At 34.9% G+C, this 57671-nt stretch carries 55 protein-coding genes, 1 pseudogene and 1 riboswitch (2 of these 57 cut by a window edge); of the genes and pseudogenes, 25 read left to right on the top strand and 31 right to left on the bottom strand.

The features are described 5' to 3' along the window. On the bottom strand, positions 1–1317 hold the 5' portion of the coding sequence (gene dnaA / locus AB5359_RS08905) for a chromosomal replication initiator protein DnaA (protein ID WP_020807245.1). Its footprint begins 48 nt before the window's first position; the window shows 1317 of its 1365 coding nt (coding positions 1–1317); its start codon is at positions 1315–1317; the stop codon falls past the left edge of the window. Positions 1318–1800: 483 nt separating this feature from the next. Here dnaA and rpmH point away from each other — a divergent pair, with 483 nt between their 5' ends. The 8 genes from rpmH (at position 1801) to AB5359_RS08865 (ending at position 11871) form a co-directional block, all read left to right on the top strand. Continuing rightward, on the top strand, positions 1801–1941 hold the full coding sequence (rpmH, locus tag AB5359_RS08900) for a 50S ribosomal protein L34 (RefSeq protein WP_003648141.1): 141 nt from the start codon (positions 1801–1803) through the stop codon (positions 1939–1941). Positions 1942–1989: 48 nt separating this feature from the next. Then, on the top strand, positions 1990–2358 hold the full coding sequence (rnpA, locus tag AB5359_RS08895) for a ribonuclease P protein component (protein WP_003648142.1): 369 nt from the start codon (positions 1990–1992) through the stop codon (positions 2356–2358). Position 2359: 1 nt separating this feature from the next. Continuing rightward, positions 2360–3235 carry a membrane protein insertase YidC gene (locus tag AB5359_RS08890; RefSeq protein ID WP_003649735.1) on the top strand — a complete coding sequence of 292 codons (876 nt, stop codon included), beginning with the start codon at positions 2360–2362 and terminating at the stop codon, positions 3233–3235. A gap of 108 nt (positions 3236–3343) precedes the next feature. After that, on the top strand, positions 3344–4729 hold the full coding sequence (gene mnmE / locus AB5359_RS08885) for a tRNA uridine-5-carboxymethylaminomethyl(34) synthesis GTPase MnmE (RefSeq protein WP_048685854.1): 1386 nt from the start codon (positions 3344–3346) through the stop codon (positions 4727–4729). A gap of 7 nt (positions 4730–4736) precedes the next feature. Then, positions 4737–6632, top strand: coding sequence for a tRNA uridine-5-carboxymethylaminomethyl(34) synthesis enzyme MnmG (gene mnmG / locus AB5359_RS08880; RefSeq protein ID WP_048685922.1), 1896 nt, complete (start codon positions 4737–4739; stop codon positions 6630–6632). 252 nt (positions 6633–6884) lie between these two features. Then, positions 6885–8693 (top strand): pyruvate oxidase, encoded by a 1809-nt coding sequence (gene spxB / locus AB5359_RS08875; protein ID WP_368279799.1) that lies wholly within the window; start codon positions 6885–6887, stop codon positions 8691–8693. 144 nt (positions 8694–8837) lie between these two features. Next, a complete protein-coding gene (gene gndA, locus AB5359_RS08870; protein WP_048685859.1) occupies positions 8838–10226 on the top strand; it encodes an NADP-dependent phosphogluconate dehydrogenase in 1389 nt (462 codons plus the stop codon). A 91-nt stretch (positions 10227–10317) separates the two neighbouring features. Continuing rightward, the gene (locus AB5359_RS08865) at positions 10318–11871 is read left to right on the top strand and encodes a ClC family H(+)/Cl(-) exchange transporter (protein ID WP_003649741.1); all 1554 of its coding nucleotides are present in this window, start codon (positions 10318–10320) and stop codon (positions 11869–11871) included. Between the two features lie 60 nt (positions 11872–11931). Here the strand turns inward: AB5359_RS08865 and AB5359_RS08860 are convergent, their stop codons facing one another. After that, positions 11932–12483 (bottom strand): cysteine hydrolase family protein, encoded by a 552-nt coding sequence (locus AB5359_RS08860; protein WP_003649742.1) that lies wholly within the window; start codon positions 12481–12483, stop codon positions 11932–11934. 271 nt (positions 12484–12754) lie between these two features. After that, a complete protein-coding gene (locus AB5359_RS08855) occupies positions 12755–14014 on the bottom strand; it encodes an MFS transporter (protein ID WP_048685861.1) in 1260 nt (419 codons plus the stop codon). 95 nt (positions 14015–14109) lie between these two features. On the opposite strand from AB5359_RS08855, the gene AB5359_RS08850 reads away from it, so the two are divergent. Both AB5359_RS08850 and AB5359_RS08845 read left to right on the top strand, forming a co-directional pair. Beyond that, the gene (locus AB5359_RS08850) at positions 14110–14958 is read left to right on the top strand and encodes a helix-turn-helix domain-containing protein (protein WP_048685864.1); all 849 of its coding nucleotides are present in this window, start codon (positions 14110–14112) and stop codon (positions 14956–14958) included. 116 nt (positions 14959–15074) lie between these two features. After that, positions 15075–15485, top strand: a complete 411-nt coding sequence (locus tag AB5359_RS08845; protein ID WP_048685866.1) for a hypothetical protein — start codon at positions 15075–15077, stop codon at positions 15483–15485. Positions 15486–15730: 245 nt separating this feature from the next. On the opposite strand, the gene AB5359_RS08840 is transcribed toward AB5359_RS08845, so the two are convergent. Continuing rightward, the gene (locus AB5359_RS08840; protein ID WP_048685868.1) at positions 15731–16288 is read right to left on the bottom strand and encodes a hypothetical protein; all 558 of its coding nucleotides are present in this window, start codon (positions 16286–16288) and stop codon (positions 15731–15733) included. Between the two features lie 143 nt (positions 16289–16431). On the opposite strand from AB5359_RS08840, the gene AB5359_RS08835 reads away from it, so the two are divergent. Next, positions 16432–17082: a Crp/Fnr family transcriptional regulator gene (locus AB5359_RS08835; protein WP_048685869.1), complete on the top strand. Its 651-nt coding sequence runs from the start codon at positions 16432–16434 to the stop codon at positions 17080–17082. A gap of 56 nt (positions 17083–17138) precedes the next feature. On the opposite strand, the gene AB5359_RS08830 is transcribed toward AB5359_RS08835, so the two are convergent. The 3 genes from AB5359_RS08830 to AB5359_RS08820 form a co-directional block, all read right to left on the bottom strand. Further along, complete coding sequence (locus AB5359_RS08830; protein WP_048685871.1) at positions 17139–19016, bottom strand: DNA mismatch repair protein MutS; 1878 nt, start codon at positions 19014–19016, stop codon at positions 17139–17141. Positions 19017–19227: 211 nt separating this feature from the next. Then, the gene (locus AB5359_RS08825) at positions 19228–19626 is read right to left on the bottom strand and encodes an iron-sulfur cluster biosynthesis family protein (protein ID WP_020807450.1); all 399 of its coding nucleotides are present in this window, start codon (positions 19624–19626) and stop codon (positions 19228–19230) included. 53 nt (positions 19627–19679) lie between these two features. Further along, positions 19680–21023 (bottom strand): MFS transporter, encoded by a 1344-nt coding sequence (locus tag AB5359_RS08820; RefSeq protein ID WP_048685874.1) that lies wholly within the window; start codon positions 21021–21023, stop codon positions 19680–19682. Between the two features lie 237 nt (positions 21024–21260). Between AB5359_RS08820 and AB5359_RS08815 the strand changes: the two genes are divergently transcribed. Continuing rightward, positions 21261–21701, top strand: a complete 441-nt coding sequence (locus AB5359_RS08815; protein WP_003656911.1) for a GNAT family N-acetyltransferase — start codon at positions 21261–21263, stop codon at positions 21699–21701. A gap of 66 nt (positions 21702–21767) precedes the next feature. On the opposite strand, the gene AB5359_RS08810 is transcribed toward AB5359_RS08815, so the two are convergent. Both AB5359_RS08810 and AB5359_RS08805 read right to left on the bottom strand, forming a co-directional pair. Beyond that, positions 21768–23036 (bottom strand): methionine gamma-lyase family protein, encoded by a 1269-nt coding sequence (locus tag AB5359_RS08810; protein WP_048685876.1) that lies wholly within the window; start codon positions 23034–23036, stop codon positions 21768–21770. A 3-nt stretch (positions 23037–23039) separates the two neighbouring features. Further along, positions 23040–25139 carry a putative ornithine decarboxylase gene (locus AB5359_RS08805; RefSeq protein ID WP_048685878.1) on the bottom strand — a complete coding sequence of 700 codons (2100 nt, stop codon included), beginning with the start codon at positions 25137–25139 and terminating at the stop codon, positions 23040–23042. A 243-nt stretch (positions 25140–25382) separates the two neighbouring features. Between AB5359_RS08805 and AB5359_RS08800 the strand changes: the two genes are divergently transcribed. Next, a complete protein-coding gene (locus tag AB5359_RS08800) occupies positions 25383–26861 on the top strand; it encodes an APC family permease (protein ID WP_003648151.1) in 1479 nt (492 codons plus the stop codon). Positions 26862–27069: 208 nt separating this feature from the next. On the opposite strand, the gene AB5359_RS08795 is transcribed toward AB5359_RS08800, so the two are convergent. Next, positions 27070–29016 carry a M13 family metallopeptidase gene (locus tag AB5359_RS08795; protein ID WP_048685881.1) on the bottom strand — a complete coding sequence of 649 codons (1947 nt, stop codon included), beginning with the start codon at positions 29014–29016 and terminating at the stop codon, positions 27070–27072. A 98-nt stretch (positions 29017–29114) separates the two neighbouring features. On the opposite strand from AB5359_RS08795, the gene AB5359_RS08790 reads away from it, so the two are divergent. Next, the gene (locus AB5359_RS08790; RefSeq protein ID WP_048685884.1) at positions 29115–29981 is read left to right on the top strand and encodes a helix-turn-helix domain-containing protein; all 867 of its coding nucleotides are present in this window, start codon (positions 29115–29117) and stop codon (positions 29979–29981) included. A 54-nt stretch (positions 29982–30035) separates the two neighbouring features. Here AB5359_RS08790 and AB5359_RS08785 read toward each other — a convergent pair whose 3' ends face one another. The 4 genes from AB5359_RS08785 to AB5359_RS08770 are packed head-to-tail and all read right to left on the bottom strand — an operon-like array spanning position 30036 to position 33099. Then, entirely contained in the window at positions 30036–31970 is a 1935-nt protein-coding gene (locus tag AB5359_RS08785) for a copper-translocating P-type ATPase (RefSeq protein ID WP_048685886.1), read from the bottom strand. Next, positions 31970–32257, bottom strand: coding sequence for a cupredoxin domain-containing protein (locus AB5359_RS08780; protein WP_048685888.1), 288 nt, complete (start codon positions 32255–32257; stop codon positions 31970–31972). Before AB5359_RS08780 ends, AB5359_RS08785 begins: the two co-directional genes overlap by 1 nt. Before the next feature lie 17 nt (positions 32258–32274). Continuing rightward, positions 32275–32652 carry a cupredoxin domain-containing protein gene (locus tag AB5359_RS08775; RefSeq protein WP_003649758.1) on the bottom strand — a complete coding sequence of 126 codons (378 nt, stop codon included), beginning with the start codon at positions 32650–32652 and terminating at the stop codon, positions 32275–32277. A 12-nt stretch (positions 32653–32664) separates the two neighbouring features. Then, positions 32665–33099 carry a CopY/TcrY family copper transport repressor gene (locus AB5359_RS08770; protein WP_035422994.1) on the bottom strand — a complete coding sequence of 145 codons (435 nt, stop codon included), beginning with the start codon at positions 33097–33099 and terminating at the stop codon, positions 32665–32667. Positions 33100–33257: 158 nt separating this feature from the next. Here AB5359_RS08770 and AB5359_RS08765 point away from each other — a divergent pair, with 158 nt between their 5' ends. Then, positions 33258–33815 carry a hypothetical protein gene (locus AB5359_RS08765; protein ID WP_048685890.1) on the top strand — a complete coding sequence of 186 codons (558 nt, stop codon included), beginning with the start codon at positions 33258–33260 and terminating at the stop codon, positions 33813–33815. A 20-nt stretch (positions 33816–33835) separates the two neighbouring features. Beyond that, entirely contained in the window at positions 33836–34381 is a 546-nt protein-coding gene (locus AB5359_RS08760) for a hypothetical protein (protein WP_048685891.1), read from the top strand. A 61-nt stretch (positions 34382–34442) separates the two neighbouring features. Here AB5359_RS08760 and AB5359_RS08755 read toward each other — a convergent pair whose 3' ends face one another. The 4 genes from AB5359_RS08755 to AB5359_RS08740 all read right to left on the bottom strand — a co-directional run bounded on the left by AB5359_RS08755 (position 34443) and on the right by AB5359_RS08740 (position 38191). After that, positions 34443–34856, bottom strand: a complete 414-nt coding sequence (locus AB5359_RS08755; protein ID WP_048685893.1) for a peptide deformylase — start codon at positions 34854–34856, stop codon at positions 34443–34445. A 139-nt stretch (positions 34857–34995) separates the two neighbouring features. After that, positions 34996–36309, bottom strand: coding sequence for an NCS2 family permease (locus AB5359_RS08750; RefSeq protein ID WP_048685924.1), 1314 nt, complete (start codon positions 36307–36309; stop codon positions 34996–34998). An 83-nt stretch (positions 36310–36392) separates the two neighbouring features. Beyond that, a riboswitch (purine riboswitch) is annotated at positions 36393–36490 on the bottom strand. Positions 36491–36570: 80 nt separating this feature from the next. After that, positions 36571–36870: a nucleoside triphosphate pyrophosphohydrolase gene (locus AB5359_RS08745; RefSeq protein WP_048685896.1), complete on the bottom strand. Its 300-nt coding sequence runs from the start codon at positions 36868–36870 to the stop codon at positions 36571–36573. 10 nt (positions 36871–36880) lie between these two features. Next, positions 36881–38191: an NCS2 family permease gene (locus tag AB5359_RS08740; RefSeq protein ID WP_003650572.1), complete on the bottom strand. Its 1311-nt coding sequence runs from the start codon at positions 38189–38191 to the stop codon at positions 36881–36883. A 304-nt stretch (positions 38192–38495) separates the two neighbouring features. Between AB5359_RS08740 and AB5359_RS08735 the strand changes: the two genes are divergently transcribed. Next, on the top strand, positions 38496–39221 hold the full coding sequence (locus tag AB5359_RS08735) for a MerR family transcriptional regulator (protein WP_048685898.1): 726 nt from the start codon (positions 38496–38498) through the stop codon (positions 39219–39221). Between the two features lie 353 nt (positions 39222–39574). Here AB5359_RS08735 and AB5359_RS08730 read toward each other — a convergent pair whose 3' ends face one another. Both AB5359_RS08730 and AB5359_RS08725 read right to left on the bottom strand, forming a co-directional pair. Next, the gene (locus AB5359_RS08730; RefSeq protein ID WP_020807464.1) at positions 39575–39757 is read right to left on the bottom strand and encodes a hypothetical protein; all 183 of its coding nucleotides are present in this window, start codon (positions 39755–39757) and stop codon (positions 39575–39577) included. Between the two features lie 231 nt (positions 39758–39988). Then, the gene (locus AB5359_RS08725; protein ID WP_003650577.1) at positions 39989–41299 is read right to left on the bottom strand and encodes an NCS2 family permease; all 1311 of its coding nucleotides are present in this window, start codon (positions 41297–41299) and stop codon (positions 39989–39991) included. Between the two features lie 239 nt (positions 41300–41538). Here AB5359_RS08725 and AB5359_RS08720 point away from each other — a divergent pair, with 239 nt between their 5' ends. After that, complete coding sequence (locus AB5359_RS08720; RefSeq protein ID WP_048685901.1) at positions 41539–42777, top strand: alpha-hydroxy-acid oxidizing protein; 1239 nt, start codon at positions 41539–41541, stop codon at positions 42775–42777. 361 nt (positions 42778–43138) lie between these two features. On the opposite strand, the gene AB5359_RS08715 is transcribed toward AB5359_RS08720, so the two are convergent. Genes AB5359_RS08715 through AB5359_RS08705 form a run of 3 tightly spaced genes read right to left on the bottom strand, consistent with a single transcriptional unit; the run spans position 43139 to position 45664 of the window. Continuing rightward, complete coding sequence (locus AB5359_RS08715) at positions 43139–43939, bottom strand: PTS system mannose/fructose/sorbose family transporter subunit IID (protein ID WP_048685926.1); 801 nt, start codon at positions 43937–43939, stop codon at positions 43139–43141. Next, on the bottom strand, positions 43929–44744 hold the full coding sequence (locus AB5359_RS08710; protein ID WP_048685903.1) for a PTS sugar transporter subunit IIC: 816 nt from the start codon (positions 44742–44744) through the stop codon (positions 43929–43931). The genes AB5359_RS08715 and AB5359_RS08710 overlap by 11 nt, the downstream gene beginning before the upstream one ends. Continuing rightward, entirely contained in the window at positions 44741–45664 is a 924-nt protein-coding gene (locus AB5359_RS08705; protein WP_077410065.1) for a PTS mannose/fructose/sorbose transporter subunit IIAB, read from the bottom strand. Before AB5359_RS08705 ends, AB5359_RS08710 begins: the two co-directional genes overlap by 4 nt. 147 nt (positions 45665–45811) lie before the next feature. On the opposite strand from AB5359_RS08705, the gene AB5359_RS08700 reads away from it, so the two are divergent. Further along, positions 45812–47059, top strand: coding sequence for an alpha-L-fucosidase (locus tag AB5359_RS08700; RefSeq protein WP_048685905.1), 1248 nt, complete (start codon positions 45812–45814; stop codon positions 47057–47059). After that, positions 47049–47765, top strand: a complete 717-nt coding sequence (locus tag AB5359_RS08695) for a GntR family transcriptional regulator (protein WP_048685909.1) — start codon at positions 47049–47051, stop codon at positions 47763–47765. The genes AB5359_RS08700 and AB5359_RS08695 overlap by 11 nt, the downstream gene beginning before the upstream one ends. 60 nt (positions 47766–47825) lie before the next feature. On the opposite strand, the gene AB5359_RS08690 is transcribed toward AB5359_RS08695, so the two are convergent. The 3 genes from AB5359_RS08690 to nagB all read right to left on the bottom strand — a co-directional run bounded on the left by AB5359_RS08690 (position 47826) and on the right by nagB (position 50074). Continuing rightward, positions 47826–48500 (bottom strand): deoxynucleoside kinase, encoded by a 675-nt coding sequence (locus tag AB5359_RS08690; protein WP_048685910.1) that lies wholly within the window; start codon positions 48498–48500, stop codon positions 47826–47828. Between the two features lie 21 nt (positions 48501–48521). Further along, positions 48522–49172 carry a deoxynucleoside kinase gene (locus tag AB5359_RS08685; protein WP_020807477.1) on the bottom strand — a complete coding sequence of 217 codons (651 nt, stop codon included), beginning with the start codon at positions 49170–49172 and terminating at the stop codon, positions 48522–48524. Positions 49173–49354: 182 nt separating this feature from the next. Further along, entirely contained in the window at positions 49355–50074 is a 720-nt protein-coding gene (gene nagB / locus AB5359_RS08680; RefSeq protein WP_003648167.1) for a glucosamine-6-phosphate deaminase, read from the bottom strand. A gap of 129 nt (positions 50075–50203) precedes the next feature. On the opposite strand from nagB, the gene AB5359_RS08675 reads away from it, so the two are divergent. Then, a complete protein-coding gene (locus AB5359_RS08675) occupies positions 50204–51043 on the top strand; it encodes an aldo/keto reductase (RefSeq protein ID WP_048685912.1) in 840 nt (279 codons plus the stop codon). A gap of 109 nt (positions 51044–51152) precedes the next feature. On the opposite strand, the gene AB5359_RS08670 is transcribed toward AB5359_RS08675, so the two are convergent. From AB5359_RS08670 to AB5359_RS08660, 3 genes and pseudogenes are all read right to left on the bottom strand, one after another. Beyond that, a complete protein-coding gene (locus AB5359_RS08670) occupies positions 51153–51374 on the bottom strand; it encodes a hypothetical protein (RefSeq protein WP_232001019.1) in 222 nt (73 codons plus the stop codon). Positions 51375–51502: 128 nt separating this feature from the next. Next, the gene (locus AB5359_RS08665) at positions 51503–52387 is read right to left on the bottom strand and encodes an Rpn family recombination-promoting nuclease/putative transposase (RefSeq protein WP_368279797.1); all 885 of its coding nucleotides are present in this window, start codon (positions 52385–52387) and stop codon (positions 51503–51505) included. A gap of 91 nt (positions 52388–52478) precedes the next feature. Next, a pseudogene (locus AB5359_RS08660) lies at positions 52479–52616 on the bottom strand (sulfite exporter TauE/SafE family protein); the annotation flags it as partial. 347 nt (positions 52617–52963) lie between these two features. Between AB5359_RS08660 and agaB the strand changes: the two are divergent. From agaB to AB5359_RS08640, 4 genes are read left to right on the top strand one after another with little or no spacing between them, the layout of a single operon-like run. Next, positions 52964–54181 (top strand): PTS galactosamine transporter subunit IIB, encoded by a 1218-nt coding sequence (gene agaB / locus AB5359_RS08655; protein ID WP_003649777.1) that lies wholly within the window; start codon positions 52964–52966, stop codon positions 54179–54181. A gap of 42 nt (positions 54182–54223) precedes the next feature. Then, positions 54224–55030: a PTS galactosamine transporter subunit IIC gene (gene agaC / locus AB5359_RS08650; RefSeq protein WP_003649778.1), complete on the top strand. Its 807-nt coding sequence runs from the start codon at positions 54224–54226 to the stop codon at positions 55028–55030. Next, positions 55014–55820: a PTS galactosamine transporter subunit IID gene (gene agaD, locus AB5359_RS08645; protein ID WP_003649779.1), complete on the top strand. Its 807-nt coding sequence runs from the start codon at positions 55014–55016 to the stop codon at positions 55818–55820. The genes agaC and agaD overlap by 17 nt, the downstream gene beginning before the upstream one ends. 10 nt (positions 55821–55830) lie before the next feature. Beyond that, complete coding sequence (locus AB5359_RS08640; protein WP_048685359.1) at positions 55831–56253, top strand: PTS sugar transporter; 423 nt, start codon at positions 55831–55833, stop codon at positions 56251–56253. A gap of 98 nt (positions 56254–56351) precedes the next feature. Here the strand turns inward: AB5359_RS08640 and AB5359_RS08635 are convergent, their stop codons facing one another. Both AB5359_RS08635 and murQ read right to left on the bottom strand, forming a co-directional pair. Then, positions 56352–57113 (bottom strand): sulfite exporter TauE/SafE family protein, encoded by a 762-nt coding sequence (locus tag AB5359_RS08635; protein ID WP_003649781.1) that lies wholly within the window; start codon positions 57111–57113, stop codon positions 56352–56354. A gap of 73 nt (positions 57114–57186) precedes the next feature. Next, positions 57187–57671, bottom strand: partial view of an N-acetylmuramic acid 6-phosphate etherase gene (gene murQ, locus AB5359_RS08630; protein WP_048685361.1) — the 3' portion only. It continues 409 nt past the right edge of the window; 485 of the gene's 894 nt are visible here — the last part of the coding sequence; its start codon lies beyond the right edge, outside the window; its stop codon occupies positions 57187–57189.

The raw sequence follows: 57671 nt of genomic DNA, 5'->3' as shown, positions 1-57671 counted from the left end.
GGCATCGGTTTTTAAGGCACGAGAAATTTTATCGCAGGCATGCATAACTGTGGTATGGTCTTTACCACCAAATTCCTGTCCGATTTTAGGCAAGCTAGAATCGGTTAATTCACGCGATAGATACATTGCTATTTGACGTGGAACTACGATTTGTTTTACCCGTTTTTTTCCTTTTAGTTCTGTAGTTGAAGTTTGGAAGTAATTTGCGACGACTTCTTGGATTTTTGAAATTTGAAGTCCTCTATTCTTTTGGACAAGTTTTAGGTCTGCTAAAGCTTCTTTTGCTAAATCAACATTAATATCTTCCCGCTCAATTGTTGCATGTGCTTGAACTTTAACTAAAGCACCTTCGAGTTCTCGAATATTGGTATCAACTTGCGAAGCAATGTAGTCAAGAGTACTGTCATCGATCGCCAAGCCATCTGTTTCAGCTTTTTTACGTAGGATTGCAATTCTAGTTTCTAAATCAGGAGGCGTAATCTCAACTTGTAAGCCCCAGGCAAATCGAGAAACCAGTCGCTCTGATAATTCAGGAATTTCAGTTGGCAACCGATCACTAGTCATAACAATCTGTTTTTGATCATTATAAAGAGTTTCAAAAGTATGGAAAAATTCCTCTTGAATCCCCTCTTTTTTAGAGAAGAATTGAATATCATCTACTAATAGGAGATCACAATTTCGATATTTATTGCGAAATTCAGCTTGAGTTTTGTTTTTTATCGAATTAATAAAGTCATTTACAAAAGTTTCACTTTGAATGTAGACCACTTTTGCATGGGGCTTTTCAGCTAGCATCTGATGACCGATAGCTTGCATTAAGTGCGTCTTACCTAAACCGACACCACCAAAGATAAATAAAGGATTATAAAAACTTCCTGGATTATCGGCAACTGCTAAAGCAGCTCCAGCTGCCAGCTTATTTCCTTCACCTTGAACAAAGGTATCAAAAGTGTACTTACTATTTAATTGAAGATCTTGAGCAAATTCGTCACGGCGATCCTCTAATATTTCTTGATTAGTTTTAATTCTTGGCTTTGGCGTAACTAGACGTTCGGGTCCTTCTTTACCTGCTACTTCAAATTTTGGCTGAATTTCCATGTCTGCATAAGCATACGCCTCTTGAATTAGTTGAGAAGCCAAGTTCTTTTCCCAATACCCTTTTGCAACTGGAGATTCAACAGCAATTATCATTTCTTTTGTCTTTTTGTTAAAGGAAATAGGTTTAGTATTTTTAAACCAAGCGTTATAGGCAACAGTGCTGTAGCTTTTTTTCATCTCAGCATTGAAAAATTGCCAAAATTTATCTAAATCAAACAAAAAAATTCCTCCAAATACTGTATTATCCACAGATTAAGTCAAAATAAGTTTAGCATGAATTTTAAAAGTTTTCCACAAGGAACAAAAATAACTAACAAATTCACAAGTATGTGGAAAAGAGAGAATAAAAATCCACTGATCTTTGAAATAAAATTTCACTTTTGCATTATCCACAAATTCATGTGGGTTCAAACTTAGCGATACATCAGTATTTCTGCCAAGGAGTATTCACTTATGCACAGGGTGTTTATTATATTCTGAACAGGGTGTGAATTGTGCATAACTCTGAGAATTATCTTGTTGATAAAAAAACACGCAAAAATATATATCCAAGATATCCACAAAATATAATTTAAAAATAACTTTAAAAAAGCTTTTCTTTTTAGGAAAATTTTGATAAAGACTTGGTTTTTAGGCGTAAATATGCTATTCTATTTTAGAAATTGTGCTTATTAAGCATTGAAAAACGGAGGTGCAACATTAATGTCAACTAAGAGAACTTACCAACCTAAGAAGCGTCACCGTTCACGCGTTCATGGTTTTATGAAGCGTATGGCTACAGCAAACGGCCGTAAGGTTTTAGCAAGACGCCGTAAAAAGGGTAGAAAAGTCTTATCTGCTTAAGCCACTGAAGCTCAGTGGTTTTTTTAATTTAAGTAAGGATGAACTAGATTGAGAAAAAGCTACCGTGTAAAAACTGAGAGAGACTTTCAAAAAGTTTTTAAAGAAGGACAGTCAATGGCTAATAGAGGCTTTGTTGTCTATACTTTGCCCAAAGAAAAACAAAAGCATTTTCGCGTTGGAATTTCTGTTGGGAAAAAAGTGGGTCATACGGCGGTAGCACGTAATCGCCTCAAACGGTTCATTCGTGCTACACTGACAGAACTTAAGCCAGAGATAAGGTCTGATTTAGACTTTTTAGTAATCGCTAGGCCTTATGCAAGAGATTTTGACATGGAACGAACCAAAAAGAATCTTATTCATGTCTTAAGGCTAGCTAAAGTCTTATCAAACGAAGAGACGGAAACTGAGGAAAAGTAGAGTGAGAAATCATTTATCTAAGAAAAATTGGAAACTGATTCTATTAGGTCTAGGAATGCTAACCTTAGCTTTAGTAGTTACAGGTTGTGCATCTACTAATGGATCAAGTGTTGCTCCTATTTCTCATACTAGTGGCAATTGGTGGGATCGGTATATTGTTTACTATATTTCCCAATTTATTCTTTGGATTGCAAGTTTAGTTCGTGATTCCTATGGTTGGGCAATCATTATCTTTACTATTATAGTAAGAATAATCTTATTACCATTGAATGCCATTTCTATTAAGAGCATGGCTAAGCAACAAAAAGTGCAACCACAGATGGATGCATTGCGTAAAAAGTATCCTGGTAAGGATGTTGAGTCACGTCAAAAGCTGCAAGAAGAAACTAGTAAGTTGTATAAAGAAGCCGGTATTAATCCGTATACTGGATGTTTGCCGATGCTAATTCAGTTACCAGTTATGTATGCCTTGTATCAAGCAATTTGGCGGACTCCACAGTTGCAAAATGGTCGGTTTTTGTGGATGGATTTAGGGCGTCCCGATCCATATTACATCATGCCTGTTTTGGCAGCTGCATTTACTTTTATAAGTACGTATATTAGTCAAATGTCAACGCCTCAATCCTCACAAAATGGAATGACTAAGGGAATGACATACTTAATGCCTCTTATCATTGGGGTTTCAGCAATTGGTATCCAATCTGCGATCTCACTTTACTGGGTGATTTCAAACTTATTCCAAGTAGTTCAAACCTTCATTTTGCAAAATCCATTCAAGTATCAACGTGAATTGGAAGAGCAAAAGAAGGTAGAACGTGAACGTGAACGTAAAGTTCGTCGTGTATACAAACGTTTAGGACGTAAAAAACAAAAATAAATTATCTTTAAATTGTTAAGATAAAGTAGTCAAAGTGCTTTATCCATCATTATTTTTATAGTGGTGGAGTGGGCACTTTTTTTATTTAATTATTTATGTAGGTGAAAAATGGCACAAGTATTAACGCAATTTGATACAATCGCTGCAATTTCTACTCCTATTGGCGAAGGAGGAATTTCAATTGTTCGTCTATCTGGTGAAGATGCAGTAGCGATTGCGAATAAGCTTTTTAAGGGAGCAGATTTAACTAAAGTTCCTACGAATACAATTCACTATGGACATATTGTTGATCCAAAAACGCAGGAAGTTGTCGATGAGACGATGGTCAGTGTGTTGCGCGCGCCGAAAACTTTTACTAGAGAAGACATGGTAGAAATAAATTGTCATGGGGGAATGATTGTTACCAACGATATTTTGCAATTGCTTTTGGCCAATGGAGCCAGGATGGCAGACCCAGGTGAATTCACTAAACGTGCGTTTATGAATGGCCGAATTGATTTAACTCAAGCTGAATCAGTAATGGACATTGTTAGAGCTAAAACTGATAAATCTCGCCAAGTTGCGATGACTCAACTAGCTGGTGGCTTGCTAGAAAAAATCAAGACGATGCGCCAAGAGCTGCTCGATACAATGGCTCATGAAGAAGTTAATATTGATTACCCAGAATATGATATGGACGATTTAACTTCTCAGGAAATGAAAAAGAAAGCACAAGAAGTTTCAAAACAAATTGAGCAGTTACTTCAAACAGCTCAAGAAGGCAAAATTATCCGTAATGGCTTAGCAACTGCAATTGTCGGTAGACCAAACGTTGGAAAATCATCGCTCTTGAACTATTTAACTCAAGATGATAAAGCGATTGTAACCGATATTGCTGGAACTACTAGAGATACGCTTGAAGAGTATGTTTCTGTTAAGGGTGTTCCACTTAAGCTGATTGATACCGCTGGAATTCACCACACAGAAGATAAAGTTGAGAAAATTGGCGTTGAACGTTCTAAGAAGGCTATTAAGGAAGCTGACCTAGTTCTTTTGCTCCTTGACGCAAGTCAAGATTTAACAGCTGAAGATAAGAGATTATTAGATTTGACTGCAAATAAAAAGCGGATCATTATTTTGAATAAACAGGACTTAGGTACGAAAATTTCCCAGGAAATGATCAAAAACCTTACCGATAATCCTATTATTGTAACGTCGATCTTAAAACAAAAGAATATGGATGCACTTGAGAATGCTATTGAGAAATTATTCTTTAGCGGAATAGAAAATTCTCAAAATCAAATTTTGGTAACGAATCAACGACAAGCTGGATTATTAGCTAAGGCAAAACAGTCTTTAGAGGATGTAATTAGCGGAATTAATGATGCTATGCCTTTAGATTTGGTTCAAATTGATCTCAAAAATGCTTGGGATACTTTAGGTGAAATTACTGGTGAAAGTGCACCTGACGAATTAATTACACAGTTATTTAGTCAATTCTGTCTTGGAAAGTAGGATGAAAATGAAGACGTACGAATCAAACGAGTATGACGTTATTGTTGTGGGAGCTGGACATGCTGGAGTTGAAGCGGCTTTAGCGGCAGCTCGTATGGGAGAAAAAACCCTTCTTTTAACTATTAATTTAGATATGGTGGCATTTATGCCATGTAATCCATCAGTTGGTGGCCCAGCAAAGGGAACCGTTGTGCGTGAAATTGATGCACTTGGCGGAGAAATGGGTAAGAATATTGATGCGACTTACATTCAGATGAGAATGCTTAATACGGGAAAAGGGCCTGCAGTTAGAGCTTTGCGTGCACAGGCAGATAAGTGGCAATATCATGAACATATGAAAGATACCATTGAAAATGAACCTAATTTAACTTTGCGGCAAGCTGTTGCAGATGAATTAATCGTTGAGGACGGAGTATGCAAAGGGATAATAACTAATACTGGTGCAAAATATCATGCTAAAAGCGTAGTTTTAACCACTGGAACAGCTGCAAGAGGGAAAATTATTATTGGAGAATTAACTTATTCTTCAGGACCTAACAACTCTTTGCCATCAATTAAATTGCCTGAAAATCTTGAAAAATTAGGCTTTAAATTACGTCGTTTTAAGACTGGTACTCCTCCACGTGTTGATGGTAATACAGTTGATTATTCAAAGACTCAGGAAGAGCCTGGCGATAAGGAACCGAGACATTTTTCTTACACAAGTAAAGATAGTGACTACTTAAAAGATCAAATGTCTTGCTATATGACATATACCAATACTGTCACTCACGATATTATTAGAGCTAACCTTGACCGAGCACCAATGTTTTCTGGAGTTATTAAAGGCGTAGGCCCACGTTACTGTCCTTCAATTGAAGACAAAGTAGTCCGCTTTGCAGATAAAGATCGTCACCAAATTTTCTTAGAACCAGAGGGACGCAATACTAAAGAAATCTACGTAGGAGACTTTTCTACATCAATGCCTGAAGAAGTACAATTAAAGATGCTTCATAGTGTTGCTGGGTTAGAAAAAGCAGAATTAATGCGTCCAGGATATGCTATTGAATATGATGTCATTGAGCCTTGGCAATTAAAGCACACGTTAGAAACTAAGAATATTGAGCATCTCTTTACTGCTGGCCAAATGAATGGAACTTCAGGCTATGAAGAAGCTGCTGGACAAGGTTTAATTGCTGGAATCAATGCTGCTTTGAGTGCTCAAAATAAGCCTGGCTTTACTTTACAAAGAGACGAAGCTTATATTGGTGTCTTGATCGATGATTTAGTAACTAAGGGAACTAATGAGCCATATCGTCTACTTACAAGTAGGGCAGAGTATCGTCTTCTTCTTCGTCATGATAATGCCGACTTACGTTTGACTGAAAAGGGGCATAAGTTAGGCTTGATTTCAGAAGAGCGCTATGCAAAATTTGAAGCAAAAAAGCAGGCTATTTCCCGGGCAATGGCAGCTATTAAAAAAGTTACAATTCATCCAACTGATGAAGTACAAGAATATTTGGCTAGCGTCAAGCAGGACCGTTTGAATGCAGGAGTTAGCGGAGCAGACTTTTTGAAGCGTCCCCGCGTCACTTTTGATGCCGTTGAAAAATTAAGTGGTCAAACTTTAGCTACTGATCGTTATGTCAAAGAACAAGTGGAAATAGCATTGAAATATGAAGGCTATATTAAAAAAGAAAAGACTTTGGTTGATCGGTTACATCGATTAGAGTCAAAGAAAATACCAGTAGATATTGACTATAATGCAATTCCAAGCTTGGCTACTGAAGCACGTCAGAAATTCGAAAAAATTCGTCCTGAATCTATTGCTCAAGCTGAAAGAATTTCTGGGGTTAATCCAGCTGATTTAGCAATTTTAACTGCTTATATTCAACAAGGAAGAATTGCTAAAATAAAGAAATAAATAATAATTGAATCAAAGCAAAAAAATTTTTAAAAGTTTTTTTGCTTTTTTTGTTGAGTATGATCACTTAATCACACTTTAAAATTGTGTTTTACCGATAAGTTAAGCAAAAAGGTAAATAGTTTGTGAAATAATTATTTTTGAGTATGCTCTAAATATTGATATATCAGTTATGGCAAACGCTTTCAATTAGTTAATAAATGTGCTTTAATCAAGGTGTAAGAAAAATCATTAAGGAGATGCTTATAGACTATGACGAAAATTAGTGGTTCAGATGCAATGTTCCAAGTTTTGTATGACTGGGGAATTGACCATATATACGGTTTCCCAGGTGGTTCATTTGACTCAACAATGAACGCAATTCATAACTGGAGAGATAAGATAAAATTTATTGAAGTAAGACATGAAGAAGCTGGTGCTTTAGCAGCTTCTGCTGAATATAAGATTAGTGGCAAAGTTGGAGTTTGCTTTGGTTCTGCTGGTCCTGGTGCAGTTCACCTAATGAATGGACTTTATGATGCAAAATATGATAAGACTCCAATGGTTGCTATTGTTGCTAACGTTCCAACAAGCCGTCAAGATATTGACTTCTTCCAAGCTTTTGATGAAAAGCCATGGTTTGATCCTGTTGCTGTTTGGAATCACCAAGCAAAAACAGCTGAATCAATTCCAGTTTTGATGGATGAAGCAATTCGTCAAGCTTATCAAAGAAAAGGTCCAGCAGTTTTAATCTTACCTAAGGACTTTGGTTGGGACAAAATCGAGGATAATTTCCGCAACAATGCTGCAGCGCATAAAGTTGTACCTAACTTCCCAGCACCTCGTAAGGAACAGGTTGATAAGGCGCTTGAATTAATTAAAAATGCTGAAAATCCAATTGTTTACTTTGGTCATGGTGCTGAAGATGCTAGTGCGGAACTGAAAGAATTTTCTGATAAATTCAAGATGCCACTAGTTTCATCAGTTCTAGGAAAAGGAATTGTTGAAGATGAATTTCCAGCATATATGGGTTCAATTGGTCGTGTTGGTGCTAAGCCAAGTAACGATATTCAAACTCATGCTGATTTAGTTGTTTGGGTTTGTAATAATTCACCATTCTCAGTCTTCTTCTTTAACCCTAATGCAAAAGTAATTCAAATTGATATTAATTCTGAGAGATTAGGTAAACGCCATGCAGTAACTGTTCCAATGTTAGCTGATGCTAAGAAGACTTTACGTGCTTTAATTGAAGCAGGTGAAAGTCGTCCAGAATCTCCATTGTATAAGGCAGCTCTTGCTGACCGTGAAAACTGGGAAGCTTGGCTTGAAAGCTTTAATGATTCAGATGAAATTCCAATGCGAGTTGAACCAATTTTTGATGTCATCAACAAAAAAGCAGCTGACGATGCAGTATTTGCAGTAGATGTTGGTAACGTAAACATTAACTTTGATCGTCTAATGCACTTGCACGGTGATCAAAAATGGACTACTTCAGGACTCTATGCAACTATGGGTTATGGTGCTCCAGCTTCTCTTGCTGCAGCAACTATTTATCCAAACCGTGAAGTTTGGAACCTAGCTGGTGATGGTGGCTTTGCTATGATGAACCAAGAGCTTTTGACCCAAGCACGTTACAACATGCATGTAATTAACGTAGTCTTCACTAATGAAACTTTAGGCTACATTGAAGCTGAACAAGTTGATGAATCACATCAACCATTATCAGGTGTAAAGCTTCCTGATAACGATTGGGCAATGAGTGCTGAAGGTATGAATGTAAAGGGCTTTACTGTTCGCAATAAGAGAGAATTTGAAGATGCAGTAACAGCTGCTCAACAAATGGAAGGTCCAGTTCTAATTGACTGTAAGATTACTCATGATATGCCATATTCAACTGAGTTGAATACTTTGGATGATCCAGCATTCGTTGCTAAGTATGATGCCCAAGCTTTGAAACCATTTAGTTACTTTGCTGGCAAGTATGGTGTTGAAGCAGATGCCGCATCAGGTGCTTCTGAACACACTGATGCAGAACCAGTCGAAGCAGAGGAAGATGCTTCATCAGGCGCATCACGTCATTAATTTCCTAGGAAATAATTAAATAAAGAGTTCACATAGTTGAACTCTTTATTTTTTTGATAAAAAGTAAGCAAAATTGTGCGAAATTTGCAATAAAAAAGTATACTAGTAGATGAAGAATTTTATTAAATATGTGGAGGCAAAAATATGCAACAATTTGGGGTTATTGGCTTGTCCGTTATGGGTAAAAACCTTGCCTTAAACGTTAAGAATCATGGCTACTCTGTCTCTGGATTTTCAATTGATAAACCAGAGGTTGATGCTTTAGCAAAATATGAAGATAAAGATTTAAAGCCTACTTATACTTGGGAAGAGTTTGTAAATTCATTAGAAAAGCCACGTAAGATCTTAATTCAAATCATGGCTGGTAAACCAGTTGATGAGACTTTACAGAAATTATTGCCTCTTTTAGATAAGGGCGATATTTTAATTGATGGTGGTAACTCTAATTTCCATGATACTAATCGTCGTTATGAAGAAATGGAAAAACATGGCATTCACTTTATCGGAATGGGTGTATCTGGTGGTGAAGAAGGTGCCTTAAATGGCCCAGCTTTAATGCCAGGTGGCGATGAAAAGGCTTATGAAGAAGTATCACCAATTCTTGAAGCAATGGCTGCTAAGACTCCAACTGGTCAACCATGTGTTGGTTATATTGGGCCAGCTGGAAGTGGTCACTATGTGAAGATGGTTCACAACGGTATTGAATATGGTATTATGCAAATTATTTCTGAAGTATACGATGTTTTGCGTACTGTTGGTCACTATTCAAATGATGAAATGAGCGAAATCTTTAAGAATTGGGATAAAGGCGCACTTCAAGCTTACTTAATTGAAATTACTGCGAAAGTATTAAAGCAAAAAGATAATTTAACTGATGACCACATTATTGATCATATTTTAAATGAAGCCTCTTACAAGGGAACTGGTAACTGGATGCTTGAAGATGCAATTCGTCTTGGCGCTCCAATTACTGTAATTGCGGAAGCTGTTCTTGCACGCTTTATGTCGAAAGCAACTTTGAGAGATGATCCTGAACCAAAGATTGATCCAGAAAAGGCTCCAAAAGATTTAGTTGATCAACTTGCGAAAGCTTTATATTTAGCAATGGCTGTTTCATATGGACAAGGATTTGAGCAACTAACAATGGCTGCAAAGGCTTATAATTGGCGCTTGCACTACTCAACTATCGCTCAAAATTGGGAAGCTGGATGCATTATTCGTTCACAAATGCTTCATGATATTAAGTTTGCCTATAATGCTGATAAAGACTTACCAAACTTATTCAAGGCTCCATTTTTCGATAAGGTAAAGAAAGAAAATATTAGTGCTTTAAGAGAAGTTGTTAAAGTTGCTGCTGATGCAGGTGTACCAACTCCAACTCTTAGCGCAGCTTTGAACTACTTAGAATCTATCTTTAACCCACGTTTGCCTCAAAATATGATTCAAGGTCAACGTGATTACTTTGGTGCTCACACTTACCAAAGAAATGATCGTCCAGGTACTTTCCATACTGAATGGTACGAAGAAAAATAATAATGTTTCACATGAAACTATAAAAGTCACTGCAGTTGTAGTGACTTTTTGCGTTAAAATAATATTTATATCAATCAGAAAGCGGGAAAGTATGAGATACGGGGAAAAAAGCAATCTCAAATTAATGCTGCAAGCATTATGCGTGGGATTAATTGCTGGAGTTGTAGTGGGATTTTTTAGATATGGAATTGGTAAAACCGAAGCTTTTTGGCTCGATTTATTTAAAAAGTCGCACCAAAATCCATTATGGTTTATTGTAATCGTAGCAGGACTGGCATTAACTGGCATAATTGCAGGATATTTTGTTAAACAATATCCGCACGTTGGTGGGTCGGGTATTCCGGAAGTTAAATTACAAATGCAAGGAAAATTAACTTTGCAATGGTGGCCGATTTTGTGGCGAAAGTTAATCGGCGGCATTATGGTTATTGGAACAGGCTTGTTTTTAGGACCAGAAGGACCATCGCTTCAATTAGGTTCCACAATTGGTCAAGGAGTCGGCCAAGGCTTTAAGCAAACTAAAACAAATTCACGAGTTTTGCTAGCAACAGGTGCTGCCAGTGGTTTATCAGCTGCTTTTGGTGCCCCTTTAAGTGGTGCGTTGTTTGTTTTAGAGGAAATTTTTCACAATTTTTCGCCACGTGTGTGGATGAATGCCTTGGTGGGTGCGATTGCCTCGAACTTTGTCGTATCTAACTTATTTGGTCAAAAACCAGCTTTAGCTTTAGCTTACAATCATTCCTTCCCAATGCCACTTTATTGGCATTTAGTGTTATTAGGACTTATTTTAGGACTTTTAGGACACTTATATAAATTGGGCTTGTTTAATTTTAAAAAGCTTTATGCAAAAATCACTTTTATTCCGCGCTGGCTACACGGATTGATTCCACTAGTGATCTTAATGCCGATTATGTATTATTTGCCGCTAATTACTGGACCAGGTAATCATTTGATTTTGTCTTTGCCTAAGTCAATTGCTTATAGCAGTTGGAATTTAGTAGGGATGCTGGCGATTTTTTATGTAATTAGAATTGCATTTTCAATTGTTTCTTATGATTCGGGTCTGCCGAGCGGCATCTTTTTACCAATTTTAACAATGGGTGCTTTAATTGGCGCAACTTACGGTCTATTTATGGTGCAGCTGGGATTATTGCCACAAAAATTAGTTATTAATTTAATTATTTTTGCCATGGCTGGTTATTTTGCAGCAATTATTCGAGCACCATTTACAGCGATTATTTTAATTACTGAAATGGTCGGATCGCTGTTACATTTAATGCCGTTAGCTGTTGTAGCATTTATTGCTTTGTTAGTTGACCAATTACTTGGCGGCCGTCCAATTTATGATAGCTTAGCGGCTGCTATGGAGCCAAAATCTAGTGAAAAGGGATTGTGCGGCGAAGAAGATCAAATTTCAATCCCAGTCTATGAAAGCAGTAAATTAGTCGATGAAAAGATAGAAGATGTTAAATGGCCGGATGATACCTTAATTAAAGTTATTCATCGCGGCAGTCAAGATATTATTCCTCACGGAGACACTGTGATTGCAGCTGGCGATTTATTAGTGCTAGCTGTTGATCAAAATCGACGCGGACAAGTCTATGATGCAATTAAAAAATTGCAAGGTGTCGAATTAGATGGATAGCTTAAATATACAAAATAGCCCTCTAGCTCAAATTTAAGCTAGAGGGCTTATTTTTTGTAATTAAAGTATAGTCGCACCTAGGCAAGTTTTAAAATGATTTAAGGCCCATTTATGTCCATTTTCATCAAAACTTGCAACACCATCTTGGTGAATTACTAAATTATAGCAACGATTATATGCATCCATTGCCGTATGAAGGACGCAGATATCGGTGCAGACACCAGTCAGATGCAGAGTATCGATTTTTCTTTCTCTTAAAATAAGATCTAAGTTAGTGCCTGCAAAAGCAGAATAGCGCGTTTTATCCATGAAGATGACATGATCATTTGTTTTGTTGGCATCATACCAAGTTTGCAGCTTGCCATATAATTGCCGACCCCAAGTGTTGGGTAAATTATGCGGTGGAAACAACTTAGTTTCGGGATGATATTTATTTCCTGGGAAATGTAGGTCAGTGGGAATAATTACCCATTTATTTTGCTTTAAAAATGAATCTGCTAAATTGACAATTTCATTTTCAAGTTCTTGAGCAGGTTTGCCACAAGTTAAGCTGCCTTTGTCTGAAACAAAATCATTAGTGTAATCGATGATTAAGAGTGCTTCTTGAGTCATAGTATTCTCCTTTATAAATATAATTATGGCTATTATGAGCCACAAAAGAAAAAGCCTCAAGTGAGACTTTAAAATTAGCTATTCTTTTTTGAATTTGGGTGAAGTTTCTGGTGCCCAAATTAAGCAGATAATGAAACTTGCGAGTAATACAATGCTGCAGACCAGCATGGCTAAACTTGCACCACCGCAACAAATTATGAAAAATCATGCAAAGTGACTGTTCTAATCTCTTGAACTGTTGAGACATAAAAAAGTGGTATAAATAAATATTTCACTCCTTTATAGAAGATATGATTGAGGCTGCTTTTACCTTATGACTTACTTTAAGTTCTATCAAAAAAGTAATTACTTCTAAAACTACAAGCAAAATAAGGGCATATCTTATATTGGTTGCACCTGAAACAGTTGTTAAAATAGTAGTCATCAAAGGAGCAGACGCAATCAAAATAGTGTTTAATAGACCGACAGTAGAAGCTAAAATCTTATGCTCGACAGACGTTACTAGCCATTGTGTCAATTTGATTGAAGTTGCGCTGGCTGTTAATGCTAATAAAAAATACAATCCTAAAACAAGATAGATACTAGTTGCAAAAATCGCAAAAGTGGTCATTAAGGCGATTAAAGTGGCTAGAATTGTCATAGAAAAAATTGTGAATTTCTTAAACAACTGCGTACCAAACATACTTCCCAAAGCAGCTCCGCAAGCTACTACTACACCCATCAAAGCAATCGTAAAACTATATCTTGAAATTACCATTGCTGTTTTATGAGCTGCTATCATAATTGGAATTAATGATCCCATTGAACTTAGCGATCCATTCAAAACTGCAACAATCAAGACAACCCCTAAAAGACCAGCCTGCTTTTTAACTTGCTTGAAAGACGTCTTTATTGTTACCAAAAACGATTGAGTATTAATTTCATGGCTTTTAAGCGACGCAGTAGATTTTTGCCTCAGTCCCACACTCGCAAACAAAATTCCAGCAAGTAAAAATGAAACAGCATTTAAAAACGCAAGGGATGAGTATGACATAATTAGCAGCAATGCTGAGCCTACAAACTGTGCTGCTATATTAATAACTTCATTAACCCCATTAGTAAAACCCTCTGCTTCTCCGAAATGATCTTTTCCTACTAGATCAACGACTAATGGTGAAACTAATCCGCTGGAATAAGCTCCAAATGTATCTGAAATTAAATTAATTATTACAACAATAATTACTAAACTCCATTGATTGACATTACTGATAAATAGAAGTCCAACGATGCTATATAAAGCACAACGAATAATGGCGCTTAAAAATATATTTTTAAATTTATGTTGCGTTTTGTCTGCAAAGTAGCCACCAAAAATTGTAAATAATTTAGGTAAAGACTCTGAAATGGCAATTAATGAAAGTGCTAAAGAATAGTTTTTTAATTTACTTGCATAAGTCATAAATGCCAAGTAGAAAAGAATATCACCTGCACTAGAAAGAAAACTAGCAATTGAAAATCTACGATAATTTTTATTAGTTAAAAATATATTCATTCATATTCACCTCGTTTAATTAGGTTGAGCTTAGCAAATTAGCGATATATATAGTAAAATAAGTCATATATGACTCGTTGCGAAGAGGGATAAATATGATGATTGGCAGTCTTTTGAAAGAATATCGTTTAAAACAAAACAAGAGCCAAAGAAAATTTATTGGTTCAATTGTTACGCAGTCTTATTATTCAAAAGTAGAAAAGAATATAAGTCAAATTACAGCGGACAATTTAATAGGCTTGCTTCAATATAACAATATTTCTGTACAGGAATTTTTTAATAACTTTAGTCAAAAAAGCGATGATTCATACCGCCAAACAAAAGAATTGGAAAATATGATGATTGAAGCTTATTACACTAATAATATAGAGCAGATGCATAATATTAAGAAAATTATTCACGAAAGTACTTTAAGCGAATATGATAAAAACTATCAAACATTAATGACTAATGGATTTTTAGCATTAATGAATCCAAAACTAAATAGTGAAAAGCTCACATCGACTATTAAAAATAAAATTTTTGACATTCCATCTTATACTCAAGACAAGCTAATGCTTTACTGCGACTTTATGCGATTTTATAGCTTATCAGATAATGAAATAATTACGCGGAACATTTTAAAACAGTATCAATCCACCAATGACTCTAATATTCAGGAACTTATTTTAGCCATAGTATGCAATATTCTTATTTTTTCTATTGAAAATGATAAATTTGAAAACGTCTCTTACTTTCTTAATAAGATTCAAAATATAAAAACTACGCCACAATTGCTTTTTTATAAAATAGATATTGAGTTTTTCAAAAATATAATTGAAATTAAAAATAGTAATGATGCGGGAAAAATAAATAAGTGCAAGAATTTTATTAAAACTCTACAAGATGCAGGTATGAAAGAATACAGCAATGAACTCAGAAAATTCATTAAAGATAATTTTTGAGTCAAATATAGATAGAGCCATTGTCCTTGAAAAACGTATTGAAAAATAAAAGAATAATTAAAAAAAACAAAAATATAGTATAATTTATCTAAAATTAAAAAAGGATGGTGGAAAACATGGACGAAAACAGTAAAACTGTAACGAATAAAGTAAGAGAAAAAAGAAGAAGAAACAACAGTAATCTGTTTTATATTCAATCATTTTTAATACTTGTAGGTATTGTTATACAATCAATCTTACACGGATTTGAATCTGGATATACTTTACCGTTAGTGGCTATCTTTTTACTAACTATAGCTATATCTGCACTTCAAGAAATGGGCATAACAGTCGATGTTAAAGGCAATAAACATAAAAATTTAGTAGTTTTAAGTGTAACTTTTGCGATACTTGCTATCATCTTTTTAGTTTTATATTTAACAGCAATAAAAACTGATATGACACCGCTTGTATATTTTGGATCTGTGTATGGCAGTCTAATTGTTGTATTTGCGATAAGCGTAATGATAGTTTTAAAAAAATATTAAACGAATAAAAAAACGCAGTCAAAGCTGCGTTTTTTCGTGTATTCATTCATTTAAACAGATGGTGACGATACATTAGGATCGTGCAAACTTGCATCTGTTCGATAGTCTTATTAGTATCAGATCACAACTACGTACTTGAATGTATCGACAAAATTAATACTCTCTCAATGAAACACATAAAAATAAAAAGCTATTATTAGTAACAGCTTTTTAGAATAAATATTCAATTAATTTTAATTATCTAATTAATCTTCTTTTTCAATCTTTCCTGCGGCAATTGGCAAGGTAGTGTGAGTATCATAATCCATTACACAGCCCTTAACAGTGTCCGGCAATTTAATGCTCTCAGGAACTCCGTGGACATAAACTACGCGTTTATCTAATTGAAGATCGGTGCTGCCGAAAGCTTTTTTGAAGTTTTCTTGTAATTCGGTCAAAGGCACATCAATTTCATATTCGTAATAACCATTGCTGTCAGCGACAGGGTAAGTATTGTTAGGAATATTCATTTTGGCAGGATCCGCATCAAGTGGCACCATCGTAGTTCCTGATACTGGTTTAGTTTCAGGTAAATCGACAAAGCCGTCGTGGTTGACATCTTGAGCCATAGTTGCAGCCTGAGCGACTTTACCATCAGGAAAGCCATGGAAATGTTCCCAATGTTCGATATTCTTTGGTGTATCAAACATTTCTACTTTAATGTGAAGTTGATCGCCATTTTCGGTAAATTCGGCTGTCCCATGGGGCTGACAACCAATTTTTTCTGCATTTAATGGGTTAATGTGAGCAATATATTTTGTCATAATAACGATCCTTTCTTTTAAGTAACACTTCAGCTCTATCATAAATCGAAAAGCTTGAAAATTCATTTATCAGTGCTTACAAGTTAATTATAAAAAGATAGGATATAATAAAATTGATTTATATCAAGAAAGAAGTATGTAAAATGACAAAACATTCGCCACTTGCTTGTTTGAGTAATGCCACTTTATTTAAGGATTTTCCAGAATCACTTAGAAAAAAGCTAGTTACCATTTCGACGCATCAAGAATATTTTCCTAAAGGCAGTTTGATTCGCCAACCCTTTGATGGAAAAGACGGGCTGCTTGTCATGGATAAGGGAAAGGCTAAAGTTTATAGTCTTAATGAAAATGGTAAAGAGACGATTTTAGGCTTGCTGAATAAGGGTGATTCTGAAGGCCAAGAACATTTATTTTCGACTAGCGCTCGTGAGAATTTTATTCAGGCAACTACTGATGCTTGGGTGTGTTCGATGACACGGAATGATTTTCAAAAATTAGTTCGTCAAACGCCAGATCTAGCCTTAAGTCTACTCAATGATTTTGGTCAAAAATTAGTCACTGCGGAGAAAAATACAGTGCGTCGCAATTCAATGGATGCTAAGCAAAGAATTATGGCGTATTTGAATGATTTGTCAAAAAAACAAGGTACAAATAAAGTAAAGCTAGATCTTAAGAAAAAAGACCTAGCTGGTTATTTGGGCATTACGCCAGAAACTTTAAGTCGTAAGTTAAAAGAATTGGCTAAGGAAAATAAAATTCAAGTCGATAAAAAAATTATCACAATTGCAAAGTAAAAGGAGTCGGTAAATAAAACCCAGAAATTCTTGTCCGAATTTCTGGGTTCATATTATTATCTAAGTTTGTCTATTTTTTTCAATTTTTTCCAGGCTTTTTTAGAGCCACGATTTAAATCTCTGTTTAATTTATATTCTTTCCAATCTTGTATGAATAATAGGTCAAGATTGTAACCTTCTGGATAAAGATCTTTTGCCTTTCTAACTAGCTTAGCTCCCTTAATTGGTATTGTCTTAAAAGTTTTATTAACAAAGATAATGATTTGATTTGCAAGATCCGAGTTTTGATAGAATAAAACATCTTGTTCGTACTCCGGGACTTTAAGACGATCACCTTTTTTAAAAGAAATTGTAGATTTAATTTTTTTCGAATGATTTTTAAATTTAATTTGACTTTGATTTAAAGGAAACCTACCAGTATTTAAGAAATTATTGGCTTCCATTAAAACCTCTTGAGGCATCCCATTCTTTTCAGCTATCCATAGAGCACGGCTGGTTCCTATTTGATTTAACAGTAACTTATATGTTGGCTCAAGTGTCTTTAGATCAAAGTCCATAGCTGCAGTGATAAAAGCGGGATGCTTAGTAGAATAGTCTTTTATTGCACTATAGTGAGTGGTTGCTAAGATTAGACTGCCTTTTAGCTGTAATGCTTGCAGCAGAGCAATAGCAAGGGCAGCACCTTCGTTTGGATCTGTACCGCTGCCTAATTCATCTAATAAAATTAGACTGTATTTTGTTGCATGCTGGACAATATAAGACATTTGCTTCATTTCAGCAGAGAATGTAGACAGAGAGTTATCCAGGTCTTGATGATCGCCAATTGAAGTATATATAGCCGTCATTACTGGAATTGAGCATATTCCTGAACTTGGTAAGAATAGTCCAAATTCTGCCATTGCAATGGCCAAACCAACTGTTTTTAGAGTGACAGTCTTTCCGCCTGCATTAGGACCTGTGATTATTAAACCTCGCTTAGTAGAATTTAAATTAAGTGAAAGAGGAACCGGATTAGATAAAAGAGGGTGTCTCATTTCGTTTAATTGAAGTTGATTTTGTTCATTTAACAATGGTCGTCTGCCATTAATACTTTGAGAGTATTTTGCACGAGCTAGGATACAATCTAGGTCGATAATAATATTAAGATTTGCCTCTAGTTGAGATAATTCTTGATAAATTTTTGCTGATAAATCGCCTAAAATTTGAGATTCAATTAAATAAATCTGATTTTCAACAGTTGCTTTTTCTTGGGTAAGATGCACGATTTTAGTGGGTTCTATAAAAACTGTATTCCCATTATTAGAATGATCGATAATACTTCCACCAAAAGTATGTTTAAAACTTGCTTTAATCGGGAGGGTATAATGATTATCTTTTTGAATTATTTGATAATCTTGCATCATAGTTTGATATTTTTTACTTTGCAAATATTTTTGCAGCGTATCTTGAATATTCGTGCTTAATTTATTGCTTCTTTGTCTTAACTTAGCGAGATCTTTGTCTGCATTATCAGAAACTTGTCCGCGTTCGATAGCATTATAAATTTCGCTTTCTAGTGTGTCTAAAATAGTTAAAGTATCACAATAACTTGCAATAATTGGAGTATTATTTCTTTGCTTGTTAAAAAAGCGCACTAATAGACGCGTAACTCTAATGAAGTCTGCTACTTGTTCTAATTCTGCTGGATTTAAGATAAAACCTTTTTTTACCTTATTTAAAATAGGAGTCAAGGCATCTGAACTAATAAAGGGTATGTGTAATCCATGATTTAAAATCCAGACCATTTCTGCAGTCTCATCAAGTAAAGCAGTTGCTTTAACTAATTTAGTGGCAAGTGGCTGAACTAGAATTTTGTCTTTTGCTTCGGGTGAAACAGCATAGTGAGAGACAAGTTTACGTACACGTGAAAATTCGATTTCGTCAGTATTATTCAATTTTGTTTTTTCTCCTTAAGAAAATAGATTTTAATTTTTTCTCAAGGGAAAGTAAATTAGTCCCTTGAGACTAAAATACAATTAGCATCATATAGCAATATGTCCTTTTCTAAATTATTGATTTTAATGATATAACATTTTTACTAAAAAATCATTATAAATTAGGGTAAATAAAAACTCTCAAATTTATATTTGAGAGTAAAACTATTAATTAACAATTTTTTTGACTTATAATACCTTTTTTAGCTTGCTCGGCAAGAAAGCTTGCCTTAGCAATCTTAACAGCACCAGTTAAAATGCCAGAATCGTTACGAAGGCGTAAGGTAGTATCGTGGATATCTAGAACCAAGTTATCGCCTAAAAAAGCTAAATCATAATCGGAGGTATAAATTTCAAAGTCAGCATTATTTTCTATTTTTACTGAATAGCGTGAATCATGTTTCATTGTATCTAGTGAAATTAGAGAGTAATCCATGCCAATATTGCAAGATCCACCTTCAATTGAATAATCACCGCCACCACCATCAACAATCAAAATTATTTCATGTTTATCATAACCACGATTTTTAAGAAAGTTAATTGCGTCTTGGCTAATTGTCATTTTTACCATACTAATCCCTCCTGACTCTTTCTATTTTTATTTTAGAAAAAAGTAGAATAGAATCAATTATTTTGCTTAAACTTTGGTGAGGTTTCAGGTGCCCAAATTAGGCAGATGATAAAGGCGGCCAAAAGAACAATTGCGCAGATTAGCATTGATAAGGTTGCACCGCCTTGATTAGTCAAAATTGGCAGTAAAAAGGTACCTGCTGCGGCACCAAATCTGCTGATAGTAATACAAGTTCCAACGCCGGTTCCACGAACCTTAATATCGAATAGTTCAGTTGGATATGGGTAATCAAGTACTAAACCAGAAGATAAGATAATTGCAAAAATACAAAAGATAGTAAGTTGAATATTTAAATTAAGGTTTTTGTCAATAGCTAAAAAGCCAATTAGAATACCTGAGAGCAAAAAATTACTGATAAGAAATGCGCGGCGACTAATTTTATTGAAAAGTAAGATTCCGAGAATAACTCCAATGAACATGCCGCCATTATAGATAATACCGGAAATCTTTTGATCAGTAAGATGCATACTTTGTAAGAGAATTGGAAGGAAAATACTAATGCCAAAGAATGCAAAGGCTTGGCAAGCATAAAAGAGTCCACCAACTAGAGTACGACGTAAATATTTCCCGGAAAATAATATTGTCCAGGAAACTTCCTTGACTGGCTTAGACTTTTTGAGTTTCTTAGGGATGCCCCATTTACGTCCCATATGCTTTTTAATAACTTTATTAGCTGTTTTGACTTTACCACGGCTTGCAAGCCAGCTTGGGGAGGCAGGTAGAGGAAAAATAGATCTGAAAATAGCGGCAATAAAAGCTGGTATGGCCCCAGTTGCTAAGATTATTTGCCAAGTATGTGAGCCAAAGCCGCTAATAAAAGTACCTGTTATATATGAAGCAATAAATCCAATTGTCCAGTAGATAAGCAAGTGGCTTTGCTTTTTGCTGTCTTCTCCTTTAGGAAGCCACTCAGTTAAAAGAGCGTTCCCAACGGTATAATCAACGGCAATCATTAATCCAATTAAAATTCTAATGATAAAAAGAGTGGGAAGATTATTAGTTAGTAATTGCAGTAGAGATAAAGTACCCAAAATATACATATTGAGCATTAATAATTTCCGTCTACCAATCTTATCTGATAAACGCCCAATTAGAATACTGCCAGCTAGTCCAATTAAAGATCCAGCACCAATTAATCCAGTCCAAAGATCATTAATTTGGATATATTTACTAGCGTTAGAAAGAGCTGTACCAGAAATGCCTAAGGCAAAGCCACAGGCGATTTGACCTAATAAGACAGCCATAAATACTCGTAAATGAATAGGCATGAGAGGTGCTTTTTTATAATTCTTTTTTTCTTTAATATTATTTGTATTATTCTGATTTTCTTTTTTCATAACATGAGTTAAATCATTTAGATTAACTCGAAAAAATCCTCCTTAAAAATTTAAAGTATACATTCCACCCTAACAAAGATTTTTAATTGATGCAAAGATAGATTAATCTTTGCTTAAATATTGACACTAATTTAATTATCTGCTAATATTGCTAAAAATTCAGAAAGCGGGTAAAAAAATGAGATTACGTAGAAAAGCTAGCCAATTTAGTCGTTAATCAGGAGTTTATTTCTCCTGATGTTTCAAATAGAAATTAGGTTAGTTATGTCAGAAGAAGTAATTATCAGAAAATATAAAAATACAGACTATGTTCAATTATGTAAAGTACATGATGAAGCGAGAATGCAAGAATTAATTGTGGGTAATGCAGTTGATTTATATGCTCCACTTGAAAGGGCAGTATACAAAGAAGAACTATTTTCAGAAACAATTTATGTAGCGGAAGTCGACAGTCATGTAGTAGGATTTGTTGCTTTTAGGAAGAATGAACTAGGCTATATTTACGTGTTAAGGGAATATCAAGGAAAGGGTATAGGAGGTAAACTTTTAGATACTGCAATTCCTTACCTAAAACGTCCAGCATTTTTAGAAGTTTTTTCTACAAATATCAGAGCAAAAAGACTATACGGAAGTCGCGGATTTGTAGAAGAAACCAAAGAAAAAATGATTTTAAAATAATTTTGTCGGGAAAATAAAAAACGGTCAGTGATTTTTCACTGACCGTTTTAGATATGTTGATTAAGATTAATTATTTTTGTAGAAAGTTTCTTCTACTGCATGAGTGATCGCAATCTTATCATGAGCATAGGATAAACCACCTTGAATGTAAAGGCGATAAGGGGCACGAAGAGGACCGTCTGAAGATAATTCGATTGTAGAACCTTCAGTAAAGCTACCAGAAGCCATAACAACATCATCTTCATAACCATCTTGGTGGTATGGAATAGGATCAACAAATGAGTTCATTGGTGAATAATGTTGAATTGCGGCACAGAATTTAACCATTGAATCTGGTTCACCAAAAGTTACGGTTTGGACAATATCAGTTCTTGGATCATTCCACTTAGGAGCAACTTTCATCCCCATTTCTTCGCAAAGTGCAGCGGTATAAATCATACCTTTTAAGGCTTCACCAGTAGTGTGGGGTGCCATAAAGAAGCCTTGATACATATCTCTTAAATAACCCCAAGTAGCGCCTTCACCTTTACCAGCACCTGGAACATTAAGGCGAGATCCTGCTCCTTCAATTAGATCTTTTTTACCAACTAAGAAAGCACCTGCTTTAACAATACCAGCACCAGCATTTTTAAATAGAGATCCCGCCATCATATCGGCACCGTAGAAAGTTGGTTCTTCAGTTTCAGAAAATTCACCATAGCAATTATCAACGAAGATCTTTACGTCTGGACGAACTTCTTTGATAAACTTAAGCATTTTCTTGATTTTTTCCATGGTGAAACTTGCACGTACAGCGTAACCAAGAGAACGCTGGATAGTTACGACTTTAATCTTTGGATCTTGTAAATCTTTTCTGGCTTGTTCATAGTCTAATTCGCCATTATCAAGTAAGTCAGTATGCTTGAAGTCAATGCCCCATTCTTTCATATTTCCTGGTTTGTTGCCTGCTAAGCCAATAACTTCTTGAATTGTGTCATATGGCATACCAGTTAAGTAGTAAAGAGTATCACCAGGGCGAAGCATACTGAAAAGACCAACGGCAATCGCATGTGTTGCTGAAGAAAATTGTGGGCGGACCAAAGCGTCGTCTGTTTTAAAGTAATCAGCATACATTGCTTCAAGTTTATCACGACCAACATCATCGTAACCATAGCCAGTTGAAGGAACTAGATCTTCTTCTCCTACGCGGTGTTTTCTAAATAGGTCTAAAACACGTTGTTGGTTGTAAAAGACTTGCTCGTCAATTTCTTCTAAACGAGGTTCAATCATTTTGTCGACTTTATCGACTTTTTCTTTTAATTCTGTTGGTAAGTTTTCTTTCCAAGATAAAACCATTAGTTAATTCTCCTTTAATACTTCTGCTTGTACTCTTATTTTACCATCTGCTTTTTGATCCCAGTAGACGCCCTGAATTTCAGGTACAAAGCCAGGGAAGCGCTCGATTGCTCCTACTAAAACTTCAAAGTATTTTTGATCAATATCGCTCCATTTTTCTCCTGGTGCAACAATAAAGACACCGGGTGGATAAGGAAGTGCACCTTCGGCCGCAATTCTGCCCTTAACATCATCTAGGTTAACTAGCTCACTTTCATTTTTCATAAAAAGATAGTCAGCATGTTCTGGCGTCATTGGGTAATTTTGCATATTTGGCTTAGCAAATAGTTCTTGTTGCAAAGTGAAAGTTTTATTTCCCCGGTAATAATTATGCATTTCTTGGCAAAGTTGCTTTAGAGTATAACCCTTGTAGCGGTCGCCGTATACTTTAGTCAATTTTGGTAATACTTTTTCTAATGGTGCATCTTCATTATAGTATTGTTCAAATTCTAAAAATGCATTCAGCAATGTATCTAATTCAGCTTTTGTATCACCTGGGGTAAGTAAGAAGAGAAGTGAATATAAATCATCTTTTGCGCGAATAATTCGCTTCTCCATCAAAAATTCTGCTACTACTGGGCCAGGAATTCCTACAGCTTCATATTTTGCGTTTTTAACATCAATGCCAGGAGTGACAACTGTGATCTTTAACGGATCAATCATTGCTTGACCGGTCGCAATTTTACTAAAGCCATGCCAAAGATTATTTGGTTCTAAGTTCCAGTATTTTTCATTTGTTGCTAAGTCATCAGTACTGATATTTTCAAAATTATCAATTACGAGTGGTCTAAATAATTTGGACTTTCTAATTAGTTCTTTACGCCATTCAATTCCTAGCCGCAATATTTTATCCCACCATTTTTTATTGCCTTCACCACTTGTTAAGTATGAGTTAACTGTTAAGGAAGCATAGAGGGGATATGAATAGCTGGAAGTGACGAATTTAAGATAAGCATGATTAAAGTGCTTATGATCAACATAGCGTTTTTGACCTTTTATGTGAGCATCTTTTTTCAAAATTTGGGAAGCTTGTCCCATTCCTGCTTGTTGCTTATGGAGTGATTGCGTTACTAAGATCCCTGGATCTTCTGGCCCAAAATCTAAATTGAGGGGAGATAAGTGATTCATAATTGGTATGAATTGTTCAAATCCGCCCCAAGCACAATCAAATAGAATATAGTCACAAAGTTTACCGATCTTATCAATCATCCATTTAGCATCATAGAAAAGCCCATCATAAGTTTCTGACTGAATAATAGCTAGTCTAAATGGACGCTTAGCTTTAGATTTTTCAGGATCAACTTTAGCAACCTCAGCTCTAATTTTTTCTTCACTTAAAAAACTAGGATCCATTTCTCCAATTAGACCAAGTGCATTTCGGTCAGTTGGAATGTATACTGGTTTAGCTCCACTCATAACAAGGGCACTGTTATAAAGTGATTTATGGTTGTTGCGGTCAAAAAGAACTAGGTCATCTTTTGTAAGAAGTGCGCTAGCACAGATTGAGTTAGCACTAGTTGTACCATTAGTACAAAAATAAACTTTATCAGCGTGATAAGTTTCAGCAGCCTTTTGTTCAGCAGTTAAGGGTGTTCCCTCGTGCGTCATAGTGTCGCCTAGTTCGGGCACAGTGTCACTAGTATCCGCAAACATCAGGTTCTTACCGAAGAAGCGGTTGAAGACAACACCAGCGGGATGCTTTTCATAATATAAACCGTTATGGTGGCCAGGCGTAGTGAAGCTTACTGGATGATCTTCGGCAAAATTAACTAGGTCAGTTAAAAAGCCTGGCACCATTTTTTTCGTATATTTATTTGCTGCATCAATTATTTTTTCTTTTTCATTATTAGAAATTGTTTCATGTGAAACTTTAATAATAGGAATTCCAAGGCCAGAAGTTTTTTGTAGATCTTGAGCAGCTTTAAGGCTATTTTGGTCGCCCTCTGCTAAAACAATAGCGGCAAGTTCACTAGCTTGAGGATTATTATTCAAATTAGTAGTTTGCCATGAATTAAAATCATTATTTTTAAGTTTATTGCTTAATGCAATTTTTAGAAAATTCATTTAATCACCTTGTTTTCCTACTATATTTTCTAAAATAGACTTGCAAAATTTTTATAAATCCTTATAATTTTGTGCGAACGTTTTTGTACGCAATTTTATTTGCAAGAAGACTACGGCATAAATTATAACGATTTATAGAGGATTTCTACAAGTGATTTTGAATACTTTAATGATAGTTTTGAAGCCTCCAAATTTAAGACCTTGGATTTAGATAAATATTTTAATTTTGGAGGAAATTGAAAATTGGATAAACCAGATGTCTTAAATGATTTAGAACCGAATAAAAAGCACTATATGAGTTGGCCTGTTATTGCACTGATTGACTTTGTAACGATTATTAGTTTTGAAAATATCTTCTATCCATTTCAAAACCAAGGCCTTTCAGTTGTAATTTCTTGGATCTTTCTTTTATTTACTTATGTTATTCCTTACGCATTGATTAGTAGTCAGATGAGTTTGACTTTTGATAATCAAGATGGTGGGCTTGCTTCTTGGGTCAGAAGAAGTACAAACGACACTTTAGGTTACTGGACCTCTTGGATGTACTGGGTTCAAAGTGTGCCTTATATCGTTGACGTCTCAAACTCAGTTATTGTTTCTTTTAGCTGGATGATCTTTGGTAACAATAGCTTGGACAAGAAGATGTCGACTTTCTGGTTCGGAATCTTAACTTTTGTGATCATTTTGATCTTTATTTTGCTAGAAAATAAGCTTCGCAATTCACTAGAAATTCTTTCTTTAATTGGTGGGGGAGCAATGTTTATTATGTCAATGCTCTTTGTATTGCTTGCTGCCTGGTCAGTAATGCATGGACACCATATTGCAACTCAACCATTTAACTGGGGTGCATTTAAGCCTTCATTTAGTTTGAATTACTTCTCAACTACTGGTCTTTTGATCTTTGCGATGTCGGGTGCTGAACTTGCTGCGCCTTATGTACAGCAAATGAAGAATCCGAAGAGAGACTTTCCTAAGGCAATGTGGATGCTTGCCATTATGACCGGATTCTTAACGATTTTTGGAACATTAGCTTTAGCAATGTTCTTTAATGCCCACCACATTCCACATGACTTCAAAATGAACGGTCCTTACTACGCTTTCCAATTGCTTGGTGAAAGTTTAGGTGTAGGTAAGGTGTTAATGTATATCTTTGCAGTTGTACAAGCAATCTTCATGATGGCTCAACTTGCTGTATTATTAGACGCTTCAAGTCGTGTCTTTGCTGGAGATGTTGGCTCCAAGTTCATGCCTAAGTGGCTTACTAAGAAAAATAAGAACGGCCGTCCAATTCACTCATACACATTTACCGTTGGACTTAGTTTATTCTTGCTATTATTAACTGGAACTTTACCTAACATTAATACCATTTATAACTGGCTTTTGAATGTTAACGGAATTATTTCACCATATAAGACTTGTTGGGTATTCTTTGCCTTTGTTGCAATGAGAATGCACCAAGATAAGTATCACTCAGACTATGTCTTTATTAAAAATAAGGCTGGTGCTTTAACTGTTGGTGGTTGGTGCTTACTCTTTACCTTTGTCTGTGCAACTTTAGGATTTATTCCTCAAAACGTTGCAGTAGGTACTAAGGCATTTACTCACCAATTATGGATGAACATTATTACGGTTGTAGTATTGTTTGGTTTAGGATTTGTTTTACCATGGCTTAGAAAACGTGAAGCTAAGCGTGAACAAGCAATGGGTGAAAAATTAGACTAACTAAAAAAGACTGGATCGAGATTTTGATATCTCTAGATTCAGTCTTTTTTTCGTTTTTAATTTAGTAACCAATCTTTTGTAGCAATAAAATCAATTAGGCTGTTTAAATATTGCGGTCTGTTAATTAACTCAGGTTTTATATCTTTACATCGTAAAGTAAATTTATCAGACTTCTTACAAAAACTTACTTTATGATGAAAACTTTAAATTACCAAATATGTACTCGTTTTTCAGGATCAAGCCACATGCCATCGCCAGGCTTAATATCAAAAGCTGTATAAAAGTCATCAATAGATTGAGCCGTAACATTTGTCCTAAGTTCTCGTGGTGCATGTGGGTCGTAGGCAATAAGCGTTTTTCTAACTTGAGGTGTCATTTTACCACGCCAAATTTTAGCCCAACTTTGAAAGACTTCTTGCAAATTACCATTTTCTTTTTTTGCAGTTTCTACTGCAGCTGTAAGGCCACCTAAATCAGCAACATTTTCACCGACAGTTAGATTACCATTTGTTTTAATTCCGCCACAGATAATACCATCAAATAAAGTGACTTCAGATTGAGACAATTCATTAAACTTAGCATAATCCTCGTCACTCCACCAATTACGAATATTACCGACTTCGTCAAATTTAGAGCCATTTGGATCGAAAGCATGAGTAATTTCATGACCAATAACAGCTCCAATGCCGCCAAGATTTTCGCTTAGTGTATTATCTAGACTGTAAAAAGGCTTTTGTAAGATTCCTGCAGGGAAAGTAATATCATTATTTGTTGGATTATAACCTGCATTGATCTCATTTGCTGGAAGATCAGCTCCCCAAAGAGTTCGATCAATGGGTTCATTTAATTGGTTAAAATTATGAATAATTTTGGTTTGATTAGCAGCAATAATATTTTCATATAATGATTTATCTGATGATACTTGAATTTGATCATATAGGTCGCTAAGTTTATCAGGATAACCAATTTTTAATGTAATTGCATTGAGTTTTTTTAGAGCTTGCTTTTGTGTAAATGGTGTAAGCCAGTCGTTAGTCTGAAGTCTTGCTTTGTAAGTTGCAAGAATTTTTCTAATCATTTGTTCCACGTCTGCTTTAGCTTTTGGTCCAAAGTAAGTTTGACCATAGTAGAGACCAATGACTTCGCCTAGGATATTATTAGCAATCCCATAAGCATGCTGGGCTTGGCTTTTTAATTCTTTTGCTCCGTATACTGCATGATCATAAGTAAAAGCTGCTTCACGAAATTCTTGAGAAAGGTATATAGCATATTGATTAATGAAGGTAACTACAAGCCAACTCTTCAGTTCCTCAAAGTTATCAGGATTGAGAAGTTTATTAATGTGCTGTAAAAATTTAGGTTCAATTACAATTACCTTTTCAGGTAAATTAGGAAGTAGGTCATTAAGTAATTGCTCAATATTCAAGTTAGAAAATGCTGCTTTAAAGTCAGAGAGTGAGTAGGGATTATAAATACCAGCAATATCGTTTAATTCTTCTTGTGATTTTTTATATTTGGCTAAGAGTTTATCGAATTTAATCGCATTAGCGGCATATTTTTTACTATCATTTTCATTAAAGCCAGCTAGTTTTAAAAGGTCTACTGATTGTTTTTCAAAAATAGCTAATAACTCATCAGCAGATGAGTCTTGATAGTTTCCAACATCAGGTAAGAATGTAGCTGGTGAGTCAAAATAGAGTGCATTCTTAGCTGTATTTTTCATATCAACATCAGTGTTAATTGTGAAAGGAAAAGCAAGTGCACCCTTAACTAAATTAACAGCATGTTTATCAAAATCTGAAAAATTCTTTAAAGAAGTGAGTTTTTGTAAGTCTGCTTGGATAGGTCTAGCTCCATCTGCGTCTCTTTGCTTAAAGTCCAGTGCAAGCTGATAAAGCCGAACAGCTTTATCTAGATTTGCAATCTTAGGAAGTGCTTTGTCGTTAGAAGCAAAGTTATCAAAATCTTGTAACAGTTGCTTTTTAATCTTGATGTCTAACTCTGTGAAGCCACCAATCATGGGACGATCAGCTGGAATTTCTGCATGTTGAAGCCATTTTGAATTAATAGCTAAGTATAAGTTGTCTTGTAATTTAACATCAGATTTTACTACGGCTGAGTCGCCAAGTCCGCCACGAATTTTAAAGCTTTTCATAACTGATTACTCCTTTAAATTTAATGTTGATTTAATAATATCAAGAAAGTAAAATCATTTCTAGAATAGTCGTATTCGAATTACTTTGAGGTGAAAAAATGACTGTTGGTGAATTACTTAAAGAATATCGCGTAAAACAAAATAAAAGTCAGAAAGAGTTTGCAGCTGAGATTGTTAGTCAGTCTTACTATTCTAAAGTTGAAAAGAATGTCCACCGAATTACTGCTGATGATTTATTGTTGCTCCTGACGCATAATGCAATCTCAATAAAAAATTTTTTTGAAAGGTTAGAAATTGATCCACATCAGCAACAATTAAATCAAGTGAATGCCATTTTTGAAGAAATAACCAAAGCAAATTATTCGGATAATTCGTTAGCACAAATTAAAAAAATTAAGGAAAAAGCTGCTAAATTAGATGTCGAAGCTGATATGAAGAAAAACATGCTGCTGATAATTGATGGTGTTTTAGAATCAGAAAAAGATGATCCTAATACTTTTGACTTTAATTTAAGAAATAAGCTAAAAGAAAAGATATTCCTGATGCCAGAATATGATACCTATAAATTATCAGTCTATGCGAATTTTGTGGATTTGTATGATTTTGACAGTAATCGGCAAATAATTAAACAGATTGTTAAAGCATTAAAAAAGAAGAAAGTCGAAAGACAAGACGAAATTTTATTTGCGATTATACTGAATGTATTAAAGCAGGGAATTGAAGAGCAGAAATATAATGAAACAAATGAACTTATCAGTCTAGGCCATCAAATAAAAGTTATTCCTGAATTTTTTCTTTATCGTGAAATGCTTACTTTTTATGAAGAATTGATTGCTTATCATACTGATAGAAAGGAAACGCATTTAGAACAGTGTAATTTGATTTTAGAAAGCTTTGAATGGGGTGGAATGTCAGCTTTTGGCAAAGAGATGATAAAATTTTTTGATAAATATAAAGAACAATAGACAAAAAAAGACCTAGTATTTATAAATTGATACTAGGTCTTTTTGATTATGTAATTATGCTTTAGCTGTTTCACCAGCAATTTTTGTTTTATTAAGCATTAATGAGCTACCAACTACAGAAACGGACGAAAATGCCATAGCTAAGCCGGCTAATTCAGGACTAAGAGTAAATCCTAAGCCAACAAATAATCCAGCTGCAATTGGAATACCAATTGTGTTGTAAATTAAAGCCCAGAAGAGGTTCAACTTAATTCTGTTAAATGTCTTCTTAGAAATATCAAGGGCGCGAACTACGCCACGCAAGTCGTTTTGAACTAAGACAATACCACCAGAATCAATGGCAATATCAGTTCCTGATCCCATAGCAATTCCAACATCAGCAGTCGAGAGTGCTGGAGCATCATTAATTCCGTCCCCTACAAAGGCAACTTTTTTACCTTGATCTTGTAATTTCTTAATGTGCATTGCTTTTTCATTAGGTAAAACTCCAGCAATCACTTGGTCAATACCTACTTGTTTAGCAATAGCTTCAGCTACATTTTTATTGTCTCCTGTAAGCATAATGGTCTTTAAGCCGCGTTCTCTTAGCTCTTTGATAGCTTCACGTGAACTTGGCTTTGGTACATCTTGAATGGCCACTAAGCCAATAATTTCTCCATCTAAACCAATATAGACAACCGTTTTAGCTTCATTTTGTAAATCTGTTGCTTTTTGTGTCATTTCCTGGGAAATATTAACGTCTGCTAGTAAGCGATCACTACCAACAAAAGCTGTTTTTCCTTTGTAGTTAGCCTTAACGCCTTTACCTTCAATTGCTTCGAAGTCATCAACTTTTTCAATTGTTAATTTTTCCGCTTTCGCTTTTTTGACAATTGCTGTAGCAAGAGGGTGTTCAGAAGATTCTTCAAGACTAGCAGCAATAGTTAAAACTTGTTTTTTATTACCTACAACGTCTGTAACTTCAGGTTTACCAACTGTAATAGTGCCAGTTTTATCAAAAACAACTGTATCTAAGTCGCTGACTTCTTGTAAAACTTCACCATTTTTAATTAAAACACCCATTTTAGCACTGCGAGCAGTTCCGACCATTAAGGCGGTTGGAGTAGCTAAACCTAAAGCACATGGACAGGCAATAACAATAACGCTAACGGCAAAGAGCATTGCTTCTACAGCAGTTGCACCCAAGAAAGAATACCAGATAATGAAAGTTAAAATAGCAATAATCATTACGGCTGGGACAAAGATATTGGATATCTTATCTGTTAGGTTTTGAATTGGAGCGTGACTAGTTTGAGCTTTTTTAACTAAGTCAACTATTTGAGCGAGCATTGTATCGGAGCCAACTTTAGTGGCTTTGAAAGTAATGGTACCGTTACTGTTAATAGTTGAACCTACAACGGTGTCACCAACTTTTTTGACAACTGGCATACTTTCACCAGTAACCATTGATTCGTCAAGCGTTGTAACACCTTCTAAGATTTCACCGTCAACTGGAATCTTTTCGCCCGGCTTAACGCGGATAATGTCGCCAACTTTAACTTGATCAAGTGGGATTTTAACGAACTTGCCATCTCTTTGAACTTCAGCATCTTTTGCCTGTAAGCCCATTAATTTTCCTAAGGCATTTGATGCGTTGTCGTGCATTTTTTCTTCCATAGCGTCTCCAAGAAGAACGAAGACAGTAACAAAGGCGGCACTTTCAAAGTAGACAGGACGGTTAGTAATCATTGCGAAGATACTGTAGAAGTAAGCAACTGCTGTACCTGTAGCAACTAAGGTATTCATATTAGCACTATGCTTTTTAAAAGCAGCAATGGCACTTTTCCAATAAGGGAGAGCAGAAATCGCCATAATGATTGTTGTTGTAATAAGCGCAATCCAGTTATATCCTGGCATCATCCAATGAAAAGGCATTGCAAACATCTGAATGAGCATTGGAATAGACAGGATGAATGAGATCCAAAAGCGTTTAATATTTGATAGTTTCATTATTTAACGACGACCTTTCCATGGAACATATCCATTCCGCAGGCAAAGTTATAAGTACCTGGCTTATCAGTTGGAATATCAACAGTTATTTCTTTTTTATCGTCAAGAGTCTTATCAACGCCAAGATCTTTGAAGACAATCTCGTTCATACAGCCCATGTTATCAGAAGGAATGAACTTAAGTTGTGCAGGCTTGCCTGCTTTAAAAGTAATTACATCTGGCTTGTAGCCATGATTTTCTGCATTAACAACAACTTTTTTAGTTTGATTTTTTGAAAAAATACTCATTTTAGTAGTTCCTCTCTTTATTTAACAATTACTTTTCCATGAAACATGTCCATTCCGCAGGCAAAGTTATAAGTACCAGCTTTGTCAGTTGGAATATCAATAGTAGTAATTTTTTGCTTAGTTAGATCTTTATTAACGCCTAATTGTTCAAAGACAACATGTGATAAGCAGGCAGTAGAATCACGCATGTCAAAGTTAACTTGTGCTGGAACGCCCTTTTTTAGCACTACTGTTGAAGGTGAATAGCCACCGTTCACAACAATTGTTGCAGTTTGTTCATCGTTAACAATAGTTCCAGTTCCTGTAGCTTCCTTGTGTTTCCCAAAGAACCACCAGATAATAAAGCCAATTAGAATAATGCCGATAATTAATGTGATAATTTGACTAATACTCATTTTTATACCTTCCTAGCAGATAGTAGATCCTGCTTTTAAGCAATTGCAGGGAACCTTGTCAGGTGCTGTTTTTTCTTTTTGACTAATTTCTTCTTGCATCTTCATTAAATCACCTTTAGAAACAGGCGAATCTTTGAGAAGCTTTAAGATTACTTCTCCCTTATGCATGTCGCACATTCTGTTTAACAAATTTTTTGTTTCGATATACATCATTTCTATCTGATTAACAGTAGCAGTATAGATGTAGCGCCGTCCTTCATGTTTGGCAGTTAACCAACCTTTTTGAACGAGTCTTCTAATTAATGTCTTGATGGTTGAATCAGACCAATCTTTTTTTGCTTGAAGCTCTTTTAAAATTTGATTTGTATGGGTTTCACCTAGTGTCCAGACAATACGCATTACTTCCCATTCACTGTCTGAGATAGGAGATAAATTTTTTTCGCTCATTTTTTTATATTCCCTTTCGTTTACATTTGTAATCATACATCTTTATGTTTACATTTGTCAACAAATGAATTTACACTTTTTGATAAAAATATAATTAAAATATTGTTAAAATAAATATTTCATAGTAAAATCTAAACAAATAATGAGAGGTGAGTAGGATGGATGATAAAAGATGGATTGAATTAGCAAAAAGAAAAAAGCAAGATAAGTATTTTGGATTTATCAGTTTGCTGATTGTAATTATGATGGTCTTTTTTACTGTAAAAAACATCGGCTGGCTACTCACTTTTATTGTGGTGGCGGTTATTCTTTATTTCTGGATTGATGTGGAACAAATGCTAGAAGATAGTAAGGTAATTAGTCGCACGCAAAAAATTATTTTTATTGTTCTTGGTACAATTTACGAGCTTATGAGTATTGTTTTTGCTTTTGTTAATTTAGATTATTTGCTTGTAGCATTTGGCATTATAAGTGCGGGATATTTAGGCTTTAAGACTAATGCAGTTTTGCGTAAAGACTTGAAGAATAAGAATCTGAAGTTTGCCGATAGCATGATAGCAACTTTTTTGGGAATAGTAGTGGCGTCATTAGTAGTTGCATTAGCTCCAAGAGATATTCTCTGGCTATTTCTTTTGATCTTTGCGTTGGCATATAACTTATTACACTTAATTGTCAGAATTAAGGTTGAACACGATGGGACAAATCGTGAGTTATAGGATCAGATGGGAATGATTGTATGCGGCCAGACTTAATTGTTAAGAACAGAAAACTAAACCGTCTTCTTGGTGTGGCCGGAGTTATTTTAAGTTGCGTTATGTTCTTTTTGGCATTTTGGAATATTGGCTGGTTGTATCGATTAGTCGGTTTATGCGCGATTATTTATTATCTTGTTGATATAGAGCAAGGATTAGAAGAAAGCCATGCTATTACTAGATCAGTACGAATTATATTGATTGTCATTGGCGTTTTGTATATGGGATTAAGCATGGTATGTGTCTTTGTGAATGTTGACGTGCTATTAAGAATATTTGGACTAACTGGTGCAGGATATTTAGGTTTTAAGTCATATCAATTAGTGAGAAGTGGAATTTTTAATAAAAAATTGAAACTAGCTGATAGTCTAATTGCAGTTTTTTTAAGTGTTTTTCCAGCTATTTTGTTAATTATTTATGCATTTAGGTATTTTTGGTTGATTTTACTAGCATTTACTCTGCTATATAACTTAGTTCATTTAATTGTTAGAATTAAGATTGAACGTGGACCAACAAATCGTGAATTATAGAAGAAAAAGGTAGCATCTTCGATTTTTAGTCGAGGTGCTACCTTTTTTGAAAATACATAGTTTAAATCAAAATTCCATTACAATGATCAACTTCATGTTGAATTACTTCAGCGACAAAATCAGAGAATTCTTGTTGTCTAGTTTCAAAGTTTTCATTTTGATATTTTACTGTAATTTTCTTATATCTTTCTGTCGGACGCTCTCCCTCTAAAGAAAGACATCCCTCATAAGCTAAATACTTATCAGCTTTTTTAACAATAATCGGATTAAGCATCACAATTGGAAGTGGACCAACAAATAAAGCAATAATTCGCTTTTGTACACCGATCATATTCGCTGCAAGTCCAGCAGCTTTGCCATTATTAGCAATTAAGGTGTCTTTCAAATCTTCAGCTGCTGCTAGATCCTGCTTGGTGGCTAGCGTAGATTTGAATTTTAAAGAAAGTTCATCATGAATGATAGGTTTAACTGACATTATTCCAAATACTCCTCGATTGACTAGCTTGTCGCACTAGTAAATATATCTAACATTATGGAATAAATAATGATCTAAAGCTAGTAAATTATTGCCGAGGTAATAAAAAATGAGATCGCGTACGATCTCATTTTTATTTTTATCCCATATTTGTAATAAGGAAGAAGATAACGAATATTACAAATAGAATGTACATCATTGGTGATACTTCTTTGTAGCGCTTAGAAGCAATCATCGTAATTGGGTAAGCAATCATCCCTAAGGCTAAACCATCAGAAATTGAGTAAGTTAATGGCATACCAACAACAACCAAGAATGATGGAAAGGCAATTTCGAAGTTATCCCAGTGAATATATTTAAGGTTTCCTGCCATTAGTACCCCAACGATAATTAAAGCTGGGGCAGTCACGGTAGTTGGAATTACTGCTAAAAGAGGACTGAAAATCATTGAAATTAAGAATAAAATACCAACAAAAATAGCAGTTAAGCCAGTTCTACCACCCATTGCGATACCTGCACTTGATTCAACAGAAGTACCAAGTGGAGCAGTACCAAGAATAGAACCTTCAACCATAGCAAGTGAATCTGACAAGAAGGCTTTACCAATACGTGGAATTTTACCGTTTTTGTCAACCATCCCGGCTTGTTGCGTCATCCCAATTAAAGTACCAGCAGTATCAAAGAAAGTAACTAATAAGAATGTCAAAACAACCATAAATAGTTGTGGCGTGTTAATGTCCTTTAAATGAAAGACTGCTTGACCAAAAGTAGGCGCAATACTTGGAGCACCTGAAACAATACCATGTGGCATTGAAATTTGACCAATTACCATTCCAAAGATAGCAGTCACGATCATTCCGATGAAGATTGAACCAGGAACTTTAGCAGCCATTAAAATGACAGTTAGAATTAAGCCAAATAAAGTAATCCAAACAGCGGGATTATTGAATGATCCTAAACCAACTAGAGAAGATTTATTATCAACGATTAATTTACCATTTTGTAAGCCGATAAAAGCAATGAATAGGCCAATACCAGCAGAGATTGCATATTTTAAGTCCTGAGGAATAGCATCAACAACTTTTTCACGTAATTTTAAAACGGTAATTAAAATAAACAAAATTGAAGCAACTAACACACTAGCTAAAGCGGTTTGCCAATTGATATGCATTCCAATAACTACGTTATATGAGAAAAAGGCTGCACTACCAAGAGTTGGTGCTAAGGCAATTGGGTAGTTAGCAATGAATCCCATTAAGAAACAACCAATTGCAGTTGCGATTGCAGTAACAGTGAAAGCAGCGCCTTTATTAATACCAGCTGCACTTAAAATATTAGGGTTAACAAAAAGGATGTATGACAATGAAACAAACGTGGTAAGAGCAGCGATTAATTCGCGTTTGACATTAGTATGTGCATCCTCCAAATGAAAGACTTTATCTAAAAATTGCATCATTTCTCCAACATAAAATAAAAATGAAAAAAGGACACAGTTTACCCAAAAAGCCATGGGTAAAAGATGTCCTTTAAAGCAAATTTATGACGTCTGATACCTATAGTCCTGAATTTATGGCTCAGGGTAGATACTGTCGACCTTATTTCGACGATATATAGATAACTTGATTGTTAAGTATTCTAGCAGAAATTTATCGTATACGCAAATGGAGATAAATAAAAAACAAGTAGTCATGTGAACTACTTGTTTAAGGAGATATTATTTATCAGTATTCATCAAAAGGAATTTGGTAAAGCCACCTTTTTCAGCTTTCTTTGCTTCTACTTGCTTTAGTAAGTCTTCTTTACTAATATTTTTAAAATCTAAAAATGCTTCTAATACTGTGTAAACATCAGCTAATTCTTCAAGGAGATTTTGATCGTCAGGTGCAGCTTTAACTTCATTAGCTTCTTCGACGATTTTATTTTTCAAGGCATCTTCTCTTTCATCAGGTTTTAGTTGACGATAAGATGCATAGGTAGCGAATTCAGGTATTTTGTCTCTAACTAGCTTTTTCATTATCCTAATCCTATTTCACATTTAGAACTACGAAGTAAATGACGAAGACAAAGAATAAAATCCACATCATTGGCGTGATTTCTTTGAATCTCTTAGCAGCAAGCATTGATACTGGGTAAATAATTAAGCCCCAGCCAAGACCATCTGAAATCGAGTAGGTAAGAGGCATGCCAAGTGCGATTAAGAAACATGGAATTGCAATTTCAAGATCAGTCCAGTGAACGTGTGCTAAGTTTTCAGCCATTAATACCCCAACAATAATTAAAGCAGGAGCAGTTACTTGAGTAGTAAAGACACTTAAGATTGGGCTGAAGATAGTTGAAATTAAGAAGAAAATACCAACCCAGACAGCAGTTAAACCAGTTCTACCACCAACTGCGATACCGGCACTTGATTCAACAAAGGCACCAACTGGTGAAGTACCAAGAACAGAACCAACTAACATACCAGATGAGTCAGCTGCTAGAGCTTCACCAGCGCGTGGCATTTTATTGTCTTTCATGAGGCCTGCTTGTTGAACAAGTCCGATTAAAGTACCAGTAGTATCAAAGAAAGTAACCAGTAAGAAAGTAAAGACAACGATCCACATTTGGACAGTATTAATATCACTAATATGGAAAACAGCTTGACCAAAAATTGGTGAAAGACTTGGAACTCCTGAAATAAAGGCCTTAGGCATTGGAATTTGACCGATGGCGATGCCAAAGACAGCAGCCACGATCATTCCGATAAAGATGGCACCAGGGACTCTGGCGATCATTAAGAAAATAGTTACAACTAAACCAAAAATTGTGATCCAAACAAGTGGATTGTTCAAAGCACCAACAGTAACTAAAGTGGAATCACTCTTGCTAATTAATTTACCACCTTGAAGACCAATAAAGGCAATAAACAAACCAATACCAGCTGAAATGGCATATTTAATATCACTAGGAATAGCATCGATAATCATCTCACGTACTTTAAATACAGTTAGTAAGATGAAAAGAATCGAAGCAACAAAAACAGCAGCTAAAGCAGTTTGCCATTTAACGTGCATTCCTAAGCAGACGGTGTAAGTAAAGAATGCGTTAAGTCCTAAGGTTGGTGCAGAAGCAATAGGGTAATTGGCAACTAGTCCCATTACAATACACGTGAAAGCAGCAGATAAGGCTGTTGCAGTAAACAACGCTCCCTTGTTCATGCCACTTGCTCCTAAAACAGCTGGGTTAACAAACAGAATGTAAGACATACTCACAAACGTAGTTAGTCCAGCTAAAAACTCTGTTTTAAATGAAGTGTGGTTTTCATTTAAATGGAAAAATTTACCAATTGAATTCATGTAATCCTCCAGATGTGGTAATGTTCGTATTTTAAAGAAAAAGAAGCTTTAAAATGATTTACTTGTGTTCTTAGTCATCTAAAAGCGAATCTTCAACTAAAATTATATCTAAAATATTAACTATTTCAAGAATAATAGTCAAAATTATTCGATTAAACTAATCTAGAGGCAGACAATAGTACCTAAAATAGCATATTTTTGGCAGAATCCGAACATTATGGCCCGGGAAATATAATATTTTATAATTTAAATATTGACTTTGACCTTGCGTTAATTGATATCTTGAAGCTAGGAGGTGAAAGTAATGCAAGAAAAATATTCAATTGGTGAAGTAGCTGCGATGCTGGAAGTAAGTACGCGTACTCTAAGATTCTATGATGAAAAAGGGCTTGTTAAGCCGGCTTATACGGAAGAGAATGGCTATCGTTTTTATGAAAAAGAACAGATAAGGCAGATAGAATTAATTTTGTTTCTAAAAGATCTTGGCTTTTCGTTGAAACAAATAAAAACGCTCATTCAAGATGAGCGCGGAAGTAAATCGCTTGAGTTGCTTTTAAAGCAGCAGTATCAAGAAAACAAACAAAAAATCAACGAATTGACTGCAAAGCAAAAACAGATAGAACATTTACAAAAAATAGGTGTTTTATCTGCCGCATTAACCAATTTTTCTGACATTACAAGTATTATGAGAAAAGAAAAGAATTTGACAGCTTTGAGAAGCAGACTCTTGGTATGGGGTGGACTCCTAACGCTATTTGAGATAGCAGGAATTGGAACTGCACTTTATTTATATCAGATGAAGATGACGACAATATTAGTAATTGAAGTCGTAGCTTTAATTGCAATAGTTTTTGCAACAGCTTGGGGATTATCAAGGTATTACTATGAACAAGTTGAATATGTTTGCCCAAATTGCGGAGATGTCTTTATTCCATCATTTTTAACTTTTAATTTATCTCCGCACACACCTAAGTTTAGAAAATTAACTTGTCCAAAATGTGGAAAGAAATCATATTGCTTAGAAATTTGAAGAGACTAGGGTAAAATGTACAAATCTAAAAATGATATTTATTAATAAATACTATGATATAATCAAGTATGAAAAAAGGAGATCCGCGGATCTCCTTATACAGCCCGCTTTAAGAGCGGTGGCTTTTAATGTTAAGATGACGAAAACGACGCTCTATAACTCGCCAAAGTTATAGGTAGAGCGGCGTTTTTATTTTTTGTGGTGGTCTATATAGGTTAGCAGAGCTAGCACAAACATACTAATTAAATTGGTAAAGTTTGTGTTTAAAGTATGAATATTAAGACTTTTGCTGGCAGATATAATTAGAAATTAAAAAGCTCGTGCGAATGCACGGGCTTTTTTGTGGGATGGAATTATTCCTCTTTGTTAATTTTAATAAAAACTAAAGTCATCGCTGCGATACTAATGATAGCAACTAAAAGGTAAGTTGGATCTAATGGATTATGCTGAAGAGCATTCCAAACGATGTAAGTAACACTAAAAATTATGCTAAGTATATAGACTAGCTTAAAAATAGTCTTACCAGTAATGATCATTTTTATTCCTCCTGTCGTTACTATAATAATTGTCAAACAGTTGAGTGGGGAAAATAAAGGTTACTTTTATACTTATATTATACTCTGAACGACTTAATTATAGATGCTGTAAAGTATACTTTATAAAAATCGCACTTTTTGTTAAGTATACTTTACAGATAATAAAAGCAATAAAAAAATACCGATTATCAAGATGGATGATAATCGGTATTTTTGTTAGTGAATTTTAGCTTACTTAAAATTCAAAACCCACAAGAAGATGATGAATACGACAAACAGTACCCACATCATTGGGCTGACTTCTTTACCACGCTTTGCAGAAACCATACAAATTGGGTAAGTAATCATCCCTAATGCTAAACCATCAGAAATTGAGTAGGTAAGTGGCATACCAAGTAAAATCAAAAATGCAGGAACGGCAATTTCTAACTTGTTCCAGTGAATGTGAGCAGTGTTTTGTGCCATTAAAACTCCAACAATAATTAGGGCTGGAGCAGTTACTTGAGTAGTGAACACCCCAAGTAATGGACTAAAGATCATTGAAATCAGGAAGAAGATGGCAACAAAGACTGCAGTTAAACCTGAACGTCCACCAACTGCAATACCAGCACTTGATTCAACAAAGGCTCCAACAGGTGAAGTACCAAAGATAGAACCAAACATCATAGCAGTTGAATCTGCGGCTAATGCTTTACCAACACGTGGCATTTTGTTGTTCTTCATAAAGCCAGCTTGTTGAGCAAGACCAATTAAAGTACCAGCAGTATCAAAGAATGTAACAAGTAAGAAAGTTAAAACAACAACCCACATTTGCAGAGAATTAATGTCTTTAACGTGGAAAACTGCTTGACCAAAAGTAGGTGCAAGACTTGGTGCTAAAGAAATAAACTTGTGTGGTACGGCAATTTGACCAGTACAAATGCCAAAGATTGAGGCAGCAATCATTCCGATGAAAATCGCACCTGGAACGCCTAAAATCATTAAGATTACAGTAACGATTAAGCCAAAAATTGTAATCCAAACAAGCGGATTATGAAGAGATCCTAAACCAACTAAAGTAGATTTGTTAGCAACAATTAAACCACCATTTTGTAAACCTAGGAAGGCAATAAAAAGACCAATACCTGATGAAATGGCAAATTTAAGGTCTGAAGGGATAGAGTCAATGATCTTTTCTCTTAATTTAAATAAAGTAATTAAAATAAAGATAATTGATGCAACAAAAACACTGGCTAAGGCAGTTTCCCAAGATACCTTCATGCCAATACATACGGTATAGGCAAAGAAGGCGTTAATACCTAAGGCAGGTGCTTCACCAATCGGATAGTTAGCTACAATACCCATGATTGCTGTACCAAGAGCCGCAGCTAAAGCAGTTGCAGTAAATACAGCGCCAGTATTCATGCCGCTAGCACCAAGAACACTTGGGTTAACGAAGAGAATATAAGACATACTAATAAAGGTTGTTAGACCTGCAATAAATTCAGTTCTAACATTAGTTCCCAACTTTTCTAAATGAAAGTAGTTTTTGATAAAATTCATTTTGTCCTCCAGACATAATGTTCGCTTTTTAGCTTTAAATAAGCAACTTTTACAGTGTAGCATTCTGATAAATAAATGTAAACACGAATTTTAACTAAAGAAAGCGCTACAAAGAACATGGATAGTGAGCATATCGGACTTAGTGAATTATTTCATAATAGCTTTTATTTAATAAATTAATGAAATCGTCCTAAAATTAAGGTGTATAGAAACCTACTTAATGATTGGAGGAAATATCGATGACAACTTACTATAAGGGGTTCCCACAAAGTACTAGAGAAGAAAAACTACACATGGTTAACTTGGATGAACTGGAAAACGAAGCAAAATATGTAATACCAGAAGCTGCTTATTACTACATTGCTAGTGGTGCAGAAAATGAATGGACTTGGCGGAATAATACACAAGCTTTTAACCATTTTCAAATCGTGCCTCGTGCTTTAACTGGGATGCAGGATCCAGAATTGAATACTGAATTTTTAGGGATGAAGTTAAAGACACCAGTTATGATCTGTCCAATTGCCTGCCATGGTATTGCAAATGCCGAAGCCGAAATTGATACTGCTAAGGGTGCAAAAGCTGCCGGTGCTTTGTTTGGAATGAGTACCTATGCAAATAAGAGTGTTCAAGATGTGCAAAGCGCAGTAGGCGACTCCCCACGGTTTATGCAATTATATCTAAGCAAGAACTGGGACTTTAATAAAATGGTAATTGAAGAATCAGTTAAAGCCGGCTTTACCGGTTTCTTCTTAACTGTAGATGCGCTAGTTAGTGGCTATCGTGAAGCAAATTTACGGACTAACTTTACATATCCTGTTCCACTTGCTTTCTTTAATGAATGGACTGGTGGAAAAGGAGAGGGACAAAGCGTTGCTGAAATGTACGCTTCATCTGCTCAAAATATTGGGCCAGATGATATTCGTAAGATTAAGGACATTGCTGATGTGCCTGTAATTGTTAAGGGCGTTGAATGTGCTGAAGATGCGATGCTTGCAATTGGTGCTGGTGCAGATGGAATTGTAGTTTCTAATCACGGAGGCCGTGAAGTTGATGGGGCTCCTGCTACAATTGATGTTTTGCCTGAAATCGCGAAGGCTGTGAAGAGTTGCGATCGCCCCGTTCCAATTATCCTTGATGGCGGCGTTCGTCGTGGTTCACACGTCTTTAAGGCATTGGCATTAGGTGCTGACTTAGTTGGTATTGGTCGTCCATTCTTATACGGCTTAGCACTTGGTGGTGCTCAAGGTGTTCAGTCAGTTATTGAGCAATTGAATAAGGAATTGTTGATTGACATGCAATTGACTGGTTGTAAGACGATTGGCGATATTAAACATGCTAAAATTGATCATCTTGACTACACTGCTGATTGGGGAATTTCTTCAACGAGTAAGAGTGTTATGAAGCCGTATCCTGTCACTAAGGAAAATCAATTAACTGGTGAAGCTGCAGATGCAGTAAGTGGTGCTTCAAGACATTAGTTTAATGATGTGAGTATATGAAAAACTGCGATCCAACACGGACCGCAGTTTTTTGGTATAAAAAAAACGGCCTAACGACCGCCTAAGCACTATTCTGCGCATTAAATTATAAAGCAGATAGTAACACTGTTCCTATAAAGTATTCTAACATGTTTTTAGATTTGATAAAATATTTTTGCGTGTTAAATTTACGCCCCACTTTCTAATAAGGAGGTGTATTGGTGTGAGCAATATAACACTGTTCCTATTATGTGTTGCTTTACATGAACTTAATGAATTACTTCATTAGTAACAAACATAATTATTGTAAGCTTACTGACTTTTGTAGTGTTGGTAAGTTTTTTTATATTAAAAATATAATCTAAGCACCTAAAATATGGAAATAACTTAAGACGATACCTAATATCAATACAAAAATAATCATTTTAGTTGAAGTAACATTCTTTTTACCTAGTAACCAATAAACTAGACCAACAAGTAGAGCTGGAACCAAAGCTGGCATAATTTGATCTAATACTGTTTGAGCTTTTAAAACTACTTTTCCTGACTTGAATACTAATGGAACTTTAGCGGTTACGACGGTAGGAATTAAGGCTCCTACGACAGTAACTCCCAATAATACTGCTGCATCAGTTATAGCATTAAGCTTATCCTTTGCTGAACTAAGCAATTTTTCGCCTTCAGTATAGCCTAATGGGAGAAAAGCGAATCTTAGGAATAAAACAATGAAGTTCACGATAAGCCATAAGATAGCACCAATAGGATTACCTTTGAGTCCCATATAGGCACCAATAGAACCGAAGATAGTTGGCAAGATAACTCCAAAAATAGTATCACCTACACCGGCTAATGGTCCCATTAAACCGGTTTTAATACCAGCAATAGTATCTTTAGCTTTATGTCCTTCTTTTTGTTCCAAAGCTAAATCCATACCTACAATGAATCCACCAACATAAGCATTTGTATTGAAGAATTGATTTTGCATCTCCATCATTTCTACACGTTCATCATCTTTTTTATAAAAACGCTTTAGAAATGGTAGTACGGTATAAAAGTAACCAGTAGACATCATTCTTTCATAATTCCAACAAATTTGACTACTCCATAGCCACCGCCAATTTGCACGAAATAGATCTTTTTTGCTTAAACTATTAGTTTTCATATTCTCCTTTATCATTTTCGTATTCCTTTCCATTAGCATTATTTACTGTAGAGTTTGATTCATGGTCTTCTGAACTTTTGATTGTTTTTTGATAGTAGAAAATAGCCATTGCAAAGCCGAGTAGAGCGACACCAAGCATTGGAATTTTTAGATATGCCGCAGCAATAAAACCGACGATTAAAAAAGTAATGAATCTTTTAGTGGGTAAATATCTAAGTAAAATTGCAATACCAACGATTGGTAAGATACCTCCAGATACTTTCAATCCAGTTGTTAGCCATTGTGGGGTAACTGCTAAAACTTGACGAATGAATTTTTCACCAACGATTAGCATGATAAATACTGGTATGGCTCTTGAAAGTCCCCATGGGAAGACACCGTAGACAACGTTTCTAGCTGCCTGCTTTGTATCATTTAATTTAATAAAATGATCAACTCTATGTAATAAGAAAACATTTAAAAATCTTGCTAAAACGTCGAGTTGAACCATCAGAAGGCCAACAGGAACAGCGAGTCCAATAGCAAAATCTACCCCTTTACCTGTCATTACAGCATAAGCAGTACCAACAATAGCTCCAGTCATAAAGTCTGGCATACTAGCTCCGCCATAAGTACCAACACCTAAAACCATTAATTGTAATGTAGCACCAACAACTAAACCGGTTTTAACATCATTCATAATGATTCCTGCTACGAATCCAATTAGCAACGGATAATTACATAAGATTCCGACTGTGATTTGATCAATAATCATCCAGAAAGCTAAACATGTTAATAAAAGTATTTGCCACCAAGCCATAATTATTCTCCTCTACTTACATTTGAAATTAATTTCATAAAATCTTCCGGATCGTCAGCTGGTACCATTTGATGATATAAATGAGAACCGTGCTGATCTAAATAATTAAATTCTTTTATGTCGTCATTAGTAACAGCTACACTTTTAGCAATTTGCTTTGAATTACTTTTACTGGACATATTACCTACATTGATTTCCGGTAGTTTAACATTTAATTTTGAAAGTTCTACAAGTATATGTGGATTACGTACAATCAGAAATACATTTTGACCATTATATTTACCGGAATTAATTCTTTTTGCTGCGCCATCTATGGTCAAAATACTCAAATGTACTCCACCTGGCACGGCGGTTTTTAAGGCGGTTTTTTGAATGGAACTTTTGACAATATCATCTCCTACAACCATGATTCGATCCGCACCAATTTTGTTGGTCCACATTGTTGCAACTTGACCATGAATTAAGCGCTCATCAATACGTACATTTTTAATAGTGTGCGGTGTTAATTTTTGGTGTATATCCCAATCAGGGTCATCGTTTACTTTTTTCTTAATAGACTTTGCTTCGGTAAAAAAAGATATGTTTTGAGCTACTTGCTTTATTGAGTCGTCTAGTGAAGTGCCAGTAGCAATTGGCAAGAGTAAGCCTAAAGAGAGACCACTAATAATTTTAATGTCGGGATGTTGTTTCTTAAAAAGAAGAGCGGTATTAAAAGGAGTACCACCTTTGATGTCGCAAATTAATACAAGTTTATCTAGATTGTTGAATTTGCTTACTGTATTTTCTATGCTATGAAGTAAATCTTGCTGGTTCATAGTTTGTTTGAATTCAACTGCTTTGACATTTCTTAAAGTTCCAGTGATCATTTCACAACTTGTCAAAGTGGCTTTTGCATATGAACCATGACTGATTAGTAAATAATTCATAATTTCCTCCTCTTAAACTTAATGTATTAACCTTTTTCATGGATGATTATATATCCAAAATAAAGCGTTTACAATACTTGAAAATAAAGTTTTTTGTATTTAAAATGAATTTTGAAAAAGTAAGGTTAAGTGTAGGAGGTCTATGATATGTATAAGGCCAAGAGAATTGAAAACTATGAAAATATGGGTTTGGGATTATTTATTCACTGGGGATTATATTCTCTCTTAAGTCAAGGTGAATGGACTGAGTTTATTCACAATATTCCCAAAGATAAGTATGAATTATTAACTAAAAAATTCGTTGCAGATAAGTTTAACCCTAAGAAAATTGTTAAAGCTGCAAAACAAATGGGCTGTAATTACATTATTCTTACTACTAAGCATCATGAAGGTTTCTTTTTATATGATACAAGGGGATTATCAAATTTTGATGCTCCTCATAGTGCGGCGAAAAGAGATCTAATCAAGGAATTTGTTGATGCTTGTCACGATGAAGATATTAAACCGTTCTTTTACATGGCAACGTATGATTGGCATAATCCTGATTATGTACAAGATTTTGATAAATATCTTGAATATTTAAGAAAGTCAGTAGAAATCTTAAGTAAAAATTATGGTGAGTTTGGTGGATTCTGGTTTGATGGAAATTGGAATAAAAAAGATGCAAATTGGAAGCTGGATGAGCTTTATGGCACAATTCGCAAGTATCAACCTAATGCTATGATTATCAATAATACTGGGCTAAAAAATAGGGGAAAAGTTTCTAATGCCGAAATAGATGCTGTTACTTATGAGAGAGGACTTCCAAATACAGTAAATCATGGAAATCATAATGAAAAATATGTAGCTGGAGAAATATCTGTAACCCTAAATCAACATTGGGGAAATGCAGGAATGGATTTAGACTATAAATCACCTAAAGAGATTATAGAAACGATCGTCCATGGCAAAAAGATTGGCGCTAATACGGTTGTAAATATAGGACTTAAAGCTGATGGATCTATTAAGCCAATTGATAAAGATTATATGAGTTTAATTGGTAAATGGACTAGTCTGTATCATAAAGCTTTTTATAATGGAGTACATAATGCTTTACCTTCAGCTTCTAATTCAAAAGATTTTGCAATTAGAGTGGGTAAATACTATTATTTCTTTGTTCATGATTTAAAAATAAAGGGTAATAGTAATGTGGTTCTTGGTGGAGAAGGTATAAATCCAAAAACTTTTACTTCTATCAACCATCAAATAAATAAACTTGTTTGGATGGATAACGATGAAGCATTAAAATATATTCAGGATAACAAGAGTGGTATTCTTACTTTTGATGCAACAGGATACCGCTATGGAAGTGATTATGTTGTAAGAGTGGCGAAAGGGATTAGTGATGACACCTAAATATAAGCAAATCATCTCCGAATTAAAGAAAGAGATTAAGAATAAGAAATATACAGTAGGTGAAAGATTTTATAGTGAATCTGATATACGTTCTATGTTTCAGGTTAGCTCTACTACGGCAGTAAAAGTACTAAATAGTTTAGCGGATGAAAATTTAATTACTAGAATTCAAGGTAAAGGTACATTTATTGCCGCTGAGAAGCATAATGCAGATATTAAATTTACTGATTTAAATATGTCTAAAGGTAGATTAGAGGCTACCAAAGTCTTATCTGTTAAAGAAATTACAGATACTAAATCGTTGGAAAAATTAGGTCTACTAACTAATAGAAAATATATTGAAATAGTAAGATTAAGATATATTGGTTCACAGTTAAGCGAATTAACAATTGCAATTGTTGATTCAGCTTATATAAAAAATGGAAAAAATAAGGATATTCAAATATTTGCTGATTTGTATCATAAAATAGAAAGTGATTCGGGAATTGACCCATTTAAATTGGCATATGATCAAAAAGCAACTGCTATAATTAGTTCAGATCCTGAAATTCTTAATATATTTAATACTAAAAAATCTCTACCACTTATTAAACAGACAAGAACAACATATATTGATAACGATAAAGAAAAAATTTTAGAAAAGGTAAGAAGCTATAAGCTGCTAAAATTCTGGGGGTTTAAAATAGAAGTTCCCGCTACCAATTAAGATTTAGAAGAAAATAGAATTCAAAAAAACTGCGATCCAATACGGATCGCAGTTTTTGCTTTATTTAACTAAATTTGGTTTCCAATCTTCGTCAAGTTTGCCCATTTCTTTGAGCTTAGCAACAATTTGATCTAAGACTTCTTGACGATCTTCTTCACTAGCCATGAAGTCTAATTTATCACCATCAATAGTCATCTTTGGTGAGTAATCATACTTCTCATACCAAGGCTTGTAGTAGCGAAGCAGGCGTTTATAGTAATCTTCTAAGGTAGGATCATAACTTAATTGTTCGTAGTTACGACCACGTTTTTGAATACGTTTAAGCATTGTGTCGTATGAAACATCGATATGAACAAGGAGATCAGGATTTTTTTTAGGCATCCGATCTAATTCGCTCATCATATTGTGTAAGAGTTCATAATAAGTATCTACTTCTTCTTTAGTAGCACGGCCAATATCGGCATTCATTTGAAAGAAAAGTGCATCTTCGTAGATAGAACGGTCGAGTACGTTATTATCGTCAGTTAATGCTGACTTGATACTTTGGAAGCGAGTATTCAAGAAATAAACTTGCAACAAAAATGCGTACTTCTTAGGGTTTTCATAGAATAATGGCAAAACAGGATTGTCATCTACGCTTTCATAAAAGGGATTAGTGCCCAAATACTTAGATAGAATACCTGTTAGACTGGATTTTCCGGCTCCAATGGGCCCACTTAATACAATAACTGTCATCACGTTCCTTCTATTCGTTAGCTAGTTTAGATTACCTAGATCAGTAAGCTTTTGATCAATTGTGTTGATAACTTCTTTTCGTGCATCTTCGTCTGCAACAAAGTCATATTTATCGCCATCAATCATCATCTTAGGGGATGCATTATATTTTTCATACCAAGGCTCGTAATAAGACAAAAGTCGAGCATAGTAGTCTTTTAAGCCTGGATCAGTTGATAATTGTTCAAATGTACGACCGCGCTTTTGAATGCGGTGAAGCATGGTATCAAGAGATACATGAATATAAATTAACAAATCAGGTTTCTTACTTGGGTTGCCTGGGGCTTGTTCCATCATATTCTCAAGTAAACTATCGTAGATCTTGAATTCAGTAGGGTCTGCGATTCCACTATCGACATTCATTTTGAAAAATAAGGCATCTTCATAAATTGAACGATCAGACACACTGTTATGATCGCGAATAGCTTGGTTAATTTGAGCCAAACGATGGTTTAGAAGATAGGTATTTAAGAGAAAGGTGTAATGTGCCATGTCTTTATAATAAAGTGGCAAAATTGGATTATTATCTACACCTTCATAAAATGCTTGGGTGCCTAAATGCTCTGCAAGAAGACTGGTTAAACTGGATTTTCCGGCTCCAATAGGCCCGCTCAATACAATAACTGTCATCACGTTCTTTCTACAAGATATAGTTTGCTTTAATAGTGTAATTCAATATCTGGTATGAAAACAAGTGGTTTTTTAATTTGCTATAAAAGAAAAAAGTCAAGAGAACACATCAAAAAAATACAAAAAGAAAAGACGAACTAATCTAAAAAGATTAATTCGCCAAAGTAAACAGTCTTAAATGAGGATTATTTTCTGTATTTTGGATCAAGCTTTGCTGCAGCTACTTCATCACAAATAACTGTTACATCTGGGTGATCTTGCAAAATGGATGCAGGAACTTCTTCAGTAACTGGACCTTCAACTAATGCTTTAACTGCATCTTGCTTTGATTCGCCAAAGGCTAGTAAAACAATCTTCTTACTTTGCATAATTGACTTAATTCCCATACAAATAGCTTGGCGAGGAACTTCGTCTTCATTGTCAAAGAAGCGTGAATTTGCCTTAATAGTACTTTCAGTTAATTGAACCTTGTGAGTTAAGCTGCCAAATGGAGTACCTGGTTCGTTAAAGGCAATGTGTCCGTTTCTACCAATACCTAAAATTTGGATGTCAATTGGGTTAGCAGCAATAATGTCGTTATAACGGTCAACCTCTTCGTCAATATCTTTTGCCATTCCATTTGGAATATATGAATGCTTGAAAGGCTTCTTATCGAATAAGTGTTTTTGCATGAAGTAGTGGTAGCTTTGATCATTATCTGGTTTTAAGCCGTAGTATTCATCTAAGTTAATACTTGTCATGTCAGAGAAGTCTAAGTCGCTGTCGCACATATCGTCATACATTGGAATTGGGGAAGAGCCAGTTGCAAGGCCTAAAACTTTGTCGCCGTTTTCCATTCCCTTTTTAATAATTTCAAATGCCTTAGTGCCGCCTTCAATATTATCTTTAGTTACGATGATTTTCATAATTATGTGTACCTCCTCATTCATTGGTCTAGTCCATTATAAAATATAAAATTGGTCTAGTCAACTTAAACCGCTAACATTTTTAAATTTGTTTTTTTCTGCGGTAAAATTTAGGTGAGGTGAGAAGAGATGGAGAAGAGTTTTCAAGAAAATAACTTGTCAGGCTTAGGCATGGGAACTTGGGGAATTGGCGAAGACGCTTCTAAGAAAAAAGACGAAATAGCTGCACTTCGCTATGGTTTAGATAATGGAATTAAAGTAATTGATACTGCAGAAATGTATGGTGAAGGAAAAAGTGAAAAATTAATTGGCGAAGCAATTCAAGGTTATGATCGCAGTCAAATCTTTTTGATCTCAAAATTTTATCCGTATCATGCTTCTCCAGAATTAGAACGTCAGAGCTTAGAAAATAGCTTAAAACGACTAAAAACTGATTATTTAGACTTGTATTTGCTTCATTGGCGTGGCGATAAGCGTTTATCTGAAACAGTACGCGGACTAAAAGAATTACAAAATGAAGGCTTAATTCGCCACTGGGGTGTATCTAACTTTGATGTTGCTGACCTAGAAGAATTGTTTAGTGTCCCAGGCGGCAAGGATTGTTTTGCCAATGAAGATTTGTATAACCTTTCTGAACGCGGGGTAGAATATGATGTTTTACCTTGGCAAAAAAAGCATGGCGTTGGTTTTATTGGGTATTCTCCATTTAACTCAGGTAAGGGCGATTCGATTAGGATTACTAATAATCTTAAAATAGTAGCTCGTGCGCACAATGTAACTCCGCACCAAATTATGTTAGCTTGGACTTTAAGACATGGTAATGTTTTATCGATTCCTAAAGCGGGAACGGTTAAGCATATGAAGGCGAATATTGCTGCTCAAGATATCAAATTAACATCAGACGAAATAAAATTAATAGATAATGACTTCCCGCAGCCGACTGAAAAGACGCCGCTTGCGATGATATAGATAATAGTTATTTGAAAAATTAATTTACTAAAAAAGATTGATTAATTAACGTTCTAGTAACGCAGATTAATCAATCTTTTGTTGTTTTAAGAATTATTTTTTGACAATTTTATTTATATATCTTGACTAATTTTTCGAGATCTTTATCAGAGATTATCTTTAAATCTTTGACAAATTTTGTGGCTTGTTCTAGCGTACTGCCATTGTCTATTTGGTTTTCAAGAATGACTTTAGCAACGTCAATTTTACCTTCTGCTCTACCTTGTTTTATACCGCGTTGCATTCCTTGCTCATATCCTGCTTTTCCAGCAGCTTGTTCACGTTCTAACATCCTTGTTTCGTATAGCATAATCTTCTCCCTCGTTTCCGGATCTTCGTTAATTTCTTTGATTCTTCTTTGCGCGTAATCAAAATAATTGTAAAAAATGCTCAGGATATAAATTTCCTAAGCATTTTTTATTATTTATAAAGATCGATTATTTTTTCTAACTTTTTATCAGAAATCAATTTCAAATTTCTAACAAATTCTGTGGCTTGCTCCAAAGTTTTACCATTATTCAGTTGATTTTCGAGAATAGCTTTAGCAGAATCTACTTTTCCTTGTTCTACACCTTGTTTAACGCCATCTTTTTTCCCTTCTGCATATGCTACTTTCCCTGCTATTTTAGCAGCAGCCTGTTCACGTTCTAACATTCTTGTCTCGTAAAGCATAATCTTCTCCCTCGTTTCCGGATCTTCGTTAATTTCTTTAATTCTTCTTTGCGCGTAATCGAAATGTTTATTTAATTTAACTGGCTCATTATTCATCAGTTTAGCTAGAGCCTTTAAGTCTTCACTTTGTCCCTCAGCTGAAACTTGTGAATTAATGATAATCTTTGTCACGCCATCCTGCAATTGTTTTGACCTATCTTGATCAGAGTAAGTATGGTACGACTCATAAAATTTATCATCTTTCTTTGGTTTAAAATTACAGAGAAAAATAATAAAGGCGTCTTTCAAATTTCGATAAGTCTTGCCCTTATTTAAAGTATAGCGTAAATCAAGTCTTGAAAGATAGTAACGCATTCGTCTACCGATATCATCTTGATCCGTTGTTTGCATTTCGATGTTAAACACGCGTCCCTCATGATCAGTGACTAATACATCAAGTCGAACTTCTTTAGCCTTATTCTTGCGCTCAGAATTATTAATCTCAACTTGCTTATCTAACCAATCAATCTTCTTGATCTTTAGATCTGGAATAATAATTTCAAGCAAATACTTGCAGAATTCCTTATTTTCCATCACCATCCCAAACACTTTATCTTCCGTGAACCCAAACCAGGGCTCAATCTTTTTTATCATATGAGTAAATCCTCTCTAAAAGATATTCGAGGGGTTATCCCATATGTTTATTACGCAAACTAAATTTATTTTTCCTAGATAAAATTTGTTTTTATTTATACGCAGTATAAGCGAAGTAAGCAGCTTGAATGAGGGCTAAAACAGCAATGCCCAAACGAATGATCTTAACTGGAATATGGCGCATGATACGTGGTCCAAAGTAACTGTCGATCAAAGCAACAAGTGCGATGATATAAATGAATATTTAAATTAGTTTGGGATAGCATTCTTATTTAAGTTAAGAGTGCTATCTTTTTTTGAATTTTTTGAAAAAAATATTTATTTAGTACTTGTTATATCGAAAACAGATAACAACTTCACTAATAATAAGGAAAATATACTACAGTTCATAAGTTTATAATGAAGTTGGAGGAACTTGTATTATGCGTTACAAAATTGACTAAAGCCTTAGAGCAATAAGGAATAGAACGATTTTTTTAGTAAAGAATACCAGCTTTTGTAAGCGTTGACATGACAACTGCAACTTGTTATATTCAGGCTGTGGTTGTCATATGACAAAGGAAACAGGTGGAAAAAATGAATAGACAACCATTATGGCAATACGAACAAATTTCTGCAGAAATGATGCGAGAGATAAATACCGGTAAACTGAAGATTGGTCAAAAACTTCCTTCGGAAAAAGAACTTTGTGATTTATTTGATGTAAGTCGAATTACAGTTCGAAAAGCTCTCGCAGATCTAGAAGAAAGAAATTATATTGAAAAACATCAAGGGCAGGGAAGTTTTGTTAAGGATAGATTTGATCCAAGACAAGATATAGCTATTATTGATACACCAGGATTGCATTTACAACAACAAGGCCATTACGTTTACATAGAACTTCATGAATTTTCAATCTTAGCAGATGGTGAAGAACCAGCTGTAAGAGAAATGATGAATTTAGATGTAAGTGATTATCTCTATAAAATAGTTCAGATATATATATGTGATCGTAAACCAGTTATAGAGCGCACAACATTTATATCATTTGAAGAATTCCCTCTAATAAAAGCGAAAGATATAGAAGGAAAAGAATTAATCCCGTTTTTGTTTAGAAGATATGGATTATCACCGGCACTATTACGGCATTCGTTGAAAAATCAAGTCGATGTTATACCAACGAGATTAAAAGCTTTTATTCCTGCTGTACCTAAAAGCTCGATTATTAAGGCAACTACAACATATATTAATCAAAATAATGTAGTTACTTATATGAGTACTGCTGTAACGCCTGCTAATTCAAAAGTGTTTTTTGTAAAAGATAAGGAAGAAAATAAAATGAGTAATCCCCATATTTTATTAACAAGAATTGATAACAGATTAGTTCACGGTCAAGTTGGAGTAACATGGACAAAAACCTTAGGAGCAAATTTGATTTTAGTTGCTAACGACAATACTGTAAATGATCCTTTGCAACAAAAACTAATGAAGAGTACTGCTGATTCATCTGGTGTGCAGATTCGCTTCTTTACTCTTCAAAAGACTATTGACATTATACATAAAGCCGCAGATCGTCAAAAAATATTTATTGTAGTAAAGACACCTGAAGATGCTTTGAAATTGGTTGAAGGTGGTGTTCCTATTAAAGAAGTAAATGTAGGAAATATGCACTTTGCTCCTGGTAAAGAAGAAGTTACAAAAAAAGTATATGTAGATGAAAAAGATAAAAAAGCGTTAATGAGTATGGTAAATAAAGGCGTTGACGTCTATATACAAGACGTTCCCGGTGATCATAAAACTCAAATTAATTTTTAAAGACTTTATAGATTTTTAAAGAGTTTATAGGAGGTAAATAAAATGCCTATAACTTTAGCACAAGGACTTCTTTTAGGGATCTTTGCAATTATAGCTGGATTGGATTCGTGGCTGGAAGTATTTTATATATTTAGACCTATAATTTCTTGTACCATTGCAGGGATAATTTTAGGCGATGTAAGAATGGGCATTATTGCTGGCGGTTTAACAGAATTGGCGTTTGCCGGATTAACCCCAGCTGGAGGAACTCAACCACCTAACCCAGCCGTTTGTGGAATTATGACGGTTGTAATTGCGCACACTACAAACGTAGCACCTACAACTGCTATGTCGTTATCATTGCCCTTCGCAATGTTAATGCAATATATTTTACTTATGTATTACTCCGCATTTTCATTTTTTATGCCTATGTTAGATAAGGCTGCTGCTGAAACAAATTTAAAAAAATATAGAAATTTAAACTTTTTAATGATGGCTATAGTATGTATTACATTCTTTGTCGTTATATTCTTATCAGCTTATGCAGCTCAAGCTCCGATGCGGACATTAGTTCAATCAATGCCTAAATGGTTAATTCATGGTTTTGAATTAGCTGGAGCAGCATTACCTGCTGTAGGATTTGCTATGTTGCTAAAGGTTTTATTGAGAATGGAATATGTACCATTTCTTTTATTAGGGTTTGTAGTCGCATCCTTTATTAATTACAGCAATGTTTTACCAGCAGCTGTAATTGGAGTTGTATTTGCTATGATAGAATTCTTCCGTGATAAGAAGAATAAGAAATTGCAAGAGCAGATTAATGAATTAAAGAATAGTGCAGGAGGTGGAGATGATGAAGATGGAATCTAAAGAAAATAAAAATAATGAGTCAAAGTTAACTAAACATGATATAACGATGCTCGGAATTAGATCATCTCTTTTACAGGCTTCATTCTCATATGAAAGAATGCAGGCTGGTGGATGGACTTGGGCACAAATTCCAGTTTGGAAAAAAATTTTTGGTAATGATAAAAAAGCCTTATCTCAAACTATGGCCGATAATCTGGAGTTTATTAATACCTCCCCGCCATTAGTTTCAATTTTAATGGGATTATTGACTAGTCTAGAGGAAAAACATGTAAATCGTGAAACGATAAGAGGATTAAAGAATGGACTTTTTGGTCCTATGGCCGGAATAGGAGATGCTATTTATTGGTTTACTTTAATGCCAATTGTTGGTGGGATAGCAGCTTCATTTGCAACAAAAGGAAATATTTTAGGACCAATAATTTTCTTCTTAGTTTATTTAGGTATATTTTTATGTAGAATACCGTTTGCTCATCTTGGCTATGGATTAGGTACAAAAGCAATTGACGTTATTCAAGATAATTCTGAAATTATAGCCCGTGTAGCGACAATAATGGGGCTTACAGTTATTGGCGCTTTGATTAGTTCATATGTATCCTTATCTTTGAAAGTAAAGATTGGTACTGTTTCATTACAAAAGGATTTTTTAGATAAAGTATTTCCAAATATTCTTCCTCTTGCATTTACTTTCTTTTTATATTGGTTACTTAAGAAGAAACAAGTTTCACCAATAGTTCTAATCGTAATTGTATTTGTATTATGTATTGTATGTTCATTCTTTGGCATTATGTAAGAGGCTTTTCATGAAAAATATTCAAACTATCATTACTGGGCATGGTAAATATGCTACTGGAATAAGAAGTGCAATTGAATTGTTAGCTGGACCGCAGGATTCTTTTAAGTATATAGATTTTTCTGAGGGTATGAGTGAAGAAGATTTAACTAAGGAGTTTAATAAGAATATTAATACTAAGTTGACATTAATTTTTTGTGATTTGGTTGGAGGGACTCCATACAAAGTAGCAGCAAAATTAGCATTTGAAAATAAAAATATAAAAGTAGTAGCAGGCTGTAATCTGGCTTCCCTTCTTGAAAATATATTTAATCAGTATAATTCTCTAGATAACTATGCTAATGAACTAGTAAAAATTTCTAAAATGGGAACACAAATTTTAGAACTAGATGATATTTCATCAGAGAATGAGATAAGTAAAGATGGAATATAAGCAGTTTATATTTACACTGATATGAAAATAAGGACATTACCGTTTGAAGGTAGTGCCCTTATTTTTTATATCAAGTAAGTACTTTAAACTATCATTTTTTATTTATACGCAGTATAAGCGAAGTAAGCAGCTTGAATGAGAGCTAAAACAGCAATGCCCAAACGGATGATCTTAACTGGAATATGGCGCATGATACGTGGTCCAAAGTAGCTACCGATCAACGCTCCGATTGCCAAAGGAATAGCAGCGCTCCAGTAAATTTTTTCGGTAAACATATAGATAATTAGCGCAACTAAATTGGAGAGTGCGCCAATAATATTTTTCATAGCATTAACAGTTAAAAAGGCATCATCACTAATTGCGTTCAAGATAACTAACATTAAAACGCCGCTCGCAGCGCCGAAGTACCCAGCATAAGCTCCAGCAATCAATAAGCATAAAAGTGATAGAGCTTGAACTAAGCGATTAGGATGATCACTTTCATTTCCAAGATGAATTTCTCCACTGAATAAAATCATTAAGCCGGAAAAAGCGATACAGAAGGGAACGATCTTCTCAAATATTTTCCCGGGAAATTGAATTAAAAGCATACAGCCTAAAGCTGATCCGATAATTGTAAAAATTGAATAGAAACTAACTTGTTTCCAGTGACCCTTTAGTTCTTTAAGCGAAGATGCAGTTGATCCAACGCCAGTCCAGATTAAGGCTGCATCATTAGTAGTATTTGCATAAACTGGGGGAATACCAACTGAAAGGAGGACTGGATAAGTGGCAAGGGATGCCATACTTGCAATTGTTGAGAGAAGGCCACCTAAAATCCCACCAAAAATCAGATAAATGAATAAGAAAAAAGGACTCATAATTTCACCTCACATTGTAAATTGATATATTGCAATGGTAGGTATTATAAGCCCCTTCTGTTTAGCTAGCAAGCTACTTATTTAAAACTTCTGCGACATTTCCATTTTTTGTCTCTAACAAACTTTTTGCTTGATTGAGACTGCAGTTAGTTTTAAGCATTACGATTGCTAAGCCAACATCATTATTAGCCTCTTTAAGAGTATCTTTAGCTTTCTGGGTAGATGCACCAGTAGTAGTGTGAATAATGCGACAGGCACGATCAATTAGCTTAGAATTAGTAGGTTTAACATCAATCATGACGTTTTCGTAGACTTTTCCTTGTTTTATCATGACACCAGTAGAAATCATGTTCAAAATCATCTTTTGAGCAGTTCCGGCTTTCATCCTAGTTGAACCGGTAATCGCTTCAGGTCCAACAACAGCTTCGATAGCTATATCGGCGTGATGGCCTATCTTAGAATCTTTAACACAGGCAATGGAAATAGTTAGAGCACCTGTCGCTTTAGCATAGTCAAGACCGCCAATTACATATGGAGTGCGGCCACTGGCGGCAAGCC

Origin of the sequence: Lactobacillus sp. RTP31084st1_F9_RTP31084_210423 (genome assembly GCF_040919545.1) — a bacterium.
In the GTDB taxonomy this organism is placed as follows: Bacteria; Bacillota; Bacilli; order Lactobacillales; family Lactobacillaceae; genus Lactobacillus; species Lactobacillus paragasseri.
This window is presented reverse-complemented; position numbering and strand designations above follow the sequence as displayed.

What these genes read in the sequence shown, in the direction of transcription:
- rpmH (WP_003648141.1), top strand. Translation starts at nt 1,801, where the DNA reads ATGTCAACTAAGAGAACTTACCAACCTAAGAAGCGTCACCGTTCACGC.
- mnmE (WP_048685854.1), top strand. Translation starts at nt 3,344, where the DNA reads ATGGCACAAGTATTAACGCAATTTGATACAATCGCTGCAATTTCTACT.
- mnmG (WP_048685922.1), top strand. Translation starts at nt 4,737, where the DNA reads ATGAAGACGTACGAATCAAACGAGTATGACGTTATTGTTGTGGGAGCT.
- spxB (WP_368279799.1), top strand. Translation starts at nt 6,885, where the DNA reads ATGACGAAAATTAGTGGTTCAGATGCAATGTTCCAAGTTTTGTATGAC.
- gndA (WP_048685859.1), top strand. Translation starts at nt 8,838, where the DNA reads ATGCAACAATTTGGGGTTATTGGCTTGTCCGTTATGGGTAAAAACCTT.
- AB5359_RS08865 (WP_003649741.1), top strand. Translation starts at nt 10,318, where the DNA reads ATGAGATACGGGGAAAAAAGCAATCTCAAATTAATGCTGCAAGCATTA.
- AB5359_RS08860 (WP_003649742.1), bottom strand. Translation starts at nt 12,483, where the DNA reads ATGACTCAAGAAGCACTCTTAATCATCGATTACACTAATGATTTTGTT.
- AB5359_RS08855 (WP_048685861.1), bottom strand. Translation starts at nt 14,014, where the DNA reads ATGAATATATTTTTAACTAATAAAAATTATCGTAGATTTTCAATTGCT.
- AB5359_RS08850 (WP_048685864.1), top strand. Translation starts at nt 14,110, where the DNA reads ATGATGATTGGCAGTCTTTTGAAAGAATATCGTTTAAAACAAAACAAG.
- AB5359_RS08845 (WP_048685866.1), top strand. Translation starts at nt 15,075, where the DNA reads ATGGACGAAAACAGTAAAACTGTAACGAATAAAGTAAGAGAAAAAAGA.
- AB5359_RS08840 (WP_048685868.1), bottom strand. Translation starts at nt 16,288, where the DNA reads ATGACAAAATATATTGCTCACATTAACCCATTAAATGCAGAAAAAATT.
- AB5359_RS08835 (WP_048685869.1), top strand. Translation starts at nt 16,432, where the DNA reads ATGACAAAACATTCGCCACTTGCTTGTTTGAGTAATGCCACTTTATTT.
- AB5359_RS08825 (WP_020807450.1), bottom strand. Translation starts at nt 19,626, where the DNA reads ATGGTAAAAATGACAATTAGCCAAGACGCAATTAACTTTCTTAAAAAT.
- AB5359_RS08820 (WP_048685874.1), bottom strand. Translation starts at nt 21,023, where the DNA reads ATGAAAAAAGAAAATCAGAATAATACAAATAATATTAAAGAAAAAAAG.
- AB5359_RS08815 (WP_003656911.1), top strand. Translation starts at nt 21,261, where the DNA reads ATGTTTCAAATAGAAATTAGGTTAGTTATGTCAGAAGAAGTAATTATC.
- AB5359_RS08810 (WP_048685876.1), bottom strand. Translation starts at nt 23,036, where the DNA reads ATGGTTTTATCTTGGAAAGAAAACTTACCAACAGAATTAAAAGAAAAA.
- AB5359_RS08805 (WP_048685878.1), bottom strand. Translation starts at nt 25,139, where the DNA reads ATGAATTTTCTAAAAATTGCATTAAGCAATAAACTTAAAAATAATGAT.
- AB5359_RS08795 (WP_048685881.1), bottom strand. Translation starts at nt 29,016, where the DNA reads ATGAAAAGCTTTAAAATTCGTGGCGGACTTGGCGACTCAGCCGTAGTA.
- AB5359_RS08790 (WP_048685884.1), top strand. Translation starts at nt 29,115, where the DNA reads ATGACTGTTGGTGAATTACTTAAAGAATATCGCGTAAAACAAAATAAA.
- AB5359_RS08785 (WP_048685886.1), bottom strand. Translation starts at nt 31,970, where the DNA reads ATGAAACTATCAAATATTAAACGCTTTTGGATCTCATTCATCCTGTCT.
- AB5359_RS08780 (WP_048685888.1), bottom strand. Translation starts at nt 32,257, where the DNA reads ATGAGTATTTTTTCAAAAAATCAAACTAAAAAAGTTGTTGTTAATGCA.
- AB5359_RS08775 (WP_003649758.1), bottom strand. Translation starts at nt 32,652, where the DNA reads ATGAGTATTAGTCAAATTATCACATTAATTATCGGCATTATTCTAATT.
- AB5359_RS08770 (WP_035422994.1), bottom strand. Translation starts at nt 33,099, where the DNA reads ATGAGCGAAAAAAATTTATCTCCTATCTCAGACAGTGAATGGGAAGTA.
- AB5359_RS08765 (WP_048685890.1), top strand. Translation starts at nt 33,258, where the DNA reads ATGGATGATAAAAGATGGATTGAATTAGCAAAAAGAAAAAAGCAAGAT.
- AB5359_RS08760 (WP_048685891.1), top strand. Translation starts at nt 33,836, where the DNA reads ATGCGGCCAGACTTAATTGTTAAGAACAGAAAACTAAACCGTCTTCTT.
- AB5359_RS08755 (WP_048685893.1), bottom strand. Translation starts at nt 34,856, where the DNA reads ATGTCAGTTAAACCTATCATTCATGATGAACTTTCTTTAAAATTCAAA.
- AB5359_RS08750 (WP_048685924.1), bottom strand. Translation starts at nt 36,309, where the DNA reads ATGCAATTTTTAGATAAAGTCTTTCATTTGGAGGATGCACATACTAAT.
- AB5359_RS08745 (WP_048685896.1), bottom strand. Translation starts at nt 36,870, where the DNA reads ATGAAAAAGCTAGTTAGAGACAAAATACCTGAATTCGCTACCTATGCA.
- AB5359_RS08740 (WP_003650572.1), bottom strand. Translation starts at nt 38,191, where the DNA reads ATGAATTCAATTGGTAAATTTTTCCATTTAAATGAAAACCACACTTCA.
- AB5359_RS08735 (WP_048685898.1), top strand. Translation starts at nt 38,496, where the DNA reads ATGCAAGAAAAATATTCAATTGGTGAAGTAGCTGCGATGCTGGAAGTA.
- AB5359_RS08730 (WP_020807464.1), bottom strand. Translation starts at nt 39,757, where the DNA reads ATGATCATTACTGGTAAGACTATTTTTAAGCTAGTCTATATACTTAGC.
- AB5359_RS08725 (WP_003650577.1), bottom strand. Translation starts at nt 41,299, where the DNA reads ATGAATTTTATCAAAAACTACTTTCATTTAGAAAAGTTGGGAACTAAT.
- AB5359_RS08720 (WP_048685901.1), top strand. Translation starts at nt 41,539, where the DNA reads ATGACAACTTACTATAAGGGGTTCCCACAAAGTACTAGAGAAGAAAAA.
- AB5359_RS08715 (WP_048685926.1), bottom strand. Translation starts at nt 43,939, where the DNA reads ATGAAAACTAATAGTTTAAGCAAAAAAGATCTATTTCGTGCAAATTGG.
- AB5359_RS08705 (WP_077410065.1), bottom strand. Translation starts at nt 45,664, where the DNA reads ATGAATTATTTACTAATCAGTCATGGTTCATATGCAAAAGCCACTTTG.
- AB5359_RS08700 (WP_048685905.1), top strand. Translation starts at nt 45,812, where the DNA reads ATGTATAAGGCCAAGAGAATTGAAAACTATGAAAATATGGGTTTGGGA.
- AB5359_RS08695 (WP_048685909.1), top strand. Translation starts at nt 47,049, where the DNA reads ATGACACCTAAATATAAGCAAATCATCTCCGAATTAAAGAAAGAGATT.
- AB5359_RS08690 (WP_048685910.1), bottom strand. Translation starts at nt 48,500, where the DNA reads ATGACAGTTATTGTATTAAGTGGGCCCATTGGAGCCGGAAAATCCAGT.
- nagB (WP_003648167.1), bottom strand. Translation starts at nt 50,074, where the DNA reads ATGAAAATCATCGTAACTAAAGATAATATTGAAGGCGGCACTAAGGCA.
- AB5359_RS08675 (WP_048685912.1), top strand. Translation starts at nt 50,204, where the DNA reads ATGGAGAAGAGTTTTCAAGAAAATAACTTGTCAGGCTTAGGCATGGGA.
- AB5359_RS08670 (WP_232001019.1), bottom strand. Translation starts at nt 51,374, where the DNA reads ATGTTAGAACGTGAACAAGCTGCTGGAAAAGCAGGATATGAGCAAGGA.
- AB5359_RS08665 (WP_368279797.1), bottom strand. Translation starts at nt 52,387, where the DNA reads ATGATAAAAAAGATTGAGCCCTGGTTTGGGTTCACGGAAGATAAAGTG.
- agaB (WP_003649777.1), top strand. Translation starts at nt 52,964, where the DNA reads ATGAATAGACAACCATTATGGCAATACGAACAAATTTCTGCAGAAATG.
- agaC (WP_003649778.1), top strand. Translation starts at nt 54,224, where the DNA reads ATGCCTATAACTTTAGCACAAGGACTTCTTTTAGGGATCTTTGCAATT.
- agaD (WP_003649779.1), top strand. Translation starts at nt 55,014, where the DNA reads ATGAAGATGGAATCTAAAGAAAATAAAAATAATGAGTCAAAGTTAACT.
- AB5359_RS08640 (WP_048685359.1), top strand. Translation starts at nt 55,831, where the DNA reads ATGAAAAATATTCAAACTATCATTACTGGGCATGGTAAATATGCTACT.
- AB5359_RS08635 (WP_003649781.1), bottom strand. Translation starts at nt 57,113, where the DNA reads ATGAGTCCTTTTTTCTTATTCATTTATCTGATTTTTGGTGGGATTTTA.